Source organism: Nocardia anaemiae NBRC 100462, from assembly GCF_001612725.1.
GTDB lineage: Bacteria > Actinomycetota > Actinomycetes > Mycobacteriales > Mycobacteriaceae > Nocardia > Nocardia anaemiae.
This window is the reverse complement of sequence record NZ_BDAZ01000026.1, coordinates 1-56,814: the sequence shown is the minus strand read 5'-3', so window position 1 is coordinate 56,814 and position 56,814 is coordinate 1. Positions and strand designations below refer to the sequence as shown.

Sequence of the window (56,814 nt, the reverse complement as noted above, 5' to 3'; positions counted from 1 at the left end):
TGCGACTCGCTCGGCCACCGCCGCAGCGGCCGTCAGCATCAGAATCCTGGCGTCGCTGCCTGCCCCGGTGAGCGAGGTGCAGACGATATCCCCGGATACCGTCGGTAGATCGCGATCCAACACGATCACGTCATAGTCGTTCACGCCGACCCGCTCCAGCGCGTCCGCGCCGTCGTACACCACATCGACCGCCATCGCATGCCGCCGCAGCCCATCGGCTATCGCGTCGGCCAGCAACCGCTCGTCCTCGACAACCAGTACCCGCACCCGACCATCGTGCCTGTTGTCGCTGTTAGGCCGCTGTTAGGGCGACAGATGCCGCGTCGAGTTGGCGATTTCGGCGCATTCGGCGATGCGGAGTGATTCAATCTGCTCGGTTGTGCTCTGTAGTAGCTGATAGCAGTGAAAGGAGTTCAGATGACAATGTCGGTTGCCGACCGCATATTCTTTCGCGTCAACCGATTCCATCGGGAACGGGTCGCGATCGCATGGGGCGGACGGCATATTATGCACGGCCGCAAACCGAGGCCGGGTGATGTCGTGCTCTCCAGCAACGACTATCTCGCACTCGCCCGCGAGCCGCACATCGTCGGCGCGATGTGCGCGGCCGTGCAGTACGCGAGCGGGGGAGCGCCGCCGTCGGGCGTCTTCCTACACGGCCCGGACCATCCGCAGATCGCGCTGGAAAAGACGCTTGCGGAACATATGCGGGCGGCGGGCGGAATTCTGTGTCAGTCGGGCTGGGATGCGAATGCCGGATTGATGCAGTCGATCGCCGATGCGCAAACGCCGGTCTATGTCGATCACATTGCGCATATGTCGCTGTGGCACGGAGCGAAAACTGCTGGCGCACCGGTATATTCGTTCCGGCACAATTTTCCCGGCCATCTGCGCGACGAGATCCGCAAACACGGACCGGGCATCGTCGCGGTGGATTCGATTTACAGCAGCAATGGGAGTCGCTGTCCGCTCACCCAGATCTGCGATGTCGCCGATGAAACCGGCAGCGTGCTGGTGGTCGACGAATCGCATTCGATCGGCACCGACGGGCCCTACGGTGCGGGCATGGTGGTCGCGCTCGGCCTCACGGATCGGGTGCCGTTTCGGATCGCCAGCCTCGCAACGGCTTTCGCGGGACGCGCCGGATTCGTCGCCGCGAACAATATCGATTTCGTCGACTACTTCAAGATGGAATCCGACCCCGCGGTCTTCTCCGCGACACTGCTGCCGCACGATATAGCAGGCCTGGCCGCGACGCTCGACGTGATTCGCACCGATGATTGGCGGCGGGTCCGACTGCGCGAGATCTCCGCGGTCGTGCGGCGTGCGCTGATGGCATTGGAATTCGATCTGGAGGGTTCGGCCAGTCAAATCGTCGCGCTGCAGACCGGTTCGGATGAGCGCACCATCGCGATCCGCGACTTCCTAGAGGCCCGTGGTGTTTTCGGTTCGATCATGTGCTGGCCCGCCACCGCACCCGAACGTGCGCGCATCCGCTTTGCACTGCATGCGGGACTCACCGATATGCAGGTGGATCGGCTCATCCAGGTATGCGCCGAGCTGCGCGACAACTTCGGCGCGATGGCACCGCTGCGTTACGAAAGGCCGACTGCAGCACAACTCGTGCCGACTCGGTGAACTAAGCGGTCGCCGCACGCGGCAGGATCACCGTGAAGGTCGCACCGTTGCCCGGCTCGCTGTCCACGCTCACCCGACCACCGTGCGCTGCCACCAGGGCCTGCACGATTGATAGCCCCAAACCCGTTCCGCCGCTGGCCCGGGTGCGCGAATCGTCGGTGCGATAGAACCGTTCGAACACTCGGGCAGCAGCCTCCGGCGTGAGGCCGTGGCCGGTGTCGATGACGTCGATGCGCACCTCATCGGCGGATGGGGTGAGCCGCACGGTGATCGCGGCGGTGGTCGGCGTGTGAGCCAGCGCATTGCCGAGCAGATTGGCCAGCACTTGACGCAATCGCGCCTCGTCGCCGGTCACATCCATGGTGCCGACGCCCGGACAGACCTCCAGCGTGATCGGGCGTTGCGGTTGCTGGCGCGCCGCCATGGCCTGGGCATTGTGCACCGCATCGCCGGCGACGGTCAGCAGATCCACTTGACTGCGGTCGAGTGGGCGTTTGGCATCGAGGCGCGCGAGCATGAGCAGGTCCTCGACCAGCAGGCCCATCCGCTCGGCTTCGGCCTCGATGCGGCCGACCACCATGGACGCATCCGTGCTCGCGCCTTGGCGGTAGAGTTCGGCGAAACCGCGAATCGTGGTGAGCGGGGTACGCAATTCGTGGCTGGCGTCGGCGATGAACTGGCGCATCCGGCGTTCGGAGCGTCGAGCGTCCTCCTCGGATGCCTCGGTCGCGGCGACGCCGTGCTGGATCTGCGCGAGCATCGCATTCAACGAGCGCGCCAACCGGTCGACCTCGGTATCGACACCGCGCACCGGAACGCGCCGATGCAGATCGCCGCCCGCGATCGCCGCAGCGGTCTTCTCGACATTGCGCAGCGGCCGCAGACTGCGTCGCACCACGAAATACCCGACCACACCGAGCGCGATCAGCGCGGCCGCTCCGGTGCCGAGTTCGAAGTAGATCAACCGCGATACCGTCTCCTGGTTATCGGTGAGCGGCAGCGCGATGGTCGTCGAGCCGTACCGATTGCTGGTGGTCAGGGCACGCCACTGCACTTCGGATCCGTCGGTCGAGCCGACCGTCGTGGGGACCGACGCCGTTTGCCCGTCGATATCCGGTGTGGTGCCGATGCTTGCGACCGTGACCGAGGTGCCCGGATAGATCTGTCCCTCAGGACCCTTGTGCAACTCGTAGAAGCGGCGGGGTTGATCGGTGAACAGTCGAGGTGGCGGCGCCTGTGGCAGGTCGGCCGGAACCCACACCGTCGCACCGTCATTCGTGACGACCTGCTTCATCTCGCGCGGTTCGGCCCACGAACGAGCGGCATCGTAGAGCTGCTCGTCGGTGCGCGCGGTCAGCGATCGACTCAACGCGGAGGTCACCGCGAAACCGGTGGAGACCAGCACCATCGCCGCCAGAAAGACCAGGGCGACAACAAGCCCCACCCGCAGCGGAATGGCCGAGACCCGCCGGGCGAGTGATTCGCGCAGTCTCATATCCAACTCGGCTGCGGTGCGCGCAGATCGCTGCTCATTCCATAAGCGTGCCGGGCGGAGCAAGGCCGGAGCTCAGAACAAGCTGGGTGTTGGCTGTGAGCCGTGGACCTATCCGAGATCCGGATGGAAAATGCGTTCGGCCGCGTTCCGAAGGGTGGTGCTGCTGTCGGGATCCTCGACATGGAGTGCGAAGACCAACTCGCCGGTATTCGCGAGCAGCCAGCCCTGCCCGCCGGCGGTGCTGAAATATCCGCCGCCGCCGATCAGCCCGCGCAGTTGGTCGACCAGCGCGGGAGGCAGCGGACTCGATTCGGCTGAAGTGGTTGCCGGGCGGCCGATTTCGATCATGGGCGGGGTGATGCGGCCATTGGCGATGGCGGCGGTGAGAATGGCCATGCCGTAGGGGCTGGCCTGGATTTCGCTCGCCCGGCCGCCGCGTCGGAACTCTTCGGTGCCCGGGGCCGGGATTCGCGAACTCACCTTGCCCAATCCGGTGAGCTCGAAATCGACGCCGAGTCCGAGCGTGCGGGCGGCCTGGCCGATCTCGTCGAGGGATACGTTCTGCGCCGGTTTGTGCGCGATGGTGGCCGCGGCCGTGCGCAGCAGTTCGGTAATGCCGCCGATCGGGGCGAGCCCGGCGAAGGCAACCGGTTCGCTCGTGCTGGCCGCGTTGTTCTCGGCGGCGGCGACAATGGCTCCGGTCGCGGGGCGGATCGCCACGACGGCCGCCGGATTCCCGAGATAATTGACCGCATCCTGGGCGGCGCGCTGCCAGTACGGATCCAGGGTGGAGGACACATCCGGCGCCGGTGTGCCCTGCTGTCCGGCGATATTGGCGACCGGAAGTCCGTCGGGCCCGGATAGCTGCACCGCCCAGCCCGCGGTCCTGTCCCGGTTGGCCTGCCACACCGTGCGCAGCGCGTCGAGCATGGGGGATTGAATTCGGCGGTCGGCGGAGATCAGCCGTGGCTGCGGCTGCACCACCACTCCTGGAATCGGTGTGATATCCGGTTCGAGTACCAGGAAGTCGTCCTGCCGCAGATTCACCGCGACGACCGGTTGCCCCTTGGCGGCGGCGAGTTGCGCGCGCAGGGACGCACCGGTGATCAGCGGGGCGATCGGTTCGATGGCTTTGGCCAGCGCGTCGGTGGTAGCGACCGGATCGGTGATGCGGGCGGGATCTAGCCGGATGACAGCGATGGTCTGCTCGGTCATCAACGTTTGGCCGAGAGCGTCCTTCACCACCGGCGGCGGCGTCGGGTAGGCCTTTACCAGGTTGACCTTGCGGGTGTTGTCCAGTTGCGGCAGGGCGATGGTGGGCTCCCAGGAGATGCGCCATCCGGTCGCCAACTTTCGCACCGTGCCGTGCGCGTCGTATGTCCAGTTTCGATCGGGTCCGAATGTCCACGCACCCTGCAGGGCGAAGATTCCCTCCGCGGTATCCAATGCGATGAATTGCGACAGCCGGAAGTCCGGAGCACCGGAGCCGAGCCCTTCGAATATCTGTCGCAGCGATGCGGCGGCATTGGTCGGTTGGGTGGTCAATTTCGCGGCTTTATCCGCATCACGCTTGTTCAGCAGTTCGGTGAACTCTTCGACCGCGGCCCGCGCGCCGTCCGGATACTCCTCGAACGAACAGGCGCAACCGCTCAGCGCCACCGAGAGAATCAGTGCGCCGAGTGCGGCCGACCAACGTGTGCGATTCATATGCGGCCCGACGCCATGACCCGGGGAAATGCTCATCGGGATCCTCGATTCTCGAGTCCAACCGCGATTGATGGTCGTCAGCATCCGATAGCGCAGCGCAATGGACTTCGAGGCTAGCCCGCGCATTCGGCAGCCATCCATTCGATAAATCGGATAGCTGCCGAATTGCGATGGACTCGAGATATGGACTTATGTTGGCTCCCCGCAACAAAGTTCGAGCCGACCGGGGGACCTCGGCCGATGGCCGAGGTCCCCGTCGGATCACGACTGTGGCGGTGGGCTGAAGACGCCGAAGTCGTTACCGGAGGTGTCGCGGATGTGCGCGAACACCAGGCCGTCCTTGGCGGTGACCGGTGGCACCGAGAGCTTGCCACCCAGCTTTTCGGCGGCCGCGACTGTGGCAGCCACGTCTTGTACGAGTACGAAGAATGTCGCATGGTTGGCCGAGGCGTCGGGGGTGTGCGAGATGCCGCCGCTGGGTGCCTCGCTCGCGGGGGAGGTGATCAAGTCGTAGCCGTCGGCATTCGGATCCGCGGCGAAGCTCCAGCCGAACAGTTCGCCGTAGAACTTCTCGACCTCCTGCGGGTTATCGCTGCCGACCTGGAACCAGGCAACCGTGTTGAAAGGGGGAGTGCTCACCGTGTCGTCTCCTCGTGATCGGGTATCGGTGTCTTGCCCGATCACGATCACCCGGCGCGGCGACAACCCCCTGTCGGTGTTTTCTCATCTCACAGCGCGACGGTGCGAAGTTCGCAATCCTTCGGCATATCCGTCGGGTTGAGCGGGCGCGGCGACATCGGGGTATCGGTCATGGTCACCGCGCGGATGCGGTCGAGCCGGAAGCAGCGCGAGTCCGCACGCAACCGGCACCACGCGATGAGATACCAGCCGCGCGAGCCATTGAGGAATGCCGTCGGCTCCACCTCCCGCTCGCTGACCGCGCCGAAGCGGTCCGAATAGCTGAGGCGCAGCACCCGTCCCGCCTCGATCGACTGCCCGATGACCGACGGAATCGCTGGGACGGGTTGCGCATCGACCGGCTCCAGTAATCGGACGCGGGCGGCGAGGTCACGGGCGGCGGCCGCATTGCGCTCCGACATCACCCCGAGAATCTTGCGCAAAGCACTGCGCCCGGCCTGGTCGAAGGGTGTCGCCTCGTTGCGCGCCAAGGCCAGTGCGAGTGCGACCGCCTCGGCCGCCGTGAAGTTGAGCGGCGGCAGCGACATGCTCTTCTCCAAGGCGTACCCACCGCGCCTGCCGACATCCGCATAGATCGGAATACTCGCCTGCTGCAGAGCAGCGATATCGCGTTCGATCGTTCGAACGCTCACCTCATAACGCTGCGCCAACTCACGCGCGGTCCGCATCCGCGGCGCCACCGCGCGCAACTCTTCCACGATCGCATATAGCCGATCCGTACGGTTCACGCTGCCACGCTAGCGGCGACCACCGACATGAATCGCCCGCCCGAATTGCCTTGGCGGGACGCGGTATCGGTTGGGGTGTCGCATAACCAGTGAGCGCCTTGTCCGGGTGTCACTGGATATGCGACCGCTCGGTTCACCGCTTGGGCGAGACCAGCATCGGTTCGTGTAGGTCGAAGTATTCGACTTCGCCCATGAGTTCGTTTTCCTCCTCGAACAGGGCGCGCAGATCGTCTGGAATCTCCAGCTTTTCGTGAGCGCGGGCCTCGGCTTCGGAGGTGAAGTACACGGCCTCGACGTATCCGTCGCTGCCGTAGGTCGCCAAGGTGCCGCCCAGAATTTCGGGGCGCAATTCGTGGATGCGCTCGGTGCCTTCGGCGAGCAGTTCGCGCATGCGGCGCGGATTGCGGGTATGGCCCTCCATGACCTGGACGAACCCGGCCTGATCCGAGCCACCGCCCAGCCACTGCGTTACCTCGGGGCAATCCATGAACTGCACCGGTCCGTCGAAGCACTGCTCGGTCTCGGCCCACCACCGGCCCTGCTCCGGACGCTGGCTATTGCGCCGCGCCGCTTCTTCGGATTCGAACCTCGCCAATGCGATGAACGTCCCGTCATTGCACAACCCGCTGGTCGTCCCGAGATAGCCGACCGCTCCCGGCTGCAATTCCTCGATCCACCGATCCATACACCGACGCAGCCGATCGGCGTCGGCGACCTTTCCCTGAATAACTTGGATGAACATCGAGTCCTCCTAGTGCGGAGGGATCACTCCGCTGTCTAGCGAGGCTGACGCGTCGTGGTCCACCGAGGATGCTCGCACCGCCCGGCCCGCGAACGCGGCCACCGCACAGCTAATAGTTCGCCGCGGCGCAGCCGTATGCAAGACCGGAACGAGTCAGTTTGCTTCGGTGCAGTTCGTCAGGAAGGTTTCGACCAGCTGGTTGACGACATCGGGGACCTCGGCGGCGGCGAGGTGCGCGGCATCCTCGATAATCGCCAGCTCAGCGCCTGGAATGGACCGAGCCATGGTCTCCAGTTCGGGTACCGGGAAGGTGCGATCTTCGCGGCCGCCGACGACCAGTGTGGGGCAGGTGATCGCGGCGAAGCGGTCGCGTTGATCCGGGCGTTCGATCACTACCGAACGGACGGCATGAGCGACCGATTTCGGATCGTTGCGGCGCGCGGTTTCCAGGACCCGGCGCACGACATCCGGGCGGGTGCTTTCGGTGGTCGGTCCGAGGAAGGCGCTGACTACCGAGCGAGTGAGCGGTGGGCGGATGCCGCGCAGGATTCGGACGATGACCAGCAGCGCGGCGTACTCCAGTTTCTGACGGGGCGGAGCCGGTGAGGCCGTGCCGTTCATCAAGATGGCGGATCGGACGCGGTCCGGAAACTCGGCGGCCAAGGTGCCGCCGATCATCGCGCCCCAGGAGTTTCCGATGAAGTGGGTCCGCGGAAGTTCGAGGTGGTCGAGGATGTCGACCACACAGCCCGCGCACTCGTCGAAGGTGAAGCCGCGGGTGAGTGGAGTGGATTTCCCGTGGCCGGGCGGGTCCACCGCGATGGTCAGATAATTCTCGGCGAAGTGGGCGACCTGAGCGTCCCAGAGACCGGCATCCATGAGCAGACTGGGCCACATCACGAGCGGATCGCCGTGCCCGGTTGTGACAACGTGCAGGGTGCCGAGCCGAGTCGGGATATTTAGATCCGTGCTGTCCATGTGGGTCCTTCAGCGGAGGGCGAGGGCGAGGAAGAAGTCGACGCGGTCTTCGAGGCGGGACAGGTCGCGGCCGGTGAGTTCCTCGATGCGTTGGATACGGTAGCGCAAGGTATTCACGTGAACGTGAAGTAGCTCAGCGCATTTGGTCCACGAGCCGGAGACCTGGAGGAAGGTTTCCAAGGTGTGCACGAGGTCGGCGCGGTTTTCCTGGTCGTAGCTGCTCAATGGGTCGAGCAGGCGCAGGCGGAACATGCGGCGGACTTCGTCGGGCACGCTGGCAAGCAGGAGCATATGGGTGGCAAGTTCGTCGTGGCCGACGACGCTGGTCGGGGTGGGGCGGTCGGCGGCCAGGCGGCGGGCGTAGCGGGCTTCTTCGACGGCACCGCGCAGGCCTTCGCCGTCGACAATGCCGCTGACACCGATCGATAGGTGAGCGCCCTGTAGTCCCGGCTCCAAAGCGGTTACGGCACGGTGGATTTCGCTGATTATCGAGCCGTCGGCGGGGATCAGTGCGATGACTTCTCCGTCGACCACACCTGCGGCAGGCCTTTTGCCATAGAGGATTTCGCGGAGCAGAACGCGTAATTCGCCGGGGCGCAACGCATCTGCCCCGGCTGCCACCGCGATATAGGTTTCGGCTGGGCCGAGACCGGTCAGTTCCAGGCGCGAAATGATTTCGGCCGGTTTGGCATCGGAGACGATCAGTTCGATGAGTTCCTGGGCGAGGCGGCCCTCGGCGCTCTGGCGATCGTCGAGTCGAGCGCGTTCGAGCGATACCACGGCGGCGAGCTCGCCGGTCAGCGCGCCACGCTCTTCCGGCCAGTCCTTGAAGTCGCCTTCGAAGACCAGGAACCAGTCGGCGGCGCGCGAGGTGCTGTGCTCGTCGACGGCGAACAGCGAATAGCGCGCCTTGCCATGGACCAGCGCGTGGGGGAGGCGGCGAGCGTTCAGGAAAGCGGCCGTGACCTCGACCGGCGGTGGCGAAGCTGGTCCGGCCACTACGCGTCCGGTGGACGCTACGACCCAGCAGCGCATGCCCAGATCGCGTCCGATCAGCTCCAGCACCGAGCCGAGACCGGTGCCCGAAACGAGTTGCCGGTGCCGGTCGAGGATGGCGGTCAGATCGGCGGCGCGCCCGGTGGAAAGATTGCGCGTCAATGTCTCGGTGACGTGGGCGAACGCGACATCCTCGCGGACACGGAACAGCGGTATCCGATGCCGCTGACAGGCCTCGACAACATCGGGCGGCGCGCCGCCGTATCGGGCGTCACCAGCGGCGAGTCCAGCGACCCCGGCCTGGGCCAGCGCGCGCACGAAGGTCTCGCTGTCCTCCGGCGAAAGCCGCCATTGCAGACCGGTCAGCACCAGTTCGCCGCCGGAGAGATAGCGACTCGGGTCGAGCATGTCGGTGGTCACTACCCAGCGCACGAACCGGTCGAGCTCTTCCTCGCCGGTGACGAGCTCGAGACCGAGATTCATGGTCAGAAGTGATCTAAGTCGCACAGTTGCCGAGGCTAACAGCCCAGGTCGCACCCATCCGGCGACGCTTTGGATATTCACACAAATGAGCCCATGTGAACTGGCGCACACTTCGGATTTCTGGGTCCTAGCAGCGCAGATGACCGGCGGGTGTACTTACTCCCAGCACAGAACAAGCTCGATGGGAGATCGGATGTCCGCTGAGATCGGATGGCTCAACTCGCTGCCTCCGGACCAGGCCGAGGCGGAACTGCTGACCTGCTGCGCCTCCCGTGTGTGGGCGCAGAAGGTGGCGGCGCATCGGCCCTACGTGGACAGCACGAGCCTGATGGCCGCCGCGGTCGCCGGGGTCCGTGAGCTGAGTTGGCCCGATATCGAGGAGGCGCTGTCCGCGCATCCGCGCATCGGCGACCGCGCGAAGGTGGGCACACACGAGCGCGAAGCCGCGTGGTCCGCCGGTGAGCAGTCCGGCACGGCGAGCGCCGACCAGCAGACACTCGATGACATCGCCGCTGGCAATCTGGCCTATGAGCAGCGATTCGGACACGTGTTCCTGATCCGCGCAGCGGGCCGCTCCGCCGAGCAGATCCGCGCCGAATTGCGCAGGCGCCTGGCGAATACCGCCGAGGGCGAACGTGTCGCGACGCAACGCGAACTCGCCGATATCACTCGGCTGCGGATCCGAAAGCTGTTGGAGGACAGGTGAGTCTGTCCACCCATGTGCTGGATGCGGCATCCGGTCGTCCGGCGGCGGGGCTGCGGGTGCGGTTGGAAAAGGCCGACGGCACCGTGCTCGCCGAGCGCCGCACCGACGACGACGGGCGCATCAAAGATCTGCCCGCCCCCGAAATCGGTGTGCACCGTTTGATTTTCGAAACCGGTGACCTCAGTCCGTTCTACCCGTCGGTGACCATCGACTTCCGAGTCGCCGACCCAGCCGAGCACTACCACGTGCCGCTGCTGCTCAGTCCCTATTCCTACTCGACCTACCGAGGTAGCTGAACCATGTCGATCAAGCTCGGGCCGAATAGATACGGCAAAGCGGAAAACCGGGTCGTCCGGGTGACGAAAACCGGTGGCGTCCACGAGATCCGGGATCTGAACGTCGGTGTGGCGTTATCCGGCGATATGGACCAGGTCCACCTGACCGGTGACAACGCGACGGTGCTGCCGACCGACACCCAGAAGAACACGGTATTCGCCTTCGCCAAGGAACATGGCATCACCTCGCCGGAAGCGTTCGGTCTTTTGCTGGCACGGCATTTCGTCGATTCCCAGCCGCCCATCCACCACGCGCGGGTCTCCCTGGAGGAGTACGCCTGGGAGCGCATCGTGGTCGGCCCCGGCGACAAGCAGTACTCGTTCGTGCGCTCCGGCCAGGAGACCCGCACCTCGCGGGTGCACTACGACGGCGAAAACACCTGGGTGGTATCGGGTTTGACGGGTCTGGTGGTGCTCAACTCCACCGGCTCGGAATTCCACGGCTACATCAAGGACGAGTACACGACGCTGCAGGAGGCCTACGACCGCGTACTGGCCACCGAGGTCAATGCGGAATGGCGTTTCGCGAGCGAACCGGGAGACTGGGACAAGGCCTACCGCGAGGTCCGCGGTGCGCTGCTCGAGGCATTCGCCGATACCTACAGCTACTCGCTGCAGCAGACACTCTATGCAATGGGCGACCGGGTGATCAGCGCGGTCCCCGAGGTCTGCGAGGTCCGGCTGTCGCTGCCCAATAAGCACCACTTCGCCGTCGACCTGTCCGGCTTCGGACTCGCGAACGACAACGAAGTGTTCTTCGCCGCCGACCGCCCCTACGGCCTGATCGAGGGCACCGTACTCACCGAGGACGCCCCGGCGCCCGGACCGGCTTGGGAGTGACGATGGATTTCCTACGACCCGATACCTGGGCCGAGGCGCTCGAGCTCAAGGCCGCCAATCCGGAGGCCAAGCCCATCCAGGGCGGCACCGACGTCATGGTCGAGATGAACTTCGACCACGGCCGTCCGGTGGCATTGCTCGACCTGAACCGCTGTCGCGACCTGTTCGATTACTCGACTGAACCCGACGGCCGGATCCGGATCGGCGCGGGCGTCCCGTACGTGCGCATCATCAACCGGCTCGCCCACCAGCTGCCCGGTCTGGCGCAGGCCTCGCGCACGGTCGGCTCGCCGCAGATCCGCAATCGCGGCACCGTCGGCGGCAATCTCGGCGGTGCGTCCCCGGCCGGAGACGCCCACCCCGCGCTGCTGGCGGGCAATGCGGTGATCGAGGTGGAGTCGGCCGCGCGCGGCCCCCGCCTGATCCCGATCGACGACTTCTACGTGTGGGTGAAGAAGAACGCCCTCGAGCCCGACGAACTGATCCGCGCCATCCTGATCGACCCCGCGACCGGGCCGCAGTACTTCGCCAAGGTCGGCACCCGCAATGCCATGGTCATCGCGGTCTGCGCATTCTCGATCGCACTGCATTCCGACACCCGCACGGTCGGCACCGGCATCGGATCCGCCGGACCGACGCCGCTGCGCGCGACACCGGCCGAGCAGTTCCTCGCCGAGGCGCTGGACTGGGATGACCCGGCTCCGTTGCCGTTCGATGTCGTCCGCGAATTCGGTGAGCTGGTCTCGGCCGCCGCCAAGCCGATCGATGACGTGCGCGGCACCGCTGAATACCGCAAACATGCCCTGACGGTGCTGGCCCGCCGCACCCTGTCCTGGGCCTGGACGGACTACCTATCAGAAAGAAGGAGGGCAGCCTGATGCGTGTGACCTTCGACGTGAACGGCTCGCAAGAGACCGTCGACGATGTGTGGGAGGGCGAGAGCCTCCTCTATATGCTGCGCGAGCGCATGGGCCTGCCGGGCTCCAAGAACGCCTGTGAGCAAGGCGAATGTGGTTCGTGCACAGTCTATTTGGACGGCACGCCGGTGTGTTCCTGCCTCGTGGCCGCGGGGCAGGTGCAGGATCGCTCGGTGCGCACGGTCGAGGGCCTGGCGAACGGTCCGAAACTGGATCCGATGCAGCAGGCTTTCGTCGAGGCCGGTGCGGTCCAATGTGGTTTCTGCACACCGGGTCTCATCGTGCAGGCGCACGATCTCATCGAACGCAATCCCGATCCCTCCGATGTGGAGATCCGCGAGGCGCTCGCCGGAAACCTCTGCCGCTGTACCGGATACGAGAAGATCCTCGACGCGGTCCGACTGGCCGCGGCACGTAAGGCGGGCCAGTGAAGACTGTTATCGAGAACGCCTATATCGCGCCGGTCGTCGGTGCCGAGATCGCGTCCGGATATATCGTCATCTCCGAGGGCCGCATCGAAGCCCTCGGCGCCGGACCCGCCCCGATCGTGCCGGGTGCCGAAAAGATCGACGGCACCGGCTGTTTGGTGACCCCGGGCCTGGTCAACACCCATCACCACCTGTATCAGTGGGCGAGCCAGGGACTGTTCCAGGATTCCACCCTGTTCGAATGGCTGACCGGTCTCTACCGCACTTGGGCGCGCATGGACGCCGATGTCGTCTACGGCGCGGCCGCCGCCGGTCTGGGCTGGCTGGCGCTGACCGGCTGCACCACCAGCAGCGACCACCACTACATCTTCCCGAAGGGCCGCGGCGATCTGTTCGAGGCCGAGGTGCGCGCGGCGAGCGAGATCGGCCTGCGCTTCCACCCGTGCCGCGGTTCCATGGACCGCGGACAGAAGGACGGCGGCCTGCCGCCGGACGAGGTGGTCGAAAGTCGCGACGAAATCCTCTCTCACACTGCCGAAGTCATCGATAAGTACCACGATCCGTCGTTCGATTCGATGCTGCGGGTCGCCGTCGCGCCCTGCTCGCCGTTCTCGGTGAGCGAGGGTCTGATGATCGATTCCGCGACATTGGCGCGCGCCAAAGGTGTTCGGCTGCACACCCATCTCGCCGAGACACTCGACGAGGAAGAGCACTGCATCGAACAGATGGGCTGCACCCCGGTCGAATACATGGAAAAGCTGGGTTGGCTCGGTGAAGACGTCTGGTTCGCGCACGCGGTGCATCTGCACGACGCCGATATCCGCCGCTTCGCCGAAACCGGCAGCGGCTCCGCGCATTGCCCCAGCTCCAACGCCCGGCTCGGCGCGGGTATCGCCCGCGTCAGCGATCTGGTGGCCGCCGGTGCGCCGGTCGGCCTCGGGGTGGACGGCGCGGCGTCGAGCGAGTTGACCTCGATGGCCGGGGAAATGCGTCAGGCCATGCTGTTCCAGCGCGCCGTCAACGGCCCGACCGCCTTCACCGCCCGCCAGGCGCTCGAGGTCGGCACCCTCGGTGGCGCCCGTAATCTCGGCCGCCACAGCGAGATCGGCAGTATCGAACCGGGCAAACTCGCCGACCTCGCCATCTGGCGGGTCGACGGCTTCCGCTCGGCGATCGAGGATCCGGTCTGCTCCCTGGTTTTCGGGCCGACACCGCCACTGGCCCGGCTGCTCGTCGGCGGGCGCACCGTCGTGGAGAACGACGAATTGCGCACCGTCGCACAGGATGTCGTCGGTCGCGCCGGTGTCGCGGCTCGCAAACGGTTGATGCGACAGGAGGCACGATGACTGTCCCACGGACCACCCGCTTCCCCGAAGAGGTTGCCGCGCCGGGTAAGGGCGGCGTCGGGGAGAGCCCGCTGCGCCCCGACGGCACGTTGAAGGTCAAGGGCGAGTTCGCCTACGCCTCCGATCTCTGGATGGACGGCATGCTCTGGGGTGCGACGCTGCGCAGCCCGCATCCGCGCGCGATCATCCGCGGTATCGATATCGCGCCCGCACTGGCCATGACCGGTGTGCACGCGGTGCTCACCCATGAGGATGTGCCCGGCCGCAAGATGTACGGCCTCGACCACACCTGGGATCAGCCGGTCCTGGCCATCGGCGAGGTGCGCCACCACGGTGAGCCCATCGCCCTGGTGGCCGCCGACCACTCCGAGATCGCGCGGCGCGCCCTCGACGCCATCGAAATCGATTGGGAGGTACTGGAACCCATCACCGACCCGATGGCGGTGCTCTCGGCCCCGAAACGGCTCGCGGTGCAGGAACGTGGCGGCATCGCCAGGCACCAGCCGGTGCGCGTCGGCGATATCGCCGTGGGCCGCGCGCTGGCCACCGTGGTGGTCACCGAGGAATACGAGGTCGGCATTCAGGACCAGGCATTCCTCGGCCCCGAATCCGGCCTGGTGATTCCGGCCGAGGACGGTGGACTGGACTTCTACGTCGCCACCCAGTGGATGCACAACGATCTGTCCCAGATCGGCCCGTGCCTCGGTCTGGCCGACGACCAGATCCGCATGACCATGGCCGGGGTCGGCGGTGCCTTCGGTGGCCGCGAGGACCTGTCCATGCAGATCCATGCGGGCATGCTGGCCATGCACACCGGCAAGCCCATCAAGATGATGTACAACCGCGAGGAGTCGTTCTTCGGGCACGTGCACCGGCACCCGGCGAAGATGCTCTACGAATACGGTGCCACCGATACCGGAAAGCTCACCTACGCAAAGGTTCTCATCGTCCTCGACGGCGGCGCGTACACCTCGGCGACGCTGAATGTCACCGGTAATGCGTCCTCGCTCGCGGTGGGTCCGTACGAGATTCCGCATATCGAGATCGACGCCTACGGTGTCTACACCAATAATCCGCCGTGCGGTGCGATGCGCGGATTCGGCGCGGTGCAGGCCTGTTTCGCGCACGAGTCGATGATGGACAAGGTCGCCGAGGCGCTGGATCTGGATCCGGTGCACGTGCGCCAGATCAATGCGGTGTCCCAGGGTTCCAAGCTGGCGACCGGTCAGGTGCTGCACGCGCCGACGCCGATGGCCGAAATGCTCGGGCAGTTGCGGGATATGCCGATGCCTCCGGAGCTGGACGCCTCGGACATCCGGAATCTGCCCGGCGGAGCATCGCAGACCACGCACGGTGAGGGAGTGGTGCGTGGTGTCGGCTACGGCGTCGGCATCAAGAATATCTGCTTCTCCGAAGCCTTCGACGACTACTCGACCGCCCGGGTGCGGTTGGAAGTCATTGCGGGAGAACCGGTTGCGCTGGTGCACACCGCCGCCGCCGAGGTCGGCCAGGGGCTGGTGACGGTCGAGGCGCAGATCGCGCGCACCGAACTCGGTATCGAACGGGTCACCATTCACCCGGCCGATAACCAGGTCGGCGACTCCGGTTCGTCATCCGCGTCCCGGCAGACCTATATGACCGGTGGTGCGGTGAAGGCCGCCTGTGAAGCCGTGCGCCAGCGCGTACTCGACCTGGCCCAGACCAAGTTCGGTGCCTCGTCGGGCCTGCGTCTGGTCGGCGGCAAGGTGGTTTCGCGGACGGGGGAGGTGCTCGCGGCGATCGTCGATGTCCTGGATGAGGGGGTTATCGAAGAGACCCGCGAGTACCACCACCGGCCGACCACCGGCATGGATCCCGTTACGGGACAGGGAAATAGCCACACTCAGCTGGCCCTCTGCGTACACCGCGCGGTGGTGGACGTGGACACAGAACTCGGCCTGGTCAAGGTCGTCTCCCTGGACGCCGTCCAGGACGTGGGCAAGATCATGAACCGCCTGTCCCTGGAGGGCCAGATCCACGGCGGCTCCGTACAGGGCCTCGGCCTGGCGGTCATGGAGGAAATCCAGGTAAAAGACGGTAAGGTGCGCAACCCGTCCTTCACCGACTACCTGATCCCGACGATTCTCGATACGCCGTCACAGCGGCTGGAGATTCTCGAGAATGCCGATCCGCACGCCCCCTATGGGCTGCGCGGCGCCGGAGAGCCGCCCACGCTCTCCTCTACCCCCGCGATCGCCGCGGCGATCCGTGACGCCTGCCGATCACGGGGTGGAAACGTGCACATCAACCGAGTGCCGGTGCGACCGGAAGACATCATCCGGAGCAGTTGATCAACAGGGGCAGCCGGTTCCAGTGGACCGGACAGACTCCACAACAGCAGTACCCGAACCGCGCGGTCCGGCCCAGTCCGAAAGGACAGCCGCCGGACCGTAGGTCGGCTACGCCCCGAGGAGGGCACGCCAATGACCCAGATTCAGACCAAGCCGAGCACACCAGAGCCGGTAGCAGGAAGGTCTGCGCTCGACCGGTTCTTCCGGCTGAGCGAACGCCGAACCACCGTTTCCCGCGAAATCCGTGGCGGCATTACCACTTTCGTCGCCATGGCCTACGTTATCCTGCTGGTGCCGCTGATTCTCGGCGGTGTCGCGGATGTCAACGGTGACAAGCTGAGCATCGCTCAACTCACCACGGCCACCGCGTTTTCCGCGGGACTCAGCACCATCCTGATGGGCGTCGCGGGCAATGTGCCTTTGGCGCTCGCCGCCGGACTCGGTGTGGTCCCGGTGGTCGCCTTCCAGGCGGCCCCGCATATGACCTGGCCGCAGACCATGGGTCTGGTCGTACTGATGGGCGTGATCATCGTGGTGCTGGCCGCGACCGGACTGCGGACGATGATCATCAATGCCATCCCGCTCGGTCTCAAGAATGCGATCGGCGTCGGGATCGGCATGTTCATCGCGATGATCGGGCTGGTCTCGGCCGGGGTGGTCGGGCACGGCGCGCAGACCGGTCCGCCCGTGACCCTCGGCGCGGGTGGTCACCTATCCGGTTGGCCGGTGGTGATTTTCGCGGTCGGACTGCTGGTGATGCTGGCACTGTTCATCCGCAAGGTGCCCGGTGCGATCCTGATCAGCATCGCCATCTCGACGGTGCTCGCCATTATCGTCAACGCACTGGCCGAGATCGACCCGCAGACCTGGGGACCGGTGGTGCCGGAGAAGCCGCAGGGATTCTTCGCCGCACCCGATTTCGGGCTGGCCATGAATATCGACCTTTTCGGCGGATTCGCCGAGGCGGGCGGGCTGGTCGCGGGCGTCGTGCTGTTCACCCTGGTGCTGACCGGTTTCTTCGATGCCATGGGAACGGTTTTCGGCGTTTGCGACGAGGCCGGACTGCTCGATGAGAAGGGCACCATGCCGGGTATCGGCAAGGTCCTGACCATCGACGGCATCTCCCAGGTCATCGGCGGTGTCAGCGGTGGCGCCGGAAATACCGTGTACGTCGAATCCGCGACGGGTGTCGGTGAGGGCGCCCGCACCGGACTGACCAGCCTGGTGACCGGTGGATTGTTCTGCCTGGCAGTATTTTTCACCCCGCTCGCGGCCGTCGTGCCGATCCAGGCCGCCGCTCCGGCGCTGGTGATCGTCGGTGCGTTGATGATGACCCAGGCCCGCAAGATCGATTGGAACGATCTCGAGGTGGCGGTGCCCGCCTTCCTGACCATCGTGCTGATGCCGTTCACCTACTCCATCACCAACGGAGTCGGCGCGGGCCTGATCGCGTACGTGGTGATCAAGCTGGCGCGCGGCAAATTCCGTGAAATCCATTGGCTGATCGGGGTAGTGAGCCTCGTGTTCGCCGGTTACTTCGGCATCTCGGCCATCGAACTACTCCTGGGCGGATAGCACCATGCGCGACCTCACGGCGGAACTTCGGAAGTGGCATGCGGCGGAAAAGGATTACGCCGTGGCCACCGTCATCGGCGTCACCGGAAGCGCGCCTCGCCCGCCCGGTGCGGCACTGGCGGTCGACGCCGACGGCATTGTCATCGGAAGCATTTCCGGCGGCTGTGTCGAGGGTGCGGTCTACGAACTCTGCCGTGAGGTCCTACGCACCGGACAGCCGGTGCGCGAAATCTTCGGATACAGCGATGATGACGCCTTCGCGGTCGGGCTGACCTGCGGCGGGAAGCTCGAGATCTTCGTCCAGCGGATCACCGCGGTCGAAAGAGTCGCCATCGAGGCGATCCTGCGCACCGACGAGGCGGTGGCACTGGTTCGGGATCTGAGAACCGGTGCGGCGATGGCGATCGGGTCCTGGTGGACCGTCGGCGCCCCGTTCGACGAGGTGGTCATGGCGGATGCCAGGGCAATGCTCGATACCGGCGCGACCGGTGTGCGCGAAATCGGCTGTGGTGCCGGTGCAGTCACCGTATTCATCGAATCCTACGTACCACCGCCGCGCATGATCGTCTTCGGCGCAATAGATTTCGCGGCCGCCGTGACCAGGATCGGCCGCTTCCTCGGATACCACGTCACCGTCTGCGATGCCCGCCCGGTGTTCGCCACGCGTGCGCGTTTTCCGGATGCCGACGAGATAGTCGTGCAGTGGCCGGACCGCTATCTCGCACGCACACAGGTCGATTCGCGCACCGTGCTGTGTGTGCTCACCCATGACGCCAAATTCGACATTCCGCTGCTCGAGGTGGCGCTGCGCCTGCCGGTGGCCTATGTGGGCGCGATGGGTTCCCGTCGCACCCATGAGGACCGCATGGCCGGTCTGCGCGCCGCCGGTGTGACGGAATCCGAACTCGCCCAATTGCATTCGCCGATCGGGCTGGACCTCGGCGCACGGACGGCGGAGGAGACCGCGGTATCCATCGCCGCCGAGATCGTCGCTGTCCGGCGTGGTGGCTCGGCCCAACCGCTGACCACCACCGGCGGACCGATCCACCGGGACCTGCTCCCGGTCTGGTGAGCCGCGCACCCCGCCGTGCATCCGTACACCCGTACGCGGGGCGCGCGGTTTCGACACCGAGTCCGTGGCTGGAGCATCCTACGAAATCGACTTCGGGATATCCGATCGGATTCGGGCTAATCGCCGCTATTCCGACACTGCGGTCGGCCAACATAATTGACGAAATTGCGAACAAAGGATTCACCGAATGCCGTTGATATTTCTGAATGGTTCCGCCATGCGCGGCGAACCGCTGAATCATCTGCTCGACGGCGCGCCTTTCGCCGGTGCAGCGAAAACCGCGCCGCGCTACCGTTTCTATTCGGTCGGCGATCGGTTCCCGGGTCTGGATCCGGTCGCCGACGGCGGCGATTCCATCGCCGGTGAACTCTTCGACATCCCGATGGAAGTGCTGCGTCGGCGGCTGCTGCCTGCCGAACCGCCCGAACTCGAACTCGGCGCGATCGAGCTCGACGACGGCCGCACGGTCCTGTCGATGCTGCTGCGCCGCGCACCCACCTCGTATCCGGAGCTGATCGATATCACCGCGATCGGCAGCTGGAAGAAATACCGTCAAGGAGCTGAATGAGTAATCAGCCCGGGGGCATCGCGTTCCCGAAATTCGATGTCAATTGCTCGATCCTGTTCACCGATCTCCCGCTGCTGGAACGCCCCGCCGCGGCGAAGCAGGCCGGATTCGACGCGGTCGAATTCTGGTGGCCGTTTTCTGATAATCCGACGCCGGGCGATAAGGAGATCGATGCGTTCGTGCGCGCGATCCGTGATGCCGGTGTCGAATTGGTCGGTCTCAACTTCATCGACCTGATCCCGGCGGGTGGCCGTGGTCTGGTCTCGGTGCCGAGTGAGGTCACCCGGTTCCGCGACAATATCGATATCGCCGTCGGCATCGCCGAAGAGACCGGCTGCCGCGCGCTGAATGCCCTCTACGGCAACCGCGTCGAGGGCGAAAGTCCGGAGAAACAGGACGAACTCGCGCTGGAGAACCTGAGCCTTGCCGCACAGGCGGCCGGTGCCATCGGTGCCACCGTCTTGCTGGAGGCGCTCAATTCCTTCGAGTCGCCGGACTATCCGATCGTGAGCGCCGCACACGCCGTGCAGATCATCGAGCAGACCGGTGCGGCCAATGTGCGGTTCCTGTGCGACCTGTACCACCTGGCGCGCATGGGCGAGGGGCTGCACTCGGTGATCCGCATGCACGCGGCGCATCTGGGCCACGTCCAGATCGCCGACAACCCGGGCCGCGGCCGACCCGGCACCGGCGAACTCGATTTCGCCGCGCTCTTCGAAACGCTGGCCGAGAGCGGCTACGACGGGTGGATCGGCCTCGAATACAAAGATCCCGAGCTGGATTGGAAGTGGATGAAATGAATGAAGCATCGCGTAGCGATTCCGTGCGGGGTGGCGGTCGGGCGACGGGTGGGCGCAGGATCGGGTTTATCGGCCTGGGGATCATGGGCGGCCCGATGGCGGGTCACCTCGTCGCCGCCGGGCACGAGGTGACCGGCTACGACATCGGCCCCACCGGACTAGAGAAGCTGAAGGCGGCGGGCGGTGCGGCCGCCTCCGGGGTCGCCGAGGCAGTGCGGGACGCCGACATCGTCATCACCATGCTGCCCCAGGACGAGCACGTCGAGGCGGTCTTCGCCGATGTGCTGGTGCACGCCGCGCCCGGCACGCTGTACATCGACTTCTCCACCATCACGCCCAAGACCGCGCGCTGGACCGCCGAGCGAGGCGCCGAGAAGAACCTGCGGGTGCTCGACGCCCCGGTCTCCGGTGGTGAGCCGGGCGCGATCAATGCCGCGCTGTCGATCATGGTCGGTGGTAGTGAGGCCGACTTCGCCGCCGCCACACCGGTTTTCGAGGCGGTCGGCAAGACATTCGCGTTGGTGGGGCCGAACGGCGCCGGTCAGGTGGTCAAGGCCGCCAACCAGCTCGTCGTCGGCGGCACCTACGCCCTGGTGGCCGAGGCGATCCTGCTGATGGAGAACCTGGGCGCAAACGCCGAGAAGGGCCTCGATGTGCTGGCGGGCGGGCTCGCGGGCAGCAAGATCCTCGAACTCAAGCGTGCGTCCATGCTGAAGCGGGACTTCAAGCCCGGTTTTCGAATCGACCTGCACCACAAGGATATGGGCATCATCCTGCAAGCCGCGCGCGACGCCGAGGTGTCGATCCCGATGGGCGCGCTGACCGCACAGCTGATCGCCGCCGCCCGCGCGATGGGTCACGGGACACTGGACCACTCGGGTCTGCTGAAGGTGGCCGAGGCGCTGTCGGGCCGGGAGAACTGACCATGGCACGCATGCGCACCGTGGACGCCGCGGTTCTGATTCTCGAAAAGGAAGGCGCGACACAGGCATTCGGCTTGCCGGGCGCCGCGATCAATCCCTTCTACAGCGCGATGCGCGCACACGGCGGTATCAAGCATGTGCTGGCCCGCCACGTCGAGGCCGCCTCGCATATGGCCGAGGGATACACCCGGGCGGCGGCGGGCAATATCGGCATCTGCATCGGAACGTCGGGGCCCGCGGGCACCGATATGATCACCGGCCTGTATTCCGCCAGCGCGGATTCGATTCCGATCCTGTGCGTCACCGGTCAAGCACCGGTGGCCAAGCTGCACAAGGAGGACTTCCAGGCCGTCGATATCGCCGCCATCGCCGCACCGGTGAGCAAGTGGGCGGTGACGGTGCTCGAGCCCGCGCAGGTACCGGGGACCTTCCAGAAGGCCTTCCGATTGATGCGGGAGGGTCGGCCGGGTCCGGTCCTGATCGATCTGCCGATCGATGTCCAGCTCGCCGAAATCGAGTTCGACATCGAGACTTACGAGCCGCTGGAGGTACACCGTCCGGCCGCGACGCGGGCGCAGGCGGTCAAGGCGATCGAGATGTTGAATGCGGCGCAGCGGCCGCTGATCGTCGCGGGCGGCGGCATCGTGAATGCCGACGCGGCGGCGCTGCTGGTCGAATTCGCCGAACTCACCGGTGTGCCGGTGGTGCCGACGTTGATGGGCTGGGGCACCATTCCCGATGATCACGCGCTGCACGCGGGCATGGTCGGATTGCAGACCTCGCACCGGTACGGCAACGCCACCCTGCTCGAATCCGATTTCGTGCTCGGTATCGGAAACCGTTGGGCCAACCGGCATACCGGCGGTGTGGACACATACACCAAGGACCGTACCTTCGTACACGTCGATATCGAGCCGACCCAGATCGGTCGGGTATTCGCACCGGACTACGGCATCACCTCCGATGCGGGTGCCGCGCTGCGCGTCTTCGTCGAGGTCGCGCGCGAACTCGACGCGTCCGGACGGCTGCCCGATCGCAGTGTGTGGGCCGAGCAGTGCCGCAACCGGAAACAGGTGGGGCTGCGCAAGACGCACTTCGACGATATGCCGATCAAGCCGCAGCGCGTCTATGAGGAGATGAACAAGGCATTCGGGCCCGAGGTGCGCTATGTCAGCACGATCGGTCTGTCACAGATCCAGGCGGCGCAGCTGCTGCACGTCTACCGGCCGCGGCACTGGATCAATGCGGGACAGGCCGGGCCGCTGGGCTGGACCGTGCCCGCGGCCATCGGTGTCGCGACGGCCGATCCCGACGCCACCGTGGTTGCGCTCTCGGGTGACTACGACTTCCAGTTCCTCATCGAGGAATTGGCCGTCGGCGCGCAGTTCAATATCCCGTACATCCATGTGGTGGTGAACAATTCGTACCTGGGGCTGATCCGGCAGGCGCAGCGCGCGTTCGATATGGACTACTACGTGCAGCTCGCCTTCGACAATATCAACAGCCCGGAGCTCGCGGGCTACGGCGTCGACCATGTCAAGGTCGCGGAAGGCTTGGGTTGCAAGGCGATTCGGGTATTCGACCCGGCATGGATCGGATCGGCCCTCGATGAGGCGAAGAAGCTGGTGACCGAATTCCGGGTGCCGGTGATCGTGGAGGTCATCCTCGAACGGGTGACGAATGTGTCGATGGGACTCGAGATCGACAATATCGTCGAATTCGAGGAACTCGCGCAGTCGGCGGCCGACGTCCCGACCGCGACCGCGCGACTGGACTGAGCATGACTCGAGTCCTGATCGCGTCCGACAAGTTCAAGGGGTCGTTGACCGCCGCGCAGGTCGGTGCCGCTGTCCGCGCCGGTATCCACCGCGTTCGGCCCGGTGCCGAGGTGTCGGTGGTGCCGATCGCGGACGGCGGGGACGGCACCGTCGCCGCCGCATTGGCCGCTGGTTTCGAGGCGGTCCTGGTGACCGCGTCCGGACCCACCGGCGAACCGGTGTGCACGGCGTATGCCCGCCGCGACGATATCGCCGTCGTGGAACTGGCGGACGTATCCGGGCTCGTGCGGCTACCCGGTGCGAAGTTCGCACCGATGACGGCCACCAGCCGTGGCACCGGCGAAGTGATCGCCGCGGCAATCGATGCGGGCTGTCGCCGGGTCGTGCTCGGCATCGGCGGCAGTGCGGGTACCGATGGCGGTGCCGGGCTACTCGCGGCGCTCGGCGCGCGACTGCTCGACGCCGACGGGACCGAAATCGGTGATGGCGGTGCGGCATTGGCGCGACTGCACACGATCGACCTCGAGCCGGTGCGCGATCGGCTGGCCGGTGTGGAGATCACCGTGGCGTGCGATGTCGACAACCCGCTCACCGGTCCGCGCGGTGCGGCCGCCGTCTACGGCCCGCAAAAGGGAGCCGATAGTGATCAAGTGGCGGAGCTGGATTCGGCGCTCACCCATTGGTCGGATTGTGTTGCCGCCGCGACCGGCACCGATCTGCGCGATCGTCCGGGTGCCGGTGCGGCGGGCGGGGTCGGGTTCGCGGCCGTCGGGGTGCTCGGTGCTCGGCTGCGTCCCGGAATCGAATTGGTTCTGGAGCTGGTCGGTTTCGCCGAACGGGTGGACGATGCGGACCTGGTGGTGACGGGGGAGGGCATGCTCGACGAGCAGACTCTGTACGGCAAGGCACCGGCTGGTGTCGCTACCGCCGCGGGGTTCGCGGGCGTGCCGGTGGTAGCTGTTTGTGGCCGGAACACGCTGCCCGCCAAGCGATTGCATGACGCCGGGCTATCCGCCGCATACGCCCTAGCCGAGATCGAACCCGACATCGAGCGCTGCTTCGCGGAGGGTGAACTGCTGCTCGAGCAATTGGGTATGCGGATCGCTGCGGAACATCTGCCGCCGGAGCCACCGCTCACTGCCGGGCACCAGTCGCCGGGGGCTGCGATGGACCAAGAATCTGCGGGCCCGGCCACTCCGGAGCGCTCGGCTGCGGGACTGGCCGATGACATTGTCGTGGCTGCTTCCCGAAGCGGCAGCGGCGCAAGGACATTCGACGGGAGATTTCGATGATTTCCGACGGAGTTGTGTGATGCGGGAGAACTCTGAGATCCAGGCGATCTCACCGGTCCCCGCACACCTGGACCTGGTGATCCGTGCGGAGCGGATTATCGGGACGGCGGGGGAGACCGGCGGCTCGATCGGCGTGCGCGACGGCCGGATCGTGGCGATCGAGCCGCTGGACTCCGGCCTGACCGCGAAAACGGTAGTCGAACTGGCTGCCGATGAGGTGCTGCTGCCGGGTGTCGTGGATGCGCACGTGCATGTCAACGATCCCGGCCGCACCGAATGGGAGGGCTTCCCGAGCGCGACGAAGGCGGCCGCGGCGGGCGGTGTCACCACCATTATCGATATGCCGCTCAACAGCATTCCGCCGACCTGCGATCTCGCGGCACTCGAGGTGAAGCGCAAGACCGCGCAGGATCGGGTGCACGTCGATGTCGGATTCTGGGGCGGCGCGATCCCCGGAAATGTGGCAGCTCTGCGGCAGCTCCAGGACGCCGGTGTATTCGGCTTCAAATGCTTCCTGCTGCACTCCGGCGTCGACGAATTCCCGGCACTGGACGCCGCTCAGCTGGAATCGGCCATGCGGGAGATCCGTTCGTTCGACGGCCTGCTCATCGTGCACGCCGAGGACGCGCACGCGATCGAACACGCGCCGATTCCCCAGGGGGACAAGTACTCCGGCTTCCTGCGTTCGCGCCCGCGTGGTGCGGAGAACTTGGCCGTCGCCCAGGTGATCGAGCTGGCCAGATGGACCGGCTGCCGCGTGCACATTCTGCACGTGTCGAGTTCGGATGTACTGCCGATGATCGCCTCGGCCCGCCGTGACGGCGTCCGGATCACCGCCGAGACCTGCCCGCACTACCTGTCCTTCGCAGCGGAGGAAATCCCAGACGGCGCAACACAATTCAAATGCTGTCCGCCGATCCGCGAGAGCGGCAATCGCGAATTGCTCTGGGAAGGGCTGCGCGATGGCACCATCGATATGGTGGTCTCGGACCACTCGCCATCGACCGCCGACCTGAAGTGCTTCGACACCGGTGACTTCGCCCGTGCCTGGGGCGGCATTTCCTCACTGCAGCTCGGACTTTCGGCCGTCTGGACCGAGGCGCGACTGCGCGGATTCAGCCTGGTGGATATCGCTCGATGGATGAGCCGAGCGCCCGCCGAACACGCGGGCCTGCGCCGCAAGGGCGCCATCGAGGTCGGCTACGACGCGGATTTCTGCGTCTTCGCACCCGGTGACGCCTTCGTCGTCGACGTGCATCGCCTGCACCACAAGAACGCCGTCACACCGTACGCGGCCCGCCCACTCGCGGGCGCGGTCCGCAGTACCTGGTTGCGCGGCAACCGAATCGATATCGATAACGAGCCGCAGGGGCGGCTCCTGGCCCGAGGAGAAGTATGACCGATCAATCCGCCCCCGCCTTCACCCGACTGCCCGATCTCGCCTCCCGCGCGCTCGCGGGCAGCGTGATCTACGCCAATGACGAGTTGTTCGCCGAGCGGGAGAACCTGATCCGGCCCGGCCGTGCGGTGTTCAGCACCGAGGACTTCGGCCACAAGGGCAAGACCTACGACGGCTGGGAAACGCGGCGGCGTCGCGAAACCGGCAATGATTACGCGATTATCCGGCTCGGTGTGCCTGGCCGGGTGCACGGTGTCGTGATCGACACCGCGTGGTTCATCGGCAATTTTCCGCCCTTCGCCTCGGTCGAGGCGACGAGTGTGGAGGGGCAGCCGTCCGCTGCCGAACTCCAGCAGGCCGAATGGGTGACCTTGGTCGCGAAGTCGGATATCGCGGGCAATACCGACAACTTCTTCGAGGTCACCGACGAGCGCCGCTTCACCCATATCCGGCTCTCGATCTACCCGGACGGCGGCGTGGCCCGCTTCCGCGTCCACGGCACACCGCTGCCGGATCCGCGTTTCCTCAGTGGCACAGTCGATCTCGCCGCTCTGGAACACGGCGGCGATGTGGTCGACTGCTCGAATATGTTCTTCTCCGCGCCGACCAATATCCTGCTGCCCGGCCGTTCACGGCAGATGGATGAAGGCTGGGAGGGTGCGCGTCGCCGCGATGCGGGCAATGATCACGTCACCGTGCGGCTGGGTGCGCGCGGCGCGATTCGGCGCGTGGAGATCGACACCTCGAATTATGTCGGCAATGCGCCGGGTTGGGCGGTGCTGCGCGCCGCGGATGCCGAATCCGGTGCGGACCTGGATGATCCGTCGGCGTGGACCGAACTGCTGCCGCGCACTCGACTGCAGCCGGATGCCCGTCACTTCTTCCGGATCGGAGCCGGTGCGCCGGTCACCCACGTCCGGCTCGATGTGTATCCCGACGGCGGCGTGGCCCGGTTGCGGGTCCACGGCGAGATCGATCCGCAGACCCTGATCGGCAACACCGTCGCCTGGCTCGCAGCCCTCCCCGAAGCACACGCGCTCGAGGTACTCACCACAGATGGTGGGCTGTCCCGTGACGAAGCGCGGAAGCTGCTGGCGCAACGCCCCTTTGCGAGCCCCGACGCGGTGTCGTCGACCGTGATCGACGCGCTGCTCGCGTTGTAATCGCTGGTCGGACGGGCAATCCGCGCCGCCACCGGTTGCCCGTCCAACCGGCTTGGTCCGCGTCCGAAAACCGCTGGCGCTTGTCGGCCGGGTGATTTAGGTTCGGGCCCATGGTGCGTGCGGATGGGTCGGTCGAGCGGCAAGCCATTGTCGCCGCCGCCGTGACGGTGGTCCTGTGGGCTTCGGCCTTCGTATTCATTCGCAGCGCGGGACACGACTTTTCGCCGGGCGCGCTGGCACTCGGGCGATTGCTCGCCGCATCGATCACGCTGGTGACGGTGCTGGTCATCCGTCGCGAGGGCCTGCCACCGCGGGCCGCGTGGCCGGGCATCGTGATCTCCGGGGTGCTGTGGTTCGGCGTCTACATGGTGGCGTTGAACTGGGGTGAGCGGAATGTCGATGCCGGGACCGCGGCGATGGTCGTCGGCATCGGTCCAGTGCTGATCGCGGTGCTCGGCGGACTGGTTCTGCGGGAAGGGTTTCCGGCCCGGCTGATGGTCGGGCTGGTCGTGTCGTTCGCCGGAACCATCGTCGTCGGACTGTCGACCTCCGATGGCGGCGGCGCGGCGGTGCTCGGTGTTGTGCTGTGCCTGCTCGCGGCCATCGTCTGGGCCGCATCGACCATCGCGCAGAAACCGGCGCTCGTCAGTGCGTCCGCATTGCAGGTGGTCACCTTCGGCTCGGTCATCGGAACCGTCTCCTGCCTGCCGTTCTCCTGGCAATTGATCACCGAGGCCGCCGATGCACCGCTGTCGTCGACGCTGAGCCTGGTGTACCTCGGCGTCTTCCCCACGGCTCTGGCGTTCACCACCTGGGCCTACGCGCTTGCCCGCACGACGGCCGGAAAGATGGGCGTGACGACCTACGCGGTCCCGGCGCTGGTCGTGCTGATGGCGTGGATTGCACTGGACGAGGTGCCCGGCGCGTTGACCATCCTCGGCGGTGTGCTGTGCCTGGCAGGTGTGGCCATCACTCGGTCCCGGCCGCGCGTCATCGCATCCGTCGATCCGGAAACCGTCGAACCCGCTCCACGCTGAGGAAAAGTGCGTGGCCAGGTGTAGCTGTCACTTGGTCCCGGGGCCGTGCGTGATCGCATCCGTCGATCCGGAAACTGTCGGACCCGCTCCACCGTGAGTGTCGCTGGCCAGTGTCGCCGTCACTCGGTCCCGGCCGCGCCTCACCGCATCTGTCAATCGGGAAGCAGTGCGGGAAATTGGGCGCGGCGTGGTCGACCGAGTTGCGCGTTCCGCGGTGTGTGCGGCGGTCGCGGGGCAGAATCGACAGGCGTGGATACCGCTGACCCCACCGTGGACCTGTTGGACCGCGCATTGACCCAGATGGGCGCGGTCATCGCGGCGATTCGGCCGGAACAGGCGACTCTGGCGACACCCTGTGTCGGCTGGGATGTGCAGGCGCTCGTGCGACATGTCATCGGACAGAGCCTGCGAAATTTCCTGGCTTCGGCGCGTGGCGAGACGGCCGATTGGGCGGCGCCGCCCGCCGAGCTGAGTGCGAACTGGGCGGCTGAGTACCGCGCGGCCGCCGCGCCCGTTCTCGATGTCTGGCACCACGCCGACCTGGAACGCCCGGTTCCGGTACCCGGCGGCGCCGAAGCGCCGCTGCGCAGCCGAGCCGACCAGCAGATCACCGAATTGGCCATGCACACCTGGGATCTCATCCGCGCGACCGACCAGACCATCGACCTCGATCCGGAAGTCGCGGAGTACGGACTGGCCTGGTCACACAAGATGCTGCGCCCGGAGTTCCGCGGCCCGGACAAGGCTTTCGACCTCGAGGTGCCCGTGCCGCCCGACGCTCCCGCATACGATCGGCTCGCGGGCTGGTTCGGCCGGGATCCGTCTTGGAAGTCGCCGGGTTCGCAGAACTGATCCTACGGTCAGGGCACTCGCCTCGGCGGTGCCGACGGCGCCAGCGGGGCACACACGGCGAGACCGTCGACGCCCGCGACGAATACCGCGTTGCGGGTGGGGCCGGGTGCGCGCAGAAAGATCCCGCCGACTGAGAAGCGCCGCTGGCGGGTCGAGCTATCGGGACAACACGATAGCCAAATCGAGCGGTCCACGATGCCGGAATCCGGAGCGCCACTGGATATTTCGCGGATCGCAGGCGAGTGTCGGAGTCCGGTCCAGCAGCAGCGCCCGCAGCACGGCCCCGGCGATGGTCCGAACCAACGCGGTGCCGAGGCAGGCATGACCGCCGTACCCGAGGCCCAACTGCGGATTATTGCCGCGCGCGAGATCGAGTTCGGCCGGATTGTCGAAGATGTCCGGATCGTGGTTGGCCGACGCCAAACAGAGCAGCACGGTGTCACCAGAACGGATTGTGTGCCCTGCGATATCGAGATCGGTGGTAGCGAATCTCGGTCCCGAAACCACCTGCGGCGACAGGTAACGCAACAGCTCGTCCACCGCTGGTCGGGTATCGGTCATGGTTCGTAGCACGCCGAGCTGATCCGGATGTGTGAGCAGCGCCAGCGCCGATCCGGCGATCAGGTCGACGAGCACTTCGTACCAGACGAACAGCAGATAGAAGATCATCGAGGCCAGCTCGTTCGCACTGAGCGAACCGGTCTCGTTACTCCTACGCACCAGCCGTCCGAGCACATTGTCGCCCCGTGCCCCTTCGATCGTCGCGATGACGATGGCGCGCATGGTGGTCAGCGTGTCGCGAGCCCGCGGGGGAGTCGCGCTCCGCAGCAAGGTCGAACGCGCCCAACGCAATAACGCCGCGCGTTCCGGCGCTGCCAACCCGAGCAACTCGCCGAGCACGGTCGCTGGCAGCGCAACGGCGAACCGCTCGATCAGATCGATCGCGACGCCCGTTTCCACGTCCGAAAGACAAGCCGATACCAATTCCGGTGCCGTACGCACCCATTCGGCGAGCCGCCGCGGCGACAATTCGGCGGTGACCGCTCGCCGCAACCGAGCGTGGTCCGCCGGTTCGCTCTCCAGGAAGCCGAGGTCCAACGGCGACGGCACCGCGAACCCGCGATAGTCCGTGTCCCCTGCATAGCGCGGTTGGGTGGACAGCCGATCGTCGAGCAGTCCGGCCCGAACATCGGCGAAGCGGGTTACCAGCCAGGCCGGTGGGCCGTCCGGTGTCCTGACCCGGTGCACCCCACCGTCGGCGCGCAATCGCCGCAGCGTAGGCCATGGATTCGCGGCGAACTCGGCATCGAAGATCTGCAACGTCACGCCGCCATCATCCTGGCCGAGCTATCGGCGGACCCGAGGTGTGGCGAAGGTCGCAGAATTTGCTGGTCATTTGGTCAGTGAGGTGCGAGGCTTAAGCGGTGACACATCCTCCGGATACCACGTCGGTCGCAGCGGATCCCGCGACCGACAAGCTCGATATCGCGGTTTTCAAGGTGGCAGGGGTGGTCGTGCTCGGCGCGATCATGTCGATCCTGGACATCACCGTTGTAACCGTCGCGATCCCCAAATTCCAGAACGAGTTCCACACCACCACCGCGATCGCGGCCTGGTCGATGACCGGTTACACCCTCGCGCTGGCCAGCGTCATCCCGCTGACCGGATGGGCTGCGGACCGGTTCGGCACCAAACGCCTGTACATGCTCGCGCTGACGCTGTTCGTGCTCGGCTCGGTGCTGTGCAGCCAGGCCTGGAGCATGGAGACGCTGATCGCCTTCCGCGTGCTCCAGGGTCTGGGCGGCGGCATGCTGATGCCGCTCGGCATGACGATCATGACCCACGCGGCCGGTCCGCAACGGGTCGGGCGAGTGATGGCGGTACTCGGGGTGCCGATGCTGCTCGGCCCGATCTGCGGTCCGATCCTGGGCGGTTGGCTGATCGACAGTTACGGCTGGAAATGGATCTTCCTGATCAATGCTCCGGTCGGGGTCGTCGCGCTCATCCTGGCCTTCATCGTATTCCCCGCGGATAACCCGGAGCCGTCGGAATCCTTCGACTTCCTCGGCATGCTGTTGGCCTCGCCGGGTCTTGCGCTGTTCCTGTTCGGCGTCTCCTCGATTCCGGGGGAGGGCACGGTCATCGCTCCCAAGGTGCTCATACCGGCCGCCATCGGCCTGGTACTCATCGTGCTTTTCGTCTTGCACGCGCTGCGCACCGAACATCCGCTGATCGATCTGCATTTGTTCCGCAACCGATCGCTGACCTTCGCGGTGCTGACCATGGTGCTGTTCGCGACCGCCTTCTTCGGGGCGGGCCTGCTGCTGCCGACCTATCTGCAGCAGGTGCGCGGCGAAACGGCCATGGCGGCCGGTCTGCTCATGGTGCCGCAGGGTTTGGGCGCGATGTTGACGATGCCGATCGCGGGCCGACTCGTCGACAAGATCGGTCCGGGCAAGATCGTGATGGTCGGTATCTCGCTGATCTCACTCGGCACGGTGTTCTTCGTGCAGCTGAAGTCGGATACGTCGTATCCGTTCATGTTGGGGGCACTGTTCGTAATGGGCCTGGGCATGGGCTGCACCATGATGCCGACCATGACCGCGGCGATCCAGACGCTGACCCACCAGCAGGTCGCGCGCGGTACGACGCTGATGAACATCATCAACCAGTCCGCCGGGTCCATCGGCACCGCGACGATGTCGGTGGTGCTCAGCAGCCTGCTGAACCAGCATCCGTTCGCCAGGCCCGCGATCGCGTCGAATTATGATCCCTCGATCGCGGCACAGCTGCCGCCCGGCGCGGTCGAGACCGGATTGAGCCAGGCCGCGACGGCATTCAGCCACACCTACATCGTGGCGGTGGTGCTCATGGTGCTGACCTTGGTGCCCGCGGCGTTCCTGCCGCGCACCAAGCCGCAGTTGACCGAGGTCGCGGACGCACCGGCGTTGGTGCATTAGCCGCAGCGTCCGAGTTCGCCTGTGCACCAGGCGAACTCGGACTACGGACGGTTCGCGTCCAGGAATTCCAGGACGAGTGGACTTGCGGTGCTTCGGAATTCGTCGAAGTAGGCGTGCCGGGCACCCGGGATCCAGGCCAGCCGCGCCCCCGGAATCCGTTCCGCGAGCAACGGCGCGTTCGCCGCGGGGTTGAACCGGTCCTCGCTCCCGTGCACGATCAGTGTCGGGACCGCGATGTGCGCGAGCACATCCCATGCGTCATGTCTATTACTCGCGTAGAGATGTCTGCGCTTCGCGTAGGCGGGCATGGCCGGATCGCCGAGGGTGTTGAACGGCCCGGACGCGTTCGCCAGATACTCCGGGGTGTACATCAGTTCCAACAGCGCCTGTCGCGCCGCCACCGGATCGGGCTGGGCCAGTGACCTGCGCACCCCGGCGTCCCGCTCGACAGCGTGGCGACCACCCGGTGACGTGCAGCCGAGCACCAGCGTATGCACCCGATCCGGGAACCGCGCGGCCAGCCACTGCGCGACCCGACCTCCCATGGACGTGCCGTACACCGCGGTCTTCTCGATGCCGAGAGCGTCGAGCACCGCGATCGCGTCCTCGGCGAATCCGAGGGTGCTGTACGGAATATCCGGCTTATCGCTGTCACCGGTGCCGCGGTAGTCGAGTGAGACGGTGCGGTACGCGGTCTCGAAGTCGGCGCGGATTCCATCCCACCAGTGGTGGTTGTTGGCCTGCCCGGTGAGCAGCAGCAGCGGCGGACCGTCACCGCCGGTCTGATACGCGATCCGGGCGCCATCCGCGGCCTCGGCATGCGACACGTCGAATTCCCCTCAGCCGTAGAGCGCGACGAAACGCTCCAACGAGCGCTCGATATCACCCTTCAGCGCCCGCGCGACACCGGAACCGATCGGGCCGAACAGCGGTGCGCCGCCGAGATCGATATCGACGGTGACCTCCGAGCCCGCACCCTTCGCGGCGACGAGCAGTTCGAGCTTGAATTTGGTACCGCCCTTGCCGGTTCCGCTCAAGGCGAGTCGGCGCGGCGGTTCAGCGGCCTTGACCGTCCAGGTGACTCGATTGCGCAGTCCCTTGACCGACGCGACACCGACCAGTTGGGTACCGACCGTCAGTTCGGCGGGCACCTCGTTGCGCCACGCCTCGTGCATGAGGAGCCATTTGTCGAGTTCGGACAGGTTGGAGGTATGTGACCAGGCCTCCTGTGGCGGAATCGGCACGTCGACGGACACCTTGAGCTTTGCCATTCGCGCATAGTATCCGGTACCCGGGGTTCGCTATTTATGGCATTCGGCCATGCCGATCGGGCGGTACGCGAAATCCTCGGGGGCGCTGGCAGTTCGAGGAATCAGAATGTGGTCCTCGGATCGAGAGAGACTTCCCCGCGATGCTGCTACTGTGGGCGGGTCGTCGGGTGCCGAGCTACTGATCGGCTCGATCCGGGCGGTGGGTGATTCTTCGAATCGCTTGCCGTGCGGGCACTCTGGGGTTGGTGCCGGTGTCGATGTGGCCGCATTCGACGAATGTTGATCCTGGTCGGCGTCGCGAGGAAGGCGAGACAACGCGCAGTGACTCCGGCTGTCGCAACGACGAGAGAGCTGATGAATCAAGATATCGCCGTGGTGCTTTCATGGATCCTCGCCCCCGCTCTCATTATTGCCGTGGCGGCGGCGTTGTATGTAGCGCAGTACGCGAAACAACAGAAGATCCGCGCCGACGCCCTCAATAGAGCGAATCGGGCGCAGGAGGAAACCCTCGAGCACTTCGCCGGGCAGACACTACCGGCGATGACCGAAGCGGTGCGCCGCTTCGAGGCACCGGTTTCGGCCATCGAGGTGCCGACGGGTCAGGAGAATTCCCGGTTCGTCCAGTGCCTGCAATGGATTTCCGAGCGGTACGCCGATGACCTGCGCATGGTGCAGTCGGAGGCGCACGAGCAGGCGGTGCGCGAGGCCGAGGAAAAGGCGCAGCAGGCGATCAAGGCGACAGAGGAGGCCACTCGCGCCGAGATCGAATCCGCCTCGCGGGCCGCGACCAGTGCGGCGGTGCGCTCCTTCGGCACCTCCGTGGTCAGCCTCGGCGCGGATGTCAGTCAGGTGGTGAGCGCCGCGCTGCGCGAGCACCGCGACGACGAGGTCTACGCCACCCTGACCCGCATCGACCACACCGTGCAGCAGATGCTGCGGCAGGCGCAGTCGTATGTGATCGTCTGTGGTGGTCTGCCGGGTCGACGCTGGCCCGCACAGTCGCTCACCGATGTGGTCGGCGGCGCGATCGGGCGTGTGCGTGACTACCTGCGGGTGCGGGCCAACCAGCTCGACCGCATCGTCATCAGCCGCGCGGTGGAACCGCTCGTGCACACCCTGGCCACGCTGCTCGACAACGCGCTGCGCTACTCCCCGCCGACGTCGTATGTGGATGTGACCTTCCAGGAGGGCCACCACGGCGTCACCGTCATCATCGACGATGCCGGTGTGCGGATGAACGCGGAGCAGATGGAGGAGGCCAGGCAGGTACTCGCCAACGAGCGTCCGATCGACATCCACCAGCTCGGCCCGTCCCCGCGCGTCGGTTTCCCCGGCATCGCGGCACTGGCCCGACGCTACGGATTCACCGTCTACATCGATGGCCCGAACGTTTACGGCGGTATGCGGGCGATGGTCTACATCCCCGAGGCGCTGCTCGTCACCGCGGTGGCCAACGCCGAACCGGCCGTTCCCGCCGTCACCCCGGCCCCGGAACCCGTGCCGACCGCTGTCGCCGAGGATAAGCCCTTCGAATTATCCCCGGTTCCGGTCTTGGCCGGGGTGGGCGAACAACCCGCCGAGAACGAGGAGTTCGCTGTGCACGAGATCACCAGTGGCGGCCTACCCAAGCGACGCCGTCGGGCGGTGTCTTCGGTACCCGCTCAGACCGGCACCGAATCCGAAGCGGGACAGGCTCGTCCCGAAATCGCCTCCGCCTGGCAGATGGGTTCCAAGAGCGGCCGTGAGGCTGCTGCCTCCGATAACAGCGAAGGGATGTCATCCTGATGAGCACACCGGTGACCGACAGCAGCAATAGGCTGGGTTGGCTACTCGAGGATCTCAGCAACGTTCCCGGCGTCCGGTTCGCGGTGCTGCTGTCCGACGACGGACTGCGGATCGCGCACTCCGACGGTGTCAACAAGGATGATGCCGAGCGTTTCGCCGCGGCCGCCTCGGGTCTGCGGTCACTAGGCAAGGCGCTCGGTGAATTCTGTGGTGGCCTCGACAACGGTGTGCGCCAGAACATGACCGAATACGACCAGGGCATGATCCTCATCACCGCGGCGGGCGAGGGTGCACTGCTCGGTGTTTCGACGACGCCCGAAACCGATATCGGTCTGGTCGCGCACCGCATGAACGAACTCGCCGGGCGGGTCGGGCACGAGTTAGGCGCCCAGCCGCGCGGAAGGGTTGAGGGCGGCTTGACGTCATGACGAGGTCCCGGCGAGACCCCGACTTGGTCCGGGCCTATGTGCGCACCGGGGGGCGGATCCGTCCCAGTCGCGAGCTGGACCTGGTCACCCTGGTCGTCGCCGCCAAAGATCCGGCACCTGGTGCGACGCCCGATGCGCGCCAGGTGCTGAACCTGTGCAGCCGTCGCAGCGCCCTGTCCATCGCCGAGATCGCCGCCTATCTCGACCTACCGCCGTCCGTGGTGAAGATCGTCGTCGCCGATCTGCTGGACAGCGAACACCTGGCTACTCCGACCCCGGCCGAAGTCATGCCGGAGATCACCCTGCTCGAGGAGGTACTCAATGGGCTCCGCGCTCTCCCGGCCTGAGCGCACTGTCGACTATGTGCCGGAGACCGTGACCCGGTCGGTAAAGCTCTTGGTTGCAGGCAATTTCGGTGTCGGCAAAACGACATTCGTGAACAGCGTTTCGGAGATCCGGCCGCTGCGCACGGAAGAGACGATCACCGAGGCCAGTGTCGGCGTCGACGATATGGCCGGGCTACCCGGCAAATCGCAGACGACCGTGGCGATGGATTTCGGCCGCATCACGCTGAATCCCACACTCGCGCTGTATCTGTTCGGGACGCCGGGGCAGCGGCGCTTCGTCCCGCTGTGGGAGGAGTTGGCGCGCGGTGCGCTCGGCGCCCTGGTCCTGGTGGACACCCGGCGCATCGAGAAGGCCGACGAGGTGCTGTCCGTGCTCGAGGAGCGCGGGGTCCAGTATTCGGTCGCGGTCAATCAGTTCGAAGGCGCCAAGCGCTATCCGCTCGAAGAGATCCGGGACGCACTGGATCTCGCGCCGGATACTCCGCTGACTTCACTCGACGCGCGGCAGCGCAGCACTTGTCTGCGGTCGCTGATCACGCTCGTCGAATTCCTATTCCATCGCCAGGAGTCCCGGAAGTAACCGACGCATTGCACAGTGATTCAACAAAGCCCGGCCCTATCGCGTTGGGGTCGCCGATCGATACCGACGGCCCGCGCGTACCGCTCTACTCCGAGGAGTTCGCAGCAGATCCGCACCGCGCGTATCGGGAAATGCGCCGCCAGTACGGATCTCTGGTACCGGTCGACCTATCCCCGGGTGTACCGGCCACCTTGGTGATCGGCTATCACACCGCCGTACGAATCCTCAACGATCCCGACCACTTTCCGGCGGATCCACGCACCTGGCAGCAGGATATTCCCGGCGAATGCCCGGTCCTGCCGATGCTGGAATGGCGTCCGAATGCCTTGCGCAGCGCGGGAAACGAGCATTTGCGCTATCGGCAGGCGAATGCGGCGAGTCTCGGCGAAATCGATCTGCACGCATTGCATGCCGTGGTGGAAAAGGTCGCCGTCCCGCTGATCAATGCCTTCTGCGGTGACGGCGCGGCCGACCTGATCAGCCAGTACGCATTTCCGCTCAGCTTCCAGGTGCTGAATGTGATGCTCGGCTGCCCGGCGGAGATCGGCCAGCAGGTCGCCACCGGGATGGCGGCGATCTTCGAGGGCATCAACGCCGACAAGGGCAATGCGATGCTCACCGACGCGCTGTTCGAACTCGTCACGCAGAAGCGCAGCGTTCCCGGTGACGACATCACCTCGCGGCTGATCGCGCATCCGACCGTGCTCTCGGACGAGGAGATGATCCACCAGCTCGTCACCATCTACGGCGCGGGTATCGAACCGCAGCAGAATCTGATCACCAACACACTGCTGCTGATGATGACCGACGACCGGTTCGCGGGCAACGTGCACGGTGGAAGTCTTTCCACCCGGGACGCACTCGACGAAGTGCTTTTCACCGACCCACCGATGGCGAACTACTGCGTCTCCTATCCGAGACAGCCGATTCTCATCGACGGCGTCTGGCTACCCGCTCACCAGCCGGTCGTCATCAGTATGTCCGGATGCAATAATGATCCCGCCGTCGGGGTGAGCGAATTCGGGCCCAACCGTTCGCATCTGGCGTGGAGTGTGGGCCCACATTCCTGCCCGGCGCGGTCGGTGGCCTATCTCATCGTCCAGGACGCCATCGACCAACTGCTCGACGCACTCCCCGAAATGCGTTTGGCGATAGAGCCCGAACAACTCAGCTGGCGCCCGGGACCGTTCCATCGGGCCCTGGTGTCCCTGCCCGTCACCTTTCCCAAATCCCCTCCGCTAGCCATGCTTTAAGGAGTTCTGTGGCGCAACAACCTATTACCCTGGATCTGACGGGAACCGATATCCAGGGCGAATCCGCACGCCTTCGCGAGCGTGGTCCGGTGGCGCTGGTGGAATTGCCCGGCGGTGTGCGGGCCTGGTCGGTAACCGATGCCGGGCTGCTCAAGAAGTTGCTTGTCGATGCGCGGGTTTCCAAGGATGCGAGCCAGCACTGGCCTGCCTTCATCAATGGCGAGATCCCGCAGGACTGGCCGCTTTTCCTGTGGGTCGCGGTGAACAATATGTTCACCGCCTACGGTGCGGACCACAAGCGGCTGCGCAAGTTGGTCGCGCCCGCGTTCACCCATCGGCGCACCGAGGCGATGCGCGGGCGGATCGAGCGGATCACCGAGGAACTGCTCGCCGAACTCGCGAAGACGCCAGTGGGCGAATCGGTCGATCTGCGTGAGGGTTTCGCGTATCCGCTGCCGATTCAGGTCATTTCCGAATTGATGGGTGTGCCCGAAGAACTCAATCCGGGCTTGCGCACATGCGTCGACGGTATCTTCGACACCTCGCTCGGTCCGGAGGAGTCGCAGGCGAACTACATGGAGATGTATCGAATCCTCGGTGAATTGGTGGCGTATCGGCGCGACCACCCCGGCGACGATATGACGAGTCTGCTGATCTCACACCGCGACGAGGACGACGGATCCCAGCTCACCGAGCAGGAGTTGATCGACACGCTGTTGCTCGTCATCAGTGCCGGGCACGAGACCACCGTCAACCTGCTCGACCAGGCGATCTTCGCGTTGCTGACCGATGCGGAGCAGCGCGCCGCGGTGATCGAGGAACGGGCCAGCTGGGCCGATCTGGTCGAGGAGGCGCTGCGGTTCGAGGCGCCGGTCGCCCATCTGCCGCTGCGGTTCGCGGTCGACGATATCGAGATCGACGGGGTGCATATCGCCAAGGGTGATCCGATTCTCGCCTCGTACGCGGCCGCCAACCGTGATCCGAAAGTGCACGGCGATACCGCCGATCAATTCGATGTGGCCCGAGACAATAAGGACCACTTGGCTTTCGGATACGGCGTGCACCATTGCCTCGGTGCGCCGTTGGCGCGGCTCGAGGCGCTGGTGTCGTTGCCCGCGATCTTCGCGCGCTTTCCGAATATGCGGCTGGCGGCGGATCCGTCCGAGTTGGGGACGGTGGTCAGCTTCATCTCCAATGGGCATGCCAGGCTGCCGGTTACACTGAATTAGTCCACCTGAAAAACCGGGCCCCCTTCCGATTTCGATCGGGAGGGGGTTCGTGCCTTTCCCGGGTCAGCTGATGGCGTCGATGCGGCCTTGTTTTCGGGCTCGAGCCAGTCCGCGCCTGGCCATCAATCCGTTGGCCAGCAACAGCAGTGTCTTGTTCGGGGGTGCGATGAATCCGGATTCGGTGTGCGGTGCGTAGGTCGCGTCGGTGCCGTCGATTTCGATCCAGCCGGTGTGCTGGCGGCATTCGAGGCCGACGAGTTGTGGGCGGTAGGTGTGGGCGAGCAGCCCGGCGCGGCGGTCGCCCTGGGCGACTTCCGCTGGGACTGTGAGCTTTACGCCCGCCTCGCTCGACCCGGTGACGTGCACGGGAACCACGGCCGGATAGCCGTCGGACTGGCGGTAGGCGAGCAGGCAGTGCGGCAGTTTCGTTGCGCGTGCGGTGGCCTTGGCGCTGTCGATCCGGGGGCCGGTGCCTTTGGCGGGCGGCTTCTGTGAGTCAGCAGTGGTGGGCAGCGGTTCGCCGAAGACCTCGGGTTCGCCGGTCGCATCCAGATTCGGCCAGACGATGATCCGGGTGACCGCGACCGTCACCACAACTCTGTCGGTGTAATAGGCGCTGAGCCAGCGGTCCCAGAAGCGGCCGCGTCGCGGTGCGCCCAAATATGGCGTTGCTTGCTCGCCGAGTCGATCGAGGGCCTCCTGATCCGGCTCGGCGTCGAAACTTGCGATGCCCTGCACCAGTACGAAGCTCTGATTGTGTTGATCACCCAGACCATGCTCACGCGCGTGATAGGCGAGCGCGACCTTCGGCTCCCGTTTGATCCGCTCCAGTTTGCGTCCGAACCCGAGCGAGGTCGTGAACCCGACCGTCCCCAACTCCCGGTTCCGCATCCCGATCGGCGATACCGCGGTCACCACCGCCCCACCGGCCGGAGTGATATAGGCCAATCCAGCGGTGAGATCACCACGCAACACATCATCGATTTCGTCCGGCCAGGTAACTGCCATGCGCGGCAGAGTAGTCCCCTTGCCGAGCCGTCATATCGCATATGCGCAATCGGCGGCGATTCTGTTGCTCCGGACCGCGATTCGCGTGCCGACGGCCCAGCCGCGGGCACCAGGTCCATTCATCCTGTTCGAGAATGTCGAGGGCCGGGGTAGTCGGGACAGCACGGCTGTGCGCGCATCCGCTAGATGTCCGGCTGCCGATCGAGCAGTCCTCGGTCGATGAGGTCGTGCACCCGCCCGACCGCGAATTCGATGGCGGCTGGATCGGCCGGTAGCGGGCCGTCGATCAGCAGACAGGCCAGCCCGTGGACCGCCGACCAAGCGGCGATTTCCGCGCCGGGTCTGCGTTCGGGGTGGAGTAGTCCGGCCGACTGCGCCTGATCGAGTACGCGGCCGAGGATTCCGTAGGGGTTGGTGCTGCCGGTCTGCGGTTCGAGCGAGGCGGCGGGTTCGGCGTGCACGCCGAATGCCGTGCGGAACAGCCCGGGCTGGTTCAGTGCGAAATCGATGTATGCGGTGCCGACCGCTTGCAGCCGTCGGCGTGGGTCACGGGTGCGGGCGATGCGGCGACTCATCTCGGCGGCAAGCTCGCCGCGGGCGTGGCCCGCCACTTCGGCGAGCAGTGCCTCGCGGTCGGCGAAATGGCGGTAGGCCGCCGAATGCGAAACCCCGGCCGTGCGGGCGACTTCACGCAGAATCACCCGGTCCGGTCCGCCGTCCCGTGCCAACGCCACGCCTGCCTCGATGAGGGCTGAGCGCAGCGCGCCGTGGTGGTAGGGCTTGCTCATGCCGACAGGATCGCATATCGACCGACATGTTGACAGCGGTCACATCGGGGTCGCATACTCGAATATGTGACCAGTGGTTACTTTCCTGGTCGGTTTGTTGTCGTATACCGAAAAGGGCTGGAATGAAAGATATTTCGATCGACATCCCTTATGCGACCGGCATCTCCCGGCTCGGCATCGAACGCGCCCTGATCGCCGCGGGCAGGGACCTCGGCAGACTCCGGCTCGAAGATATCGCGTTGGTCGAGGACTTTCACACCATGGGTCGCATCGCCACGTATCAACTGGTGGAGCTGACCGGTCTCACGCAGCGCAGCCGGGTGCTCGACGCCGGCAGCGGGATCGGCGGGACCGCCCGTTTCATCGCGGACCGATGCGGTTGCCCGGTGACCACCGTGGATCTGACCACCGACTATTGCGATACCGCCGAATGGCTCAATGAGCTTGTCGGACTGCGAGATCGGATCGCGGTGCACCGAGCCGACGTCACCGCGCTGCCCTTCGCCGACGACAGTTTCGATGTGACCTTCAGCCAGCACGTGCAGATGAATGTGGCCGACAAGGACCTGCTCTACCGAGAGGCCCGCCGGGTCCTGGTCGCGGGCGGCCTACTCGCGATCTGGGATATCACCGCGGGTTCCGGTGGCGACCCGGGCTATCCGTTGCCATGGGCCGAGCGACCGGAACAGAGCCATCTGGTGACTTCCAATGCGTTGTGCGGGGCAATCGAGACAGCGGGTTTCGTGATCGAGCAGTGCAATGACCGCACCGAACAAGCGGCCGCGACCATGCGGGCGATACTGGACTCGCCACCAGATCCCATTGGGCTGCATGCCTTCGTCCCGAACTTCGCCGAGAAGGCCGAGAACCTGACCCGCGGTTTGGCTGACGGCAGCCTCCGGGCCGTTCAGGTTATCGCCCGCGCGGTGCGGTAATCGGCCACGCGGGACATCCTGGTCCCATCGAGCAGTCAGCGGGTTGTCCAAGGCCGCAGTTTCTCCGGGTTTCGGATGGCCCAGATGCGGGTGATCCGGTCGTCTTCGATGTCGAAGGCGTAGACCGACACGATGGTGTCGGCGAGCTGAGCCACCAGGCCGGGTTGGCCGTTCACCGTGCGCTCCAGCAGCACGATCTCGGGGGCGCGGGCGGCGATATCGATCCAGGCGCGGGCGATCTGCTCGCCGCCGGTGATCGGGTGGAGGAAGGCTGGAGCCAGGCCGCCGCTGTCGGCCGTCGCGGTCGCCTGCGGATCGAGCAGGCCGATCAGAGCCTGGATATCTCGCGTCTCCCAGGCCCGTTTGAAGTCCCGGACCACTTCGGCGCGTTGGGTTGGTGGCGGACTCTGCGAGGTGCGGATGCGGCGGCGGGCTGAGGAGGCGAGCTGGCGACAAGCCGCGGGACTGCGCCCGACGATGCCGGATACCTCTGCGAAGGAGTAGCGGAAGACATCGTGCAAGACGAACGCCACCCGTTCGGCCGGTGTCATGGAATCCAGTACCACGAGGAAGGCCATACTGATCGACTCGTCGAGAGTGACCCGGTCGGCGGGATCGGCCGGAACGGGACCACCAAACCATTCGGAATGCCCGGGTACCGGCTCCGGAATCCATTCGCCCACATAGCGTTCCCGCCTGGCGCGTGCCGAGCCGAGCAGATCGAGACAGATCCGGCTGGCGACCGTCGTCAGCCACGCGCCGGGGGCCGCCACCTCCCGCCGCTGCTGCTCGGACAGTGCGTACCAGCGCGCGTAGGTCTCCTGCACCACATCCTCGGCCTCGGCGAGAGAGCCGAGCAGCCGGTAGGCGAGATTGAGCAGCTGACGGCGTTCGCTGATCACCTCGGGCAGGTGCGGGTCGGTCATTGTCGGCTCCTTCGGTCTGTGTCCCTCACCGAAATCGACGAATCAGCGCACCGAAATGTGAGGCGGCCTGACATTCCGGACGGCTGTGTCGTCGGAAGGTCGACACTGTCAGCAAAGCAGGAGTTCGGAACATGATCAGAATCGGCATCATCCTCGGCAGTACCCGGCCCAACCGCAAAGGCCCGCAGGTCGCCCAGTGGGTTCTGGACACGGCAGCGCAGCGCGGCGACGCCGAGTTCGAACTGATCGATCTGCGCGAGCACCCGCTACCGCATCTTGACGAGCCCGCGCCGCCGATGTTCGGCCCGTCGGTGCACGAACACACCCGCGCCTGGGCCGAGCGGATCGCCCCGTTCGACGGCTTCGTGTTGGTGACACCGGAATACAACGGTGGTGTTCCCGGGGTGCTGAAGAACGCCATCGACCACCTGTGCGCGGAATGGACCGACAAGGCGGTCGGATTCGTCTCCTACGGCGTGAGCGGCGGCGCCCGCGCCGTCGTGCAGCTGCGGACGGTCTGCGGCACGCTGGGCATGGCCGACGTGGGCTATCAGGTCGCGATCTCGGTGCTCACCGATTTCGAGAACCACGCGACCTTCACACCGCGTGACCACCATGTCGCCGCGCTGAACAAGACGCTGGATCAGGTCATCGCCTGGAGCACCGCACTCGCGCCGCTGCGCGCCGAGTCGCCGGTCACTGTCGGCTGAGACCGTCACCGGCGAATCACTTTCGAAACCACGAAGGACCGTCTTGCGGTCAGAAATTTCTTGAATGGAGAGTCCGATGACTTCGAACGAATCCGAAGTTGGTACAGCCACACCTACGCAACGCGAGGTCGATGAAGCCGAGATCGCGCGGCACGTCGACAAGATAGTCGCGGGAATCCGGGAAAAGGATCTCGAGGCCCTGAGACAGCTGTACACGGCCGATGTCGTGTCCTTCGACGTCGAGCCGCCGCTGCAGCATGTCGGTATTGCCGCGAAATTGGAGAACTGGGCGAAGGTGTTCATGGTCTTCGAAGATGTGAGTTATGAGGTTCGCGACCTGACACTCACGGTGGGCGATGATGTGGCATTCGGGCACGGCTTCGGTCGTCTCAGCGGCACGCTGAAGAACGGAACGGCGACGAGCGGTATGTGGGTCCGGGTCACCTTCGGCTTCCGGAAGGTCGACGGCAATTGGGTGATCACGCACGACCAGGTCTCCGTGCCGTTCGACATTTCGACCGGCAGAGGAGTGGCCGACCTCGTACCCTGAGCCGGGACATCGCGGGCGGGCTGCGGCCATGGAGCTGCTCACCGCTACCTGGGGGTTCCGATCGCATTTCTTCCGCAACCGGTCGCCGCGCTCACACGACGAGTGTCAGCGCGGCGGCTGTGGCTGAGGTACGGAGTCCGCTCAGCGCACACGAAGCGCGGTACCTCGAACGTCTCGAAAAGAATCTCATAATTTGCCAGTCTGCTTGCTCAAATGCCGGTAGAGCGTGGCGCGCGAGACGTCGAACTCGGCGGCGATCTCCTCGATCGGACGGCCGGAATCGCGCATGCGGCGGGCGGATTCGATCATTTCCGAGGTCATCGCGCCGGGGCGGCCTCGACGGTTCGGGCTGGTGGTGGGGACCGCCGCGGCCGGTAGGGGGACGGGATCACTGTGGGCGGCCGAATCGCCGAGTAATCGCCGGGTGCCATCGAGAATCGCCTCGCGCAACTCGTCGGCGGGCCGGTCGGCGAAGATGACCACCGGATCGCTCAGTGCCGCATAGACCTGCGCGGCCCGCACTCGGGTGGTGAAATCGGCACGCGGCCCGGCAATCAGTTCCTGTGCCGACAGCGCGATGGTCCGCAATCGCGCGAAGGTTGCCTCGTCGGCGGATAATGCCTGGTCCTGCATCTGCATCCGCAATAGCTGACCATGTGAGAGCCATACCTCCAGCAGTCCGGCCACCACCGACCAGCGCCGCGCCTGCGCGTCCCGCCCGCGTGCCGCTGCCGTGAGCACCGCTTCGCTGTCGACCAGCAGCGGCTCGACGAGCGCGGCGACGATATCGCTCTTACTCGGGAAGTGATAGAGCACAGCGGTTTTCGTCAGCCCGACCTGTTCGGCGATCTCGCGCACGGAAACCGTGTGGTATCCGCGCTCGGCGAACAGGTCGAGCGCGGTCCGCAGGATGCGGGCACGCGAATCGTCGGCCATGGTGACCGATCCTACCGCTTGACTGACCGTTGGTCAGCGTCATACAGTCATCTCACTGACCAACGGTCAGATATTTTCGAGACAAGGAGCGGGCAATGCGGATTCTGATCTCCGGTGCGAGCATCGCCGGACAGACACTGGCGTATTGGCTTGTGCGGCACGGCTTTCAGCCGACCATCGTCGAGCGCGCGGCCGGGCTGCGCGTCGGTGGCCAAGGGGTGGACGTGCGGGATCAAGCGATCGAAGTCGCCGAGCGCATGGGCATCATGGCGCAGATCCGTTCGGCGGCCGCCGATGTCGCCGGTATGCGTTTCGTGAACGCCATCGGTGATCCCGTCGCCCAGGTGGATATGCAGAAGATCAAGGACAAGTACGGCAGTGCCGAGGTGGAGATCATGCGCGGCGATCTGGTGCGGATCCTGCATGACGGCAATACCGATGTGGAATACCTGTTCGGCGATTCGATTCGGGCCCTCGATGAGGATGACCACGGCGTCACCGTCACGTTCGAACGCGCTGCGCAACGGAGGTTCGACCTGGTCATCGGTGCGGACGGCCTGCACTCCACGGTGCGCCGCCTGGCCTTCGGTCCGGAATCGGATTTCGTCCGCCACCTCGACCACTACTTCGCCTTCGGCAACGCCGATGCCGCGCTCGGACCCGACCGGTGGGTCAGCGTCTACAACACCCCGGGCGCGATGGCAGGCATCTACCGTTCCGGCAGGCACGCACAGGCCAAGGCGTACTTCATGTTCCGCAGCCCACTGCTCGACCTCGATCCGCGCGATGCCGCCGCGGCCCGCGCGGTGCTGACCGACCGTTTCGGCACGGAATCCGCATGGCACGTGGCACAACTGCTCGACGGCGCGCTCGCCGACCCGGACTTGTATTTCGACTCCCTCGGCCAGGTCCGGATGGATTCCTGGTCGACCGGCCGCATCGCCCTGGTCGGTGACGCCGCCTATTGCGCCTCACCCGCTTCCGGAGCCGGTGCCGAACTCGCCCTCGTCGGCGCATACCGGCTCGCCGGAGCGCTCGCCGCCGCGAAGGGCGACTACCGCACCGGTTTTCGCCGCTACGAGCAGAGCCACCGCGCACTGGTCGACCGCAAACAGCAAATCGGACCGAACCTGCGGCTGATGGTGCCGAAAACCCACTGGGGCATGGCAATTCGGAATACCTTGACGCGACTTCCCGTGCTGGAGTCCTTGGCAGGTATGGAACGCATCATGGCGCCGAAGACGAACGAGTCCTTGCCGGAGTATCCGGAGATTCCGGTCACTGCCAAGACATGCCGTCCGGCGTAGGGACCGCTGAGCTCAGCGCCGGAGGAATTCCAGGGTGGCGCGTTCGAAGGCGGACTTGGCCTCGATCATGACCCAGTGCCCGCTGTTCGGGAACACATGCAGTTCGGCATTGGGAATCTGCCGCATCGGCACCAGGGCCATATCCGGCGGACTGACCCGGTCGTCCAGTCCCCAGGTGAGCAGGGTCGGGCACTGTACCTTGTGCAGCATGGACCAATAGGGCGGCGTATTCGAATTCGCCAGGAATTTCTGCTGCATGGCCCATGCGGCCGAGCCGTACATCATGGCGGCGGTCTTCTGGGTGTCCGGATGCTGCGCGGCCGCCCAGCGCTCCTCGATGATCTCATCGGTGATCACCGCGGGATCGTAGACCATGGCACGTAACCAGCGCAGCAGCTTGTCCCGATCGGGTTTGTCGGCGAATTCCTGCAGCAGCCGAATCCCTTCGCTCGGACTGGAGCTGAAGATATTCGGACCGATCCCGCCGATGGTGACCAGCTTGCGCACCCGCTGCGGATGCTGAATCGCCAGATTCGCCGCGACGACACCACCCATCGAATTGCCGACCATGGCCGCCGACTCGATGCCGAGCCCGTCCATGAACCGCAAAACCGCCGCGCCCGCGGTCAGCACGGGATGTCCGTCCACCGGGTCGCTCACGCCGAATCCGGGAAATTCGAGGATGTAGCAGTGGAAGTGCTCGGCGAAGACCGCGAGATTCCCGCGATAGTTACGCCACCCGTTCACGCCGATCCCGGAGCCGTGCAGCAGTAACAGCGGCGGCCCGTCGCCCGCCTCGTGATAGCGCAGCACGCCCTGATCGGTGGCGAGCTCCCGTTTCGTGCCTTCGTATGTCACGTCCATACCCGACACGTTAGAACACGTTCTAGCGCGGTTCGTGGAGGACCGCCGTGATCGGTCTATGATCTGCGCTTGCAACTCGGCACCGTAGGACGAGGACCGAATCATGAGCTACCGAACGATCACGACCGTACTCGGCACCGCGCTCGCCGCACTGGCCTGGACCGCGCCGACGGCGAATGCCGCGGTGACCAGAGTTGGGGTGATGCCGGATTCGAACTTCGGCTTGGCGACCAACTACGGCACCGACTGTCCGGCCACCGCTGAGGCCTATGTGAACAACGCGGCCGAACTCGTCTCCTTCTACGACAACGGCGTGCTGTTCGGTGTGGTCCGCCCGCAGGGCGGCATCGCCCTGCTGACCTGGATCCCGAAGACCACCGGCCCGCATACGCTCAGCGCCGTGCAGGCCCCGGATGTCACGCCCATCGGGACGGTGGACGTCCGAGTCGGCACCGGCGTACACGTCGGCTTCGCTTGCCTCGTGTTCGGCAGCTGAAATCAGGCTATTCGGCCTCGGGGTGCTCAGAGCACCCCGATAGCCTTGAGTAGTAGCAGGGTCAGACCGGCCGTACCCGCGAAGGCGACGCCGCCGTCGCGGATCACGATGCCCGCGGGCGAGCCGCTGACCTTGGAGAGGATTCCGGAAATCACCGCGACGATGATGCCGACGAGCACGGCGACGACAACGAACAAGACCTGAACGGTAGTGGACACTCGACGCTCCCTCGATGTGGATCGTCGCAGTGTAAAGAGTGCGGTGGCTATCGCGTAGCAAAGCTGCGGGAAACGCTGCGGCTAGGCCGGTTTGGTGGCCGCCAATCCGTACAACAGCGGGAGGATCGGGTCCGGCGGAGGGAGCCGGAACCAGCCGTTGTCGGTGCGGGTCATGCGGGACCAGCGCGGCCACGGCAACATCTCGGTTTCGGTGAGATCGGTAATGCGCAGGCCCGCGCCGATCAGGGCACTGATCACCTCGCCGAGCCCGTGGCGCCACTCGTAAACCGTGGTGTCGCTGGTCAATGCCGGACCGTCGGTGTATGTATGGTCGCTGACCCGCCGCTGAGCGCCACGTCCTTCGAGGTAATCATCGTGCAGGACAAGCGAATCCGGATCGACCCCGGCTGGTGGCGTTGGTCCGAGGGAGTGCAGCAGCGGGTGGAATTCGACGATGTACACCAGGCCGCCTGGGCGCAGCAGTTCGGCGAGTACCGACGCCCAGCGTGGCAGGTCGGGCAGATAACAGAGCGCGCCCTTGCCGGTGTAGACGATATCGAATTGCCTGTGCCCCACCGCATTCGGCGCATCATATACATCGGCGCACACATACTCGACGGCATCGGCGGCGAGTTCTCGAGCGTGCCGAATCGATGCTGGGGAGAAGTCGAGACCGACCGCCGTCGCTCCGCGCTTGGCGAATTCGATTGTCTCCGTGCCGAGATGGCACTGGAGATGCAGCACATCGCGGTCGCGCACGTCACCGAGGACGTCCCATTCGAAGGGTGCGAACCAGTACGACGAATCGCGATCGCGATAGAAGTCGCTGGCCGCGTGAATCGGGGCACGGGCATCCCAGTTTCCGCGGTTCGCAAGCAGCTGATCCAGGCCGTCGTCGCTGTCCACGGACCCATCGTATTTCGGGAGCGGGACCCCAACGGCGGATGCGCCGAGGATTCACAGGATTCCCTCACGTAATTTTGGCACGGTACACGGAAAATCGAGGTTCACTGGAGTCACAGAGTTGTGCGGATCGGCAGCGAGGGGGCAGGTCCAGCCCGAGGAGGTCAGACCTTGCAGACAACCGCTTCGATCGCCATCGTCCGCTCCGAGCCGGAAAGGCTCGGCATCACGCCCGGTGTGGTGAGCACCCGTGGGCGGCGTTCGCTCAATGCGGACGCCTTCGCCACCTACACCGACCCCGCCGTCGGGCGCACCGCATTCGTTGTTGCCGATGGGGTCGGCGACAATCTGCCCGCGGCCAGGGCGGCGCGGACCGCGGCCTCGGTCGCCGCGCGGATCGGTGCGGGCAACGGCGCGCTTGCCGGTGTGGTCGCGGCCCAACAGGAGTTGCTGCGTGAATTCCCGGAGGAGCAAGCCGACAGTGTGCTGGTGATCGCCGTGCTGCCCGCGGCCGATCAGCCCGACGGCGCCTGCGATATCGCCTGGGTCGGCGACTGTCGCGCCTACCGCTGGAACGGTCGGGTGCTGCATCAGATAACCACCGACCACACCGTCGCTGAGTTCATGCGCGCCAGGGGGATTCGCCCGGCGAACCGGATGGATCACCTCGTCACCACCTCCACCCGCACCGCGAGTCCGGAGGTCATCGGCCGCGCCGCCACCGGATCGAGCCGGGGCAGGCTGCTGTTGAGCACCGACGGTGTGCACAAGCGGCTCGACATGGTCGCCATCAAGTCGATACTCGTCGCGGGCGAAACCGCTGCCAATTGCGCGGAAACCTTGGTGGACAACGCATTACAAGCCGGTAGCACCGATAACGCGACCGCACTCGTTGTGGACTGCCGCTGATCCCGTTTCCTGAATGACCGTGCCGCGTCGGCGCTCGGCATCGAACGGTCCGACGCGGTCCACATCCACCGATCAGCGGCTTGTGCGGGGCCGGGTCTCGCGCAGCAGTAGGAAGCCGGTGGCTGCGACGAGGGCCGCAGTAACGCCGTGGACGCTGAGGGCGGTTGCCGTAGAGCCGTTCCGCACGAGAATGGTCAGCATGTCCCCGGCCGGGACCAGCGCGATGGTGAGGGTCGCGATGGCGAGCGCCCGGCGTTGGCGGGTTACAAGCAGGGTCAGGATGATCAAGCCGGTGACGGTGTCCCGGACCCCCTTGACGTTCAGGAAGGCGGCGGCCGCGCCTTCGGGGGTGGCCGGTAGCCCGAAACTGGGTGCCATCGATTGCGGCGCTATGAGGTAGCCGACGCCGATGAAGAGGATGAACGCCCCTCCGATCAGGGACAGCGCGGTGGCGAGACGGCTGGTGCCGGTGCCGGTTTCACGGCGTGATAGGGGGGTTCGGGCCGAATCTTGCTGAAGCATAGGTCTATTCATTCTTTCTCGGTGAAGGTGGAACGGTCAGTGCAGGATCGGGAAGTTGGCGCGGAACACCGAGTGGGGATCGCGGGCGCGCTTGAGATCTCGCAACCTGGCCAGGGTGTCGGCGGTGAACACCTGCGAGGTGGTGTCGCCCGCGGTGAGGGCGGTGTAGGGCTTACGCCCGCTGATCCGTGGGCCGAGATCAGCGAGGAGGCGCTTCTGGGTGGCGCGAACGTCGGCCGATGTGTCGGAGTCGGCACCGGAAGCCTGCAGGTAGAGTGCATATGCTTCATCGAAGGGCGGATTCGCGCCGTGAGTGGGCTCGGCCAGAGCCCCGCCCAGTTGCCGGATCTGGATGCCCATCAGCGAATCGATCGGGTCGGTCAGCAGGATCTCGGCGGCGGTTTCGTCGAGGACGGTGAGCAGTTCGGTCTGGATCAGGCTGGGGCCCGGTTCGGTCGGCTCGTTGACGATGGCGCCCAATTCGGCCGGGGACAGTTCCCGGCGCGTGTCCGCGATGACCGCACCGACGGAATCCAAGCGGCGCAACAACTCCCGCCCGCGGTCCGGCGAACCCAGATAAGCGGCAATGACCGCGATCATGGGCGGCGCCTGCGGGAGCTGCAGGCGATTGATCCAGACCGTCAGCTCCGGTGGTGCGTGTTCGGTGATGTCGAGGAAAGCGTCGCGCACGGCGGTGGTCCGCTCGGCGGGCCAGACGACCAGACCGCCGTACAGGGACGGGGCCGGGAACAGATCGAACTCCATCGCCGTCACGAACGCGAAATCTCCACCGCCGCCGCGCAATCCCCAGAACAGCTCGGGATCGGTATCAGCGGTCACGTGGACCGGCCGACCATCGGCGTCGACGATGTCGAAGGACTGGACGCTGTCGGCCGCCCACCCGTGTTTGCGGCCGAACCACGACATTCCTCCGCCCAGGGTGTATCCGACGACGCTGACCGCCGGGGAACTGCCAGCCAGTCCGGTCAGGCCGTATGGGGCGGCCACCGTCAGCACCTGCCCCCAGTTGACTCCTGCGCCAACCCGTGCGCGCCGTCGCGCAGGATCTATCTCGACTCGGTCGAGGTGACGAGTGCGCACCAGGATGGCGCCCGAAGTATTGCCGGAGGCGCCGTGGCCATTGGGTTGCGCGGTGACGGACAGGCCAGCGCGGCGCGCATAGTCGACCACAGCGGCGATATCCGCCGCATCCTCGGCATGAACCACCGCTGCGACCGGCTGTTCGACAGTCAAGTTCCACGGCAGGCGTGCCGCGTCGAACCCGTCGTCCCCGGGTAGCAATACTCTGCCGCGTGTGATGGACCGTAATCGGTTGTGGGACAGCATATTTCACTTCCGTTGATGGTGTGTGTCTCCGACCTCTTCAGCATCGGGCGGCGGCGGGAATAGATCAACGTGCAATTGCGTATGATCAGATAAGCTGACTTTATTGATGGGAAAACCGTATGGATCCGCGCGAGATCGACCTGCGCGACATCGAGATCTTTCTGACGCTGTCCGCGGAGCTGCACTTCGGTCGCACCGCCGAGCGGTTGCACATCTCGCAGGCCCGGGTCAGTCAGGTGATTCGGAAGCTGGAAGGCCAGGTCGGCGGGAGGCTGTTCGAACGATCCAGTCGCACTGTGGCGCTGACCTTCGTCGGACGACGGCTCCGCGACGACCTGCAGGCCAACTACCGTGACCTCAGGGCGAGCCTGGGCAGGGCAGCGCGAGCAGCCCGTTACGGTGAGACGGGTCTGCTGCGGATCGGTGTCACCAGCAGTAGCCTCGAGGACATCCGGCCACTGCTCAAAGCCTTCCAGACCCGGCATCCGAACTGCAGCCTGCAGATCGAGCATGTGCATTTCGGCAATCCGTTCGGGGCGCTACGCGCCGACGAGATCGACATACTGGTGAGCTGGCTGCCCGTCGAGGAACCCGATCTGGTGGTCGGCCCGGTCCTCTACGAGGAACCATTCATGCTGCTCGTCGCCTCGGATCACCCACTGGCAGAACATGAATCGGCATCCTACGAAGACCTCGCGGACTACGGCGTTTTCGGGACCACCAGCTCCGACCCCGGCAATCGGCCACCCGACTACTGGCAGAGCGCGGCGGTGCCCTTCGCAAGCCCCAGCGGCCGCGCCATCCCGCGAGTCGCCCACGCGGACAACTTTCAAGACATGATCCTGCTCGTAGCGGCGGGTAAGGCCATCACGCCCGTCCACGCCCACGCGATGCTCCACTACTCCCGACCGGACGTGGCCTACATACCCATGCCGGACGCGCCACCCGCACGCTGGGCGTTGATCTGGCGCCGAGGCGGCGAAACCGATCTGATCCGAGATCTGGCCGCTACCGCCACAACCGAGCTCGCGAGACCGAACTGCTCGCCGCCAGCGCAGGCCGCGGAAGATCAACGAGCCGGATCCAGGTGAATTGTCGTACGGCCGTCAGCAATGCGCGCTCAGGGCGATCGGTCAGATCCCGGGGCGTTGGTCCCAGGCTCCGAATATGTTTCGGATCAGCAGTCTCACAGATCTGCGAATATGAATATCGCGATGCGCAAGTTCTGAATTACAGAAGTATCTTCACCAATATGGACCTGATCTTGCATGATCTTCATACTGACACTGAGGTGATCGAACCGATCACATGTCGCCAATCCGCTGGATCGACGTACAGGAGTGTTGATGAAGATCGGAATTCCCCGCGAGGTCAAGAACCATGAGTACCGGGTGGCGTGCACACCCGCCGGTGTGCACGAACTGGTTTCGCGCGGGCACGAGGTGTATGTCGAGGCCGGTGCCGGTCAGGGGTCGGCGTTCGAGGATATGGCGTATGCGGCCGTCGGGGCGCGGGTGCTGGATACCGCCGATGAGGTCTGGGGCACCGCGGAATTGGTGCTCAAGGTGAAAGAGCCGGTGGCCGAGGAGTATTCGCGCATGCGGCAGGGGCAGGTGCTGTTCACCTACCTGCATCTGGCGGCATCCAAGGAGTGCACCGACGCGCTGCTGAACGCCGGAATCACCTCGATCGCCTACGAGACCGTCACCGGTAAGGACGGATCGCTGCCGCTGCTCGCCCCGATGAGCGAGGTCGCCGGACGGCTGGCGCCGCAGGCCGGTGCGTATCACCTGATGCGCAGCGGCGGTGGCCGCGGCGTGCTGATGGGTGGTGTGCCTGGTGCGCGTCCGGCCAAGGTCGTCGTGCTCGGCGGCGGTGTTTCGGGGAGCAATGCGATCGCGGTCGCGGTCGGTATGCACGCGGATGTGACCGTGCTGGATCTGAATATCGCGCGCCTGCGTGCGCTGGACGAGCAGTACCGCGGGCAGGTGCGGACCATCATCTCCAACAGCTTCGAGGTGGAGAGTCTGGTCCGGGAGGCGGATCTGGTGATCGGCGCGGTGCTGGTACCCGGCGCGAAGGCGCCGACGCTGGTGTCCAATGACCTTGTCGCACAGATGAAGCCGGGTTCGGTGCTGGTCGATATCGCCATCGATCAGGGCGGTTGCTTCGCGGATTCGCGTCCGACCACCCATGCCGAGCCGACCTATCGGGTGCACAATTCGGTCTTCTACTGCGTCGCCAACATGCCCGGCGCGGTGCCGTACACCTCGACCGTCGCACTCACCAATGCCACACTGCCGTACGCGATTTCGCTCGCCGAGCGCGGCTGGCGCGATGCGGTCGCCGCGGATGCGGGCCTGGCCGCCGGTCTGAGCACGCACAACGGCCAGCTGCTGTCCGAATCGGTTGCGGCCGCGCACAATTACGCCGCCGAGAGGTTGGCCGCCTAACTCATCGGGCTGGTTCGCGGGCGCACGTGTTCGAAGATGAGGATCGTCTCGGTGGAGGCGACCGCGGGATGTGCGCTCAGGTGTTCCAGCACGAAGACCCGAAGTCCCTCGGTGTCGGCCGTGGCGACATGGATCAGGTAATCGTCGGCACCGGCGATGAAATACACGTTCAGCACCTCGTCGAGTACGGCCAATTGCTCCCCGAACTCGGCGAGGTGCGGACGTGCGTTGGCCTGTACCCGGACCGCGATCATGGCCTGCAGATTCCGGCCGAGCGCGGCCGGATCGATATCGGCGTGGAATCCGCGAATCACCCCGCGCTCCACCAGCGATCGGACCCGCCCCAGACAGGTCGACGGTGCGATACCCGCGACATCGGCGAGCGCGCTGTTGGTCATGCGCCCGTCCCGTGCGAGCTGATCGAGCAGAATCCGGTCGATATCATCCAACTGCACCGCCGGACCGGGCGCGGTCCGCGCGGCACCGACCGCCGGTCCGATCGGCGAATCAATCTTCCTCACCAGGCCAACTGTATCGAAGATCATTCGATCCAGGGCCGGTCATTGCGCTAGGATCGTCGCGTGGATATCTACTGGCATGCCGTTACGCCGCCGCCGTGCGCCTGATCGGGCGCACCTGCTGAATTCCTGATTCGCGGTCCGGGCTGTCCCACGAGGGCAGTCTCGAGGTGATGTCGTGCGCCCGTTTCGAATCCCTGTCGAATTCGATGACGGAAGTGCATGTCCTTGTCTGATATCAAAGATGTTGTTGCGGTTGAGCATTCGGATGTCCGCGCATTCAGCGGTCCGGTTCCCATCCTGACTGCGGCGGTGCTGTGGGGCAGCACCGGAACCGCCAGTTCACTGGCTCCCGCGGGTGCGCCCGCCGCGGCGATCGGATCTGCCGGGCTGGTGCTCGGTGGTCTGTTGTTGTTCTTGTCCACCGGTACGCGGTTGCGGTGCACGCGCGGCGAGTGGTGGCTGGTTGTCGTCGGGGCGTTGGCGGTGGCGGGGTATCCGGTGACCTTCTATCCCGCTGTGGCGCGGACGGGTGTGGCCGTTGCCACGGTGATCGCGCTCGGTAGTGCGCCCGTTTTCGCCGGGCTGTTGGCCTGGGTATCCGGACAGGGTAAGCCGACCCAGCGGTGGGTCGGTGCGACCGCGGCGGCGGTACTCGGCTGCGCTGTCCTGGTGCTCGGACCCGAAGTGACGGGCGGTGCCGCACCGGTCGATCTGCTCGGCATCGTGCTCGCCGCATTCGGTGGACTCACCTACGCGGTCTACTCGCTCATCGGCGGAAGACTCATCGCGCACGGCCATTCGTCGAATGCGGTGATGGGCACGATGTTCGGCATTGCCGGATTGCTGGTGCTGCCGGTTGTGCTGTGCACCAACACATTCTGGCTGCACACCGGTCGCGGCATCGCGGTGGCGCTGCATCTCGCGGTGTTCACCACCTTCGTCGCCTACCGCCTGTTCGGCTACGGCCTGCGGCATACGACCGCGCAGGTGGCGACGACATTGACCCTCGCCGAACCCGCCGTGGCCGCGGTGCTCGGTGTGGTCGTCGTCGGTGAGCGGTTGCCGATCGTGTCGTGGTGCGGATTTGCCGTGCTCGCACTGGGTCTCGCACTCCTGACGCTCGGCGCGCGCGACCGCTGACGGCTGGTGCGCGACGCCGCCGGGCTATGATTCGCTTGGGCCAGTGCGGATTCGGCGGCGTCGAGCACCTTGCCGACGGAGTGCAGAGTTCGGCGAGCACTCGGGTAAACCAGGCGAGGGCTTACTGACCGGGTGCGGGTGCTTTGGCCCGCAACACCTCCAAGAACGCGCGCATCCACTGCGGATGGTCCGGCCAGGCGCGACCGGTCACGATATTGCCGTCGACCTGGGCCGGACTGTCTTCCCATTGCGCGCCAACGGCATTCAGGTCCGGCGCCAGCGCCGGGTAGGCGCTCGACGAACGACCGTTCAGCGCGCCCACGGCAAGCAGGATCAATGGACCATGGCACAGCGCCGCGATCGGTTTGTCCTCGTCGACGAAATGTTTGACGACCCTGCGGCACTGCGCATCGCCGCGCAGATACTCCGGCGCCCGTCCACCGGGCAGCACCAACGCCGCGTACCGACTCGGATCGACGTCGGCCAGCGCGATATCGGCGGGCCAGGTGTGTCCGGGTTTCTCGGTATAGGTGTCGAAACCGTCGACGAAATCGTGCACCACGAACTGCAGCTTCTTGGCGGTCGGGGCGGCCACTTCGACCTCGTACCCCTCCTCGAGCAGCCGCTGGTACGGGTACATGACCTCCAGGTCTTCGGCCGCGTCTCCGGTGATCAGCAATACGCTTGTCACGGCACATCACCTCCGGTGCGAATTTTATCGACAACGGCCGCGCTGGCAGGGGCTTTCGGGCTACGCGGGGCGGGGGTGCGGCCGGATCTTTTCGAGTTGGGCGGCAACGGAGAGGATGGTGGTCTCACCATTCGCCGGTCCGACCAGCTGGACCGACAGCGGGAGCCCATCGGCCGCGATACCCGCGGGCAGTGCGGCGGCCGGATGGCCGGTCACATTCCAGAATCCGGTGAAGGCGACCATGGGGACCGAGGCGAGTTGTGCGCGGATCGGATCCGCATTGTCGAGGACACCGACCCGCGGCGGGCGGTGCGCGATCGTGGGGGTCAGCAGCAGATCACACTGGTCGAAGATGCGATCGGCCTTGCGTGCCAAGGCCGCACCGCGGCGCATGGCCCATTCGACGACCGGCCGGCGTGCCCAGAAACCGAGCGCGAGGTTTTGGCGAGTACGGCGTTCGAGCCGCTCCGGATGGTCGATGAGTGGGATCTCCGCGCGCACACCGCCATAGAACTGCGGATAGAAGGCGAAGGTGAAATCGGGATAGCCCGGATCGATCTCGACGACCGTATGGCCCAGTTGGGCAAGGAGTTCGGCGGTGTCGTGCACCGCGCGCACATGTTCGGGAACCGCTTTCGCGAGCATCGTCTGTGATTTCGTGCTGTAGCCGATGCGCAGGGCGGTCGGGGTGCGCCGCGCGGCCTCCTCGAACGACAGCATCGGATCGGGGGCATGGAAGCGGTCGGTCGGTGTGGCCCCGCGGATGACGTCGTAGACGATCGCCGAATCCAGCACGCTTCGGGTGAGCGGTCCGATGACGCCCAATGCCCACCACAGATGTGCGTTCGGTGCGGTCGGTATCCGTCCGCGCTGGGTTTTCAGGCCGAAGAGTCCACAGCAGGCGGACGGA

At 65.7% G+C, this 56,814-nt stretch carries 58 protein-coding genes (1 of these 58 only partly in view); 35 read left to right on the top strand and 23 right to left on the bottom strand.

Translation table 11 applies throughout. The features are described 5' to 3' along the window. On the bottom strand, positions 1–267 hold the 5' end (the start) of the coding sequence (locus NA5_RS17555) for a response regulator transcription factor (RefSeq protein WP_062987319.1). The gene continues 390 nt to the left of window position 1, outside the view; only the first 267 of its 657 coding nucleotides appear in the window; it begins with the start codon at positions 265–267; the stop codon falls past the left edge of the window. Positions 268–417: 150 nt separating this feature from the next. Between NA5_RS17555 and cqsA the strand changes: the two genes are divergently transcribed. Further along, entirely contained in the window at positions 418–1,638 is a 1,221-nt protein-coding gene (cqsA, locus tag NA5_RS17550; protein WP_084484214.1) for an alpha-hydroxyketone-type quorum-sensing autoinducer synthase, read from the top strand. Position 1,639: 1 nt separating this feature from the next. Here cqsA and NA5_RS17545 read toward each other — a convergent pair whose 3' ends face one another. The 7 genes from NA5_RS17545 to NA5_RS17515 all read right to left on the bottom strand — a co-directional run bounded on the left by NA5_RS17545 (position 1,640) and on the right by NA5_RS17515 (position 9,466). After that, positions 1,640–3,133 (bottom strand): sensor histidine kinase, encoded by a 1,494-nt coding sequence (locus NA5_RS17545; protein WP_084484213.1) that lies wholly within the window; start codon positions 3,131–3,133, stop codon positions 1,640–1,642. Between the two features lie 108 nt (positions 3,134–3,241). After that, on the bottom strand, positions 3,242–4,876 hold the full coding sequence (locus tag NA5_RS17540) for an NTF2-like N-terminal transpeptidase domain-containing protein (RefSeq protein WP_169811318.1): 1,635 nt from the start codon (positions 4,874–4,876) through the stop codon (positions 3,242–3,244). A gap of 225 nt (positions 4,877–5,101) precedes the next feature. Then, positions 5,102–5,479, bottom strand: a complete 378-nt coding sequence (locus NA5_RS17535; RefSeq protein ID WP_062987518.1) for a VOC family protein — start codon at positions 5,477–5,479, stop codon at positions 5,102–5,104. 89 nt (positions 5,480–5,568) lie between these two features. Then, positions 5,569–6,267 (bottom strand): helix-turn-helix transcriptional regulator, encoded by a 699-nt coding sequence (locus NA5_RS17530; RefSeq protein ID WP_062987315.1) that lies wholly within the window; start codon positions 6,265–6,267, stop codon positions 5,569–5,571. A 133-nt stretch (positions 6,268–6,400) separates the two neighbouring features. Continuing rightward, the gene (locus NA5_RS17525; protein ID WP_062987314.1) at positions 6,401–7,009 is read right to left on the bottom strand and encodes a hypothetical protein; all 609 of its coding nucleotides are present in this window, start codon (positions 7,007–7,009) and stop codon (positions 6,401–6,403) included. A 153-nt stretch (positions 7,010–7,162) separates the two neighbouring features. Beyond that, complete coding sequence (locus NA5_RS17520) at positions 7,163–7,987, bottom strand: alpha/beta fold hydrolase (RefSeq protein ID WP_062987312.1); 825 nt, start codon at positions 7,985–7,987, stop codon at positions 7,163–7,165. 9 nt (positions 7,988–7,996) lie between these two features. Then, entirely contained in the window at positions 7,997–9,466 is a 1,470-nt protein-coding gene (locus NA5_RS17515) for a PucR family transcriptional regulator (RefSeq protein WP_218020111.1), read from the bottom strand. A 193-nt stretch (positions 9,467–9,659) separates the two neighbouring features. Here NA5_RS17515 and uraD point away from each other — a divergent pair, with 193 nt between their 5' ends. The 18 genes from uraD (at position 9,660) to NA5_RS17425 (ending at position 28,827) form a co-directional block, all read left to right on the top strand. Continuing rightward, positions 9,660–10,172, top strand: coding sequence for a 2-oxo-4-hydroxy-4-carboxy-5-ureidoimidazoline decarboxylase (uraD, locus tag NA5_RS17510; protein ID WP_062987308.1), 513 nt, complete (start codon positions 9,660–9,662; stop codon positions 10,170–10,172). Continuing rightward, a complete protein-coding gene (uraH, locus tag NA5_RS17505) occupies positions 10,169–10,468 on the top strand; it encodes a hydroxyisourate hydrolase (RefSeq protein WP_062987306.1) in 300 nt (99 codons plus the stop codon). The genes uraD and uraH overlap by 4 nt, the downstream gene beginning before the upstream one ends. Positions 10,469–10,471: 3 nt before the next feature. Next, positions 10,472–11,347 (top strand): factor-independent urate hydroxylase, encoded by an 876-nt coding sequence (gene pucL, locus NA5_RS17500; protein WP_062987304.1) that lies wholly within the window; start codon positions 10,472–10,474, stop codon positions 11,345–11,347. Positions 11,348–11,349: 2 nt separating this feature from the next. Next, entirely contained in the window at positions 11,350–12,225 is an 876-nt protein-coding gene (locus NA5_RS17495) for an FAD binding domain-containing protein (RefSeq protein ID WP_062987302.1), read from the top strand. Then, on the top strand, positions 12,225–12,695 hold the full coding sequence (locus NA5_RS17490; RefSeq protein WP_062987300.1) for a (2Fe-2S)-binding protein: 471 nt from the start codon (positions 12,225–12,227) through the stop codon (positions 12,693–12,695). Before NA5_RS17495 ends, NA5_RS17490 begins: the two co-directional genes overlap by 1 nt. Continuing rightward, on the top strand, positions 12,692–14,038 hold the full coding sequence (locus NA5_RS17485; RefSeq protein WP_062987298.1) for an 8-oxoguanine deaminase: 1,347 nt from the start codon (positions 12,692–12,694) through the stop codon (positions 14,036–14,038). The genes NA5_RS17490 and NA5_RS17485 overlap by 4 nt, the downstream gene beginning before the upstream one ends. Continuing rightward, entirely contained in the window at positions 14,035–16,368 is a 2,334-nt protein-coding gene (locus tag NA5_RS17480) for a xanthine dehydrogenase family protein molybdopterin-binding subunit (RefSeq protein ID WP_174555241.1), read from the top strand. Before NA5_RS17485 ends, NA5_RS17480 begins: the two co-directional genes overlap by 4 nt. Before the next feature lie 132 nt (positions 16,369–16,500). Further along, positions 16,501–17,943: an NCS2 family permease gene (locus NA5_RS17475; RefSeq protein WP_062987296.1), complete on the top strand. Its 1,443-nt coding sequence runs from the start codon at positions 16,501–16,503 to the stop codon at positions 17,941–17,943. Positions 17,944–17,947: 4 nt separating this feature from the next. Then, positions 17,948–19,015, top strand: coding sequence for an XdhC family protein (locus tag NA5_RS17470; protein WP_062987294.1), 1,068 nt, complete (start codon positions 17,948–17,950; stop codon positions 19,013–19,015). A 187-nt stretch (positions 19,016–19,202) separates the two neighbouring features. Next, positions 19,203–19,583, top strand: coding sequence for an allophanate hydrolase-related protein (locus NA5_RS17465; protein WP_062987292.1), 381 nt, complete (start codon positions 19,203–19,205; stop codon positions 19,581–19,583). After that, positions 19,580–20,383 (top strand): hydroxypyruvate isomerase family protein, encoded by an 804-nt coding sequence (locus NA5_RS17460; RefSeq protein ID WP_062987290.1) that lies wholly within the window; start codon positions 19,580–19,582, stop codon positions 20,381–20,383. Before NA5_RS17465 ends, NA5_RS17460 begins: the two co-directional genes overlap by 4 nt. Next, positions 20,380–21,306, top strand: a complete 927-nt coding sequence (locus NA5_RS17455) for an NAD(P)-dependent oxidoreductase (protein ID WP_062987514.1) — start codon at positions 20,380–20,382, stop codon at positions 21,304–21,306. The genes NA5_RS17460 and NA5_RS17455 overlap by 4 nt, the downstream gene beginning before the upstream one ends. 2 nt (positions 21,307–21,308) lie before the next feature. Beyond that, positions 21,309–23,084 carry a glyoxylate carboligase gene (gene gcl / locus NA5_RS17450; protein ID WP_062987288.1) on the top strand — a complete coding sequence of 592 codons (1,776 nt, stop codon included), beginning with the start codon at positions 21,309–21,311 and terminating at the stop codon, positions 23,082–23,084. A 2-nt stretch (positions 23,085–23,086) separates the two neighbouring features. Next, positions 23,087–24,376, top strand: coding sequence for a glycerate kinase (locus tag NA5_RS17445; RefSeq protein WP_084484212.1), 1,290 nt, complete (start codon positions 23,087–23,089; stop codon positions 24,374–24,376). Between the two features lie 19 nt (positions 24,377–24,395). Continuing rightward, positions 24,396–25,775, top strand: coding sequence for an allantoinase AllB (gene allB / locus NA5_RS17440; RefSeq protein ID WP_062987286.1), 1,380 nt, complete (start codon positions 24,396–24,398; stop codon positions 25,773–25,775). Beyond that, positions 25,772–26,938, top strand: coding sequence for an allantoicase (gene alc, locus NA5_RS17435; protein ID WP_062987284.1), 1,167 nt, complete (start codon positions 25,772–25,774; stop codon positions 26,936–26,938). The genes allB and alc overlap by 4 nt, the downstream gene beginning before the upstream one ends. 110 nt (positions 26,939–27,048) lie before the next feature. Continuing rightward, positions 27,049–27,975 carry a DMT family transporter gene (locus NA5_RS17430; RefSeq protein ID WP_174555240.1) on the top strand — a complete coding sequence of 309 codons (927 nt, stop codon included), beginning with the start codon at positions 27,049–27,051 and terminating at the stop codon, positions 27,973–27,975. A 249-nt stretch (positions 27,976–28,224) separates the two neighbouring features. Next, positions 28,225–28,827, top strand: coding sequence for a TIGR03086 family metal-binding protein (locus tag NA5_RS17425; protein WP_062987282.1), 603 nt, complete (start codon positions 28,225–28,227; stop codon positions 28,825–28,827). 156 nt (positions 28,828–28,983) lie between these two features. Here the strand turns inward: NA5_RS17425 and NA5_RS17420 are convergent, their stop codons facing one another. Then, positions 28,984–30,153: a cytochrome P450 gene (locus NA5_RS17420; RefSeq protein ID WP_062987280.1), complete on the bottom strand. Its 1,170-nt coding sequence runs from the start codon at positions 30,151–30,153 to the stop codon at positions 28,984–28,986. Between the two features lie 98 nt (positions 30,154–30,251). Here NA5_RS17420 and NA5_RS17415 point away from each other — a divergent pair, with 98 nt between their 5' ends. After that, positions 30,252–31,787, top strand: coding sequence for a DHA2 family efflux MFS transporter permease subunit (locus NA5_RS17415; protein WP_062987273.1), 1,536 nt, complete (start codon positions 30,252–30,254; stop codon positions 31,785–31,787). Between the two features lie 41 nt (positions 31,788–31,828). Here the strand turns inward: NA5_RS17415 and NA5_RS17410 are convergent, their stop codons facing one another. Together NA5_RS17410 and NA5_RS17405 are read right to left on the bottom strand one after the other, a co-directional pair. Continuing rightward, a complete protein-coding gene (locus NA5_RS17410; protein WP_062987271.1) occupies positions 31,829–32,614 on the bottom strand; it encodes an alpha/beta fold hydrolase in 786 nt (261 codons plus the stop codon). 12 nt (positions 32,615–32,626) lie between these two features. Next, entirely contained in the window at positions 32,627–33,058 is a 432-nt protein-coding gene (locus NA5_RS17405; protein WP_062987269.1) for a type II toxin-antitoxin system Rv0910 family toxin, read from the bottom strand. A gap of 354 nt (positions 33,059–33,412) precedes the next feature. On the opposite strand from NA5_RS17405, the gene NA5_RS17400 reads away from it, so the two are divergent. The 6 genes from NA5_RS17400 to NA5_RS17375 are packed head-to-tail and all read left to right on the top strand — an operon-like array spanning position 33,413 to position 38,680. Continuing rightward, complete coding sequence (locus tag NA5_RS17400; protein WP_062987267.1) at positions 33,413–34,843, top strand: ATP-binding protein; 1,431 nt, start codon at positions 33,413–33,415, stop codon at positions 34,841–34,843. Next, entirely contained in the window at positions 34,843–35,271 is a 429-nt protein-coding gene (locus NA5_RS17395) for a roadblock/LC7 domain-containing protein (RefSeq protein ID WP_062987265.1), read from the top strand. Before NA5_RS17400 ends, NA5_RS17395 begins: the two co-directional genes overlap by 1 nt. Continuing rightward, positions 35,268–35,618 carry a DUF742 domain-containing protein gene (locus tag NA5_RS17390; protein ID WP_063037917.1) on the top strand — a complete coding sequence of 117 codons (351 nt, stop codon included), beginning with the start codon at positions 35,268–35,270 and terminating at the stop codon, positions 35,616–35,618. Before NA5_RS17395 ends, NA5_RS17390 begins: the two co-directional genes overlap by 4 nt. After that, positions 35,593–36,198: a GTP-binding protein gene (locus NA5_RS17385; protein ID WP_040689533.1), complete on the top strand. Its 606-nt coding sequence runs from the start codon at positions 35,593–35,595 to the stop codon at positions 36,196–36,198. The genes NA5_RS17390 and NA5_RS17385 overlap by 26 nt, the downstream gene beginning before the upstream one ends. Positions 36,199–36,242: 44 nt before the next feature. Beyond that, the gene (locus tag NA5_RS17380) at positions 36,243–37,451 is read left to right on the top strand and encodes a cytochrome P450 (RefSeq protein ID WP_245672269.1); all 1,209 of its coding nucleotides are present in this window, start codon (positions 36,243–36,245) and stop codon (positions 37,449–37,451) included. Positions 37,452–37,459: 8 nt separating this feature from the next. After that, positions 37,460–38,680 (top strand): cytochrome P450 family protein, encoded by a 1,221-nt coding sequence (locus NA5_RS17375; RefSeq protein WP_062987259.1) that lies wholly within the window; start codon positions 37,460–37,462, stop codon positions 38,678–38,680. A 63-nt stretch (positions 38,681–38,743) separates the two neighbouring features. On the opposite strand, the gene NA5_RS17370 is transcribed toward NA5_RS17375, so the two are convergent. Next, the gene (locus NA5_RS17370) at positions 38,744–39,688 is read right to left on the bottom strand and encodes a pyridoxamine 5'-phosphate oxidase family protein (RefSeq protein WP_062987257.1); all 945 of its coding nucleotides are present in this window, start codon (positions 39,686–39,688) and stop codon (positions 38,744–38,746) included. 182 nt (positions 39,689–39,870) lie between these two features. Further along, on the bottom strand, positions 39,871–40,476 hold the full coding sequence (locus NA5_RS17365; protein WP_062987255.1) for a TetR/AcrR family transcriptional regulator: 606 nt from the start codon (positions 40,474–40,476) through the stop codon (positions 39,871–39,873). 122 nt (positions 40,477–40,598) lie between these two features. Between NA5_RS17365 and NA5_RS17360 the strand changes: the two genes are divergently transcribed. Then, positions 40,599–41,411, top strand: a complete 813-nt coding sequence (locus tag NA5_RS17360; protein ID WP_062987253.1) for a class I SAM-dependent methyltransferase — start codon at positions 40,599–40,601, stop codon at positions 41,409–41,411. Positions 41,412–41,446: 35 nt separating this feature from the next. On the opposite strand, the gene sigJ is transcribed toward NA5_RS17360, so the two are convergent. Next, positions 41,447–42,337: an RNA polymerase sigma factor SigJ gene (gene sigJ / locus NA5_RS17355; RefSeq protein ID WP_062987251.1), complete on the bottom strand. Its 891-nt coding sequence runs from the start codon at positions 42,335–42,337 to the stop codon at positions 41,447–41,449. Positions 42,338–42,468: 131 nt separating this feature from the next. Here sigJ and NA5_RS17350 point away from each other — a divergent pair, with 131 nt between their 5' ends. Together NA5_RS17350 and NA5_RS17345 are read left to right on the top strand one after the other, a co-directional pair. Further along, positions 42,469–43,047 carry an NADPH-dependent FMN reductase gene (locus tag NA5_RS17350; RefSeq protein ID WP_062987249.1) on the top strand — a complete coding sequence of 193 codons (579 nt, stop codon included), beginning with the start codon at positions 42,469–42,471 and terminating at the stop codon, positions 43,045–43,047. Between the two features lie 76 nt (positions 43,048–43,123). Beyond that, positions 43,124–43,597: a YybH family protein gene (locus tag NA5_RS17345; protein WP_062987510.1), complete on the top strand. Its 474-nt coding sequence runs from the start codon at positions 43,124–43,126 to the stop codon at positions 43,595–43,597. A 186-nt stretch (positions 43,598–43,783) separates the two neighbouring features. Here the strand turns inward: NA5_RS17345 and NA5_RS17340 are convergent, their stop codons facing one another. Beyond that, positions 43,784–44,533, bottom strand: coding sequence for a TetR family transcriptional regulator (locus NA5_RS17340; RefSeq protein ID WP_062987248.1), 750 nt, complete (start codon positions 44,531–44,533; stop codon positions 43,784–43,786). A gap of 95 nt (positions 44,534–44,628) precedes the next feature. Here NA5_RS17340 and NA5_RS17335 point away from each other — a divergent pair, with 95 nt between their 5' ends. Further along, the gene (locus NA5_RS17335) at positions 44,629–45,840 is read left to right on the top strand and encodes an FAD-dependent monooxygenase (RefSeq protein WP_062987246.1); all 1,212 of its coding nucleotides are present in this window, start codon (positions 44,629–44,631) and stop codon (positions 45,838–45,840) included. A gap of 12 nt (positions 45,841–45,852) precedes the next feature. Here the strand turns inward: NA5_RS17335 and NA5_RS17330 are convergent, their stop codons facing one another. Next, positions 45,853–46,704, bottom strand: a complete 852-nt coding sequence (locus NA5_RS17330) for an alpha/beta fold hydrolase (RefSeq protein WP_062987244.1) — start codon at positions 46,702–46,704, stop codon at positions 45,853–45,855. 103 nt (positions 46,705–46,807) lie between these two features. On the opposite strand from NA5_RS17330, the gene NA5_RS17325 reads away from it, so the two are divergent. Continuing rightward, positions 46,808–47,200: a hypothetical protein gene (locus tag NA5_RS17325; protein WP_062987242.1), complete on the top strand. Its 393-nt coding sequence runs from the start codon at positions 46,808–46,810 to the stop codon at positions 47,198–47,200. A gap of 26 nt (positions 47,201–47,226) precedes the next feature. Here the strand turns inward: NA5_RS17325 and NA5_RS17320 are convergent, their stop codons facing one another. Together NA5_RS17320 and NA5_RS17315 are read right to left on the bottom strand one after the other, a co-directional pair. After that, positions 47,227–47,418, bottom strand: coding sequence for a hypothetical protein (locus tag NA5_RS17320; protein WP_062987240.1), 192 nt, complete (start codon positions 47,416–47,418; stop codon positions 47,227–47,229). Positions 47,419–47,499: 81 nt separating this feature from the next. Then, positions 47,500–48,324: a class I SAM-dependent methyltransferase gene (locus tag NA5_RS17315; RefSeq protein WP_062987238.1), complete on the bottom strand. Its 825-nt coding sequence runs from the start codon at positions 48,322–48,324 to the stop codon at positions 47,500–47,502. Positions 48,325–48,492: 168 nt separating this feature from the next. Between NA5_RS17315 and NA5_RS17310 the strand changes: the two genes are divergently transcribed. Then, entirely contained in the window at positions 48,493–49,230 is a 738-nt protein-coding gene (locus NA5_RS17310; RefSeq protein WP_157110477.1) for a PP2C family protein-serine/threonine phosphatase, read from the top strand. A 72-nt stretch (positions 49,231–49,302) separates the two neighbouring features. On the opposite strand, the gene NA5_RS17305 is transcribed toward NA5_RS17310, so the two are convergent. Together NA5_RS17305 and NA5_RS17300 are read right to left on the bottom strand one after the other, a co-directional pair. Then, positions 49,303–49,752: a DUF4267 domain-containing protein gene (locus tag NA5_RS17305; protein ID WP_084484211.1), complete on the bottom strand. Its 450-nt coding sequence runs from the start codon at positions 49,750–49,752 to the stop codon at positions 49,303–49,305. A 36-nt stretch (positions 49,753–49,788) separates the two neighbouring features. Further along, positions 49,789–51,099, bottom strand: coding sequence for an FAD-binding oxidoreductase (locus NA5_RS17300; protein ID WP_062987236.1), 1,311 nt, complete (start codon positions 51,097–51,099; stop codon positions 49,789–49,791). A 119-nt stretch (positions 51,100–51,218) separates the two neighbouring features. Here NA5_RS17300 and NA5_RS17295 point away from each other — a divergent pair, with 119 nt between their 5' ends. Both NA5_RS17295 and ald read left to right on the top strand, forming a co-directional pair. Next, complete coding sequence (locus NA5_RS17295; RefSeq protein WP_218020110.1) at positions 51,219–52,190, top strand: LysR family transcriptional regulator; 972 nt, start codon at positions 51,219–51,221, stop codon at positions 52,188–52,190. A 255-nt stretch (positions 52,191–52,445) separates the two neighbouring features. Beyond that, a complete protein-coding gene (ald, locus tag NA5_RS17290; RefSeq protein WP_062987234.1) occupies positions 52,446–53,552 on the top strand; it encodes an alanine dehydrogenase in 1,107 nt (368 codons plus the stop codon). Here ald and NA5_RS17285 read toward each other — a convergent pair. Further along, positions 53,549–54,052 (bottom strand): Lrp/AsnC family transcriptional regulator, encoded by a 504-nt coding sequence (locus NA5_RS17285; protein WP_245672276.1) that lies wholly within the window; start codon positions 54,050–54,052, stop codon positions 53,549–53,551. The two genes, ald and NA5_RS17285, sit on opposite strands and share 4 nt — an antisense overlap. 240 nt (positions 54,053–54,292) lie before the next feature. Between NA5_RS17285 and NA5_RS17280 the strand changes: the two genes are divergently transcribed. Further along, positions 54,293–55,213: an EamA family transporter gene (locus tag NA5_RS17280; protein WP_084484209.1), complete on the top strand. Its 921-nt coding sequence runs from the start codon at positions 54,293–54,295 to the stop codon at positions 55,211–55,213. Between the two features lie 121 nt (positions 55,214–55,334). Here NA5_RS17280 and NA5_RS17275 read toward each other — a convergent pair whose 3' ends face one another. Next, positions 55,335–55,904 carry a DJ-1/PfpI family protein gene (locus NA5_RS17275; protein WP_157110476.1) on the bottom strand — a complete coding sequence of 190 codons (570 nt, stop codon included), beginning with the start codon at positions 55,902–55,904 and terminating at the stop codon, positions 55,335–55,337. 60 nt (positions 55,905–55,964) lie between these two features. Continuing rightward, a partial coding sequence (locus NA5_RS17270) for an amidase family protein (RefSeq protein ID WP_245672268.1) occupies positions 55,965–56,814 on the bottom strand: 850 nt, incomplete at its 5' end.

Excerpts from the sequence above, each read along its gene's own strand:
- ald (WP_062987234.1), top strand. The coding sequence starts at position 52,446 with ATGAAGATCGGAATTCCCCGCGAGGTCAAGAACCATGAGTACCGGGTG.
- NA5_RS17475 (WP_062987296.1), top strand. The coding sequence starts at position 16,501 with ATGACCCAGATTCAGACCAAGCCGAGCACACCAGAGCCGGTAGCAGGA.
- NA5_RS17490 (WP_062987300.1), top strand. The coding sequence starts at position 12,225 with ATGCGTGTGACCTTCGACGTGAACGGCTCGCAAGAGACCGTCGACGAT.
- NA5_RS17325 (WP_062987242.1), top strand. The coding sequence starts at position 46,808 with ATGAGCTACCGAACGATCACGACCGTACTCGGCACCGCGCTCGCCGCA.
- NA5_RS17515 (WP_218020111.1), bottom strand. The coding sequence starts at position 9,466 with ATGAATCTCGGTCTCGAGCTCGTCACCGGCGAGGAAGAGCTCGACCGG.
- allB (WP_062987286.1), top strand. The coding sequence starts at position 24,396 with ATGCGGGAGAACTCTGAGATCCAGGCGATCTCACCGGTCCCCGCACAC.
- NA5_RS17370 (WP_062987257.1), bottom strand. The coding sequence starts at position 39,688 with ATGGCAGTTACCTGGCCGGACGAAATCGATGATGTGTTGCGTGGTGAT.
- NA5_RS17405 (WP_062987269.1), bottom strand. The coding sequence starts at position 33,058 with ATGGCAAAGCTCAAGGTGTCCGTCGACGTGCCGATTCCGCCACAGGAG.
- gcl (WP_062987288.1), top strand. The coding sequence starts at position 21,309 with ATGGCACGCATGCGCACCGTGGACGCCGCGGTTCTGATTCTCGAAAAG.
- NA5_RS17430 (WP_174555240.1), top strand. The coding sequence starts at position 27,049 with ATGGTGCGTGCGGATGGGTCGGTCGAGCGGCAAGCCATTGTCGCCGCC.
- NA5_RS17390 (WP_063037917.1), top strand. The coding sequence starts at position 35,268 with ATGACGAGGTCCCGGCGAGACCCCGACTTGGTCCGGGCCTATGTGCGC.
- NA5_RS17385 (WP_040689533.1), top strand. The coding sequence starts at position 35,593 with ATGGGCTCCGCGCTCTCCCGGCCTGAGCGCACTGTCGACTATGTGCCG.
- NA5_RS17305 (WP_084484211.1), bottom strand. The coding sequence starts at position 49,752 with ATGCTTCAGCAAGATTCGGCCCGAACCCCCCTATCACGCCGTGAAACC.
- NA5_RS17400 (WP_062987267.1), top strand. The coding sequence starts at position 33,413 with ATGAATCAAGATATCGCCGTGGTGCTTTCATGGATCCTCGCCCCCGCT.
- NA5_RS17540 (WP_169811318.1), bottom strand. The coding sequence starts at position 4,876 with ATGAGCATTTCCCCGGGTCATGGCGTCGGGCCGCATATGAATCGCACA.
- NA5_RS17495 (WP_062987302.1), top strand. The coding sequence starts at position 11,350 with ATGGATTTCCTACGACCCGATACCTGGGCCGAGGCGCTCGAGCTCAAG.
- NA5_RS17480 (WP_174555241.1), top strand. The coding sequence starts at position 14,035 with ATGACTGTCCCACGGACCACCCGCTTCCCCGAAGAGGTTGCCGCGCCG.
- NA5_RS17295 (WP_218020110.1), top strand. The coding sequence starts at position 51,219 with ATGGATCCGCGCGAGATCGACCTGCGCGACATCGAGATCTTTCTGACG.
- NA5_RS17520 (WP_062987312.1), bottom strand. The coding sequence starts at position 7,987 with ATGGACAGCACGGATCTAAATATCCCGACTCGGCTCGGCACCCTGCAC.
- NA5_RS17350 (WP_062987249.1), top strand. The coding sequence starts at position 42,469 with ATGATCAGAATCGGCATCATCCTCGGCAGTACCCGGCCCAACCGCAAA.
- cqsA (WP_084484214.1), top strand. The coding sequence starts at position 418 with ATGACAATGTCGGTTGCCGACCGCATATTCTTTCGCGTCAACCGATTC.
- NA5_RS17525 (WP_062987314.1), bottom strand. The coding sequence starts at position 7,009 with ATGTTCATCCAAGTTATTCAGGGAAAGGTCGCCGACGCCGATCGGCTG.
- NA5_RS17280 (WP_084484209.1), top strand. The coding sequence starts at position 54,293 with ATGTCCTTGTCTGATATCAAAGATGTTGTTGCGGTTGAGCATTCGGAT.
- NA5_RS17335 (WP_062987246.1), top strand. The coding sequence starts at position 44,629 with ATGCGGATTCTGATCTCCGGTGCGAGCATCGCCGGACAGACACTGGCG.
- NA5_RS17445 (WP_084484212.1), top strand. The coding sequence starts at position 23,087 with ATGACTCGAGTCCTGATCGCGTCCGACAAGTTCAAGGGGTCGTTGACC.
- NA5_RS17330 (WP_062987244.1), bottom strand. The coding sequence starts at position 46,704 with ATGGACGTGACATACGAAGGCACGAAACGGGAGCTCGCCACCGATCAG.
- pucL (WP_062987304.1), top strand. The coding sequence starts at position 10,472 with ATGTCGATCAAGCTCGGGCCGAATAGATACGGCAAAGCGGAAAACCGG.
- NA5_RS17345 (WP_062987510.1), top strand. The coding sequence starts at position 43,124 with ATGACTTCGAACGAATCCGAAGTTGGTACAGCCACACCTACGCAACGC.
- sigJ (WP_062987251.1), bottom strand. The coding sequence starts at position 42,337 with ATGACCGACCCGCACCTGCCCGAGGTGATCAGCGAACGCCGTCAGCTG.
- NA5_RS17465 (WP_062987292.1), top strand. The coding sequence starts at position 19,203 with ATGCCGTTGATATTTCTGAATGGTTCCGCCATGCGCGGCGAACCGCTG.
- NA5_RS17365 (WP_062987255.1), bottom strand. The coding sequence starts at position 40,476 with ATGAGCAAGCCCTACCACCACGGCGCGCTGCGCTCAGCCCTCATCGAG.
- NA5_RS17470 (WP_062987294.1), top strand. The coding sequence starts at position 17,948 with ATGCGCGACCTCACGGCGGAACTTCGGAAGTGGCATGCGGCGGAAAAG.
- NA5_RS17545 (WP_084484213.1), bottom strand. The coding sequence starts at position 3,133 with ATGAGACTGCGCGAATCACTCGCCCGGCGGGTCTCGGCCATTCCGCTG.
- NA5_RS17300 (WP_062987236.1), bottom strand. The coding sequence starts at position 51,099 with ATGCTGTCCCACAACCGATTACGGTCCATCACACGCGGCAGAGTATTG.
- NA5_RS17455 (WP_062987514.1), top strand. The coding sequence starts at position 20,380 with ATGAATGAAGCATCGCGTAGCGATTCCGTGCGGGGTGGCGGTCGGGCG.
- NA5_RS17460 (WP_062987290.1), top strand. The coding sequence starts at position 19,580 with ATGAGTAATCAGCCCGGGGGCATCGCGTTCCCGAAATTCGATGTCAAT.
- NA5_RS17340 (WP_062987248.1), bottom strand. The coding sequence starts at position 44,533 with ATGGCCGACGATTCGCGTGCCCGCATCCTGCGGACCGCGCTCGACCTG.
- alc (WP_062987284.1), top strand. The coding sequence starts at position 25,772 with ATGACCGATCAATCCGCCCCCGCCTTCACCCGACTGCCCGATCTCGCC.
- NA5_RS17360 (WP_062987253.1), top strand. The coding sequence starts at position 40,599 with ATGAAAGATATTTCGATCGACATCCCTTATGCGACCGGCATCTCCCGG.
- NA5_RS17395 (WP_062987265.1), top strand. The coding sequence starts at position 34,843 with ATGAGCACACCGGTGACCGACAGCAGCAATAGGCTGGGTTGGCTACTC.
- uraD (WP_062987308.1), top strand. The coding sequence starts at position 9,660 with ATGTCCGCTGAGATCGGATGGCTCAACTCGCTGCCTCCGGACCAGGCC.